Below are 57671 nucleotides of genomic sequence, written 5' to 3'. Positions count from 1 at the left end.
TGGCTATACTATTGGGTTCTGCAGCGGCAGGACCCCTATATGGTGCATTTCCCATCGCTGCAGTTTTTATGAAGAAGGGTGTTCGTTTTACTAATGTTTTAATTTTTATTGGTGCATGGTCAACCACAAAAATACCAATGTTTTTATTTGAAATGGCTTCATTAGGAACTTCCTTTGCCCTAATTAGATTGGCGATCGACATTCCTGGAATCATTTTCATTGCCTATATCCTTAATTTTTTTGTATCAAAGGCAGAAATTGAGGATATATATAAAAAAGCTGAGTCCCTATGATAAAGGAAAGTGAGAGGATTAGAAAAATCAATAAAAAATCAGTAAGCCAAGGCTTACTGATTTTATTTTGAAATACCTTTATTGTTTTTGATATCCTCGCTTAGGACTTCATTCATGCTACCGGTGCGGTAGCCTAGAATATCTAAGGTCACATATGTAAATCCGATTTCTTTCAGTTTAGTGCCTATTTGATCCATCACCTTGATATCGAAAAATTTCTCCCTTTCAGTGGATGCCACTTCGATTCGAGCAATCTGGTCGTGATGTCTTACGCGAATTTGCCGAAAACCAAGATCTAATAGATACTGCTCTGCTAGATCCACCATCTTTAGTTTTTCTGGTGTAATCTCTTGACCATAGGGAAATCTGGAAGAAAGACATGCAAAGGCTGGCTTATTCCAGGTTGGCAACTCCATGTCCTTAGAAAGAACGCGTATATCATCTTTTGTAAGACCCATTTCTCTCAAGGGACTTACTACATGTAATTCCTTGGCTGCATGCATACCTGGTCGAAAATCACCCAGGTCATCATAATTGGAGCCATCTAAAACATGAAGCATATGGTGTTCATTGGCTACATCTCTGACCTTTGAAAAGAGTTCATGCTTGCAAAAATAGCATCTGTTGGTAGGATTCTTGGAAAAGCCTTCGATTTCCAATTCTTCAGAAACGATGACAATGTGTTTTACACCCATATCCTTCGCGTACTGTTTCGCTTCGTTTAATTCCCTCTCAGGATAGGTCGATGATCTTGCAGTAACGGCGATGACCTGATCGCCTAAAACTTCGTGGGCAACCTTAAGCAAAAATGTGCTGTCCACACCGCCGGAAAAAGCAATTACTGCACTTTTTAGATTTCTTAAGAATTCTTTTAACTTGATAAGTTTCTCCTGTGGGTTCATTTTTGGCCTCCTAAGATATATTTAAAAGACAAGCTTCCATCACATTATTATACTAAAGCAAATTTTATACTAGGTTGCTATGGATGTCAATAAATACTATACTTATGATTATGGGGAAGTCTAGATTATGAAAAGATAATGCAATCTAGAAAATACAAAAGGAGGATCTACATGAAGAAGATTATCGTTTATGGAAGCCATATGTGAGCAGAGTGTCCAGAGGTGAAAGAGTTTCTTTCAGAAGAAGGCGTTAAATTTGGATATTTTGACATAAGCTTAGATTTTGGTGCACTGAAGAGATTTTTGAAGATCAGGGATACTCATTCTATCTATGAACCAGTAAAAGCACAGGGCTGGGTAGGGATACCTACTATTATCATCGATGATGAAATTATCATTGGATTGGATCGAGAGGAATTAAAGAAAAAGATAAGATAGAATTTTGATTGGATAGCAATGTACAGAATAAGGTAGGGAGCCAGATGGCTCCCTATCTTATTTGATTCATATTCATTCGATCATCTTACGAAATCCTTCTGACAGCAAGTCAGCCAAGAATACCAGCAGTAGATAACAGATTAAGATTAAGGTGATTTCCGAATAGTTAAACCAGCTCATACTCAACTTAAAGTGAAGTCCTAAACCACCTGCACCTACAAAGCCTACAACGATGGTAGTACGAATGATGACCTCCCAACGATATAATATGAAGGTAATGAATTTGGGCATTACTGTTGGAATTACACCGTACATGAGGATTTGGCCCGTATTGGCACCGCTGGAGGCCAAATTACGAATTGGTCTTAAATCCAAATCCTCTATCACTTCAGCACATAGCTTTCCCAGTATACCGAAGTTGTGCAAAGCCAGGGCCAATGCGCCAGGCAAAATACCAGGCTTGAAAATAAAGATAATAATCATGGCCCAGACTAGCTCAGGCACAGCCCTTGAAAATATATATAGGAAACGTATAAAAACAAATAATATTTGACTGTACCACTTTTTGGTCAGTGTTAATGTACCATTGGCGGCATTTCTAGCCGCTGGTATCACCGTGAGAAGCATACCAATGGCAGAAAAACCAATGGCTAGAAGACTCATTTGTAGGGTTTCGTAGGTAAGCATAAATGCATTCTTCCAATGCTCTCCACTGGCGAAGGCAGGGTTTTCTTCACCGATTCCCACCATACTTTTCAAAAACTTCTTGGCATGAAAAGCATTTTTTTCAGAGATTAGCTTAGATAAATCAGCCTGATCCACGTAGAAGATGAATATCCAGGAAGCGATGATGAGGATACATGCAAAGAGTAGAGAGAAATCAGCAAAATTCAATTGTCTTTGATGTGTAAAATCTTGATTTTTTTTCATGCTAGCAACCTCTTTCGAAGCAAATTGCTCCAACCATCCACCAATAGAACCAATCCTATCAAAAAGAACATGTAGGTCCAAACTTTACTATAGTCCAAATCTGCCAATGCCAATTGGATTTGATAACCTAGGCCTCCTAAACCCACAAAACTCATGATGGTTGAGGATCGGATAGCACATTCAAATCGATACATGACATAACTGATCATGTCCACTTTAGTCATAGGAAGATAACCATAGCATAATAGCTGAAGACGTGAAGCCCCCGACGCTTTTAGGGCTTTGATGGGTTCCTCCGGAGCATCATTTAGTATGTCTGCAAAAATACGACCTAGGGTTCCGCCATAAGGGATCGCTAATGCAAATATTGCTGCAAAAGGAGATAAGCCCAAGGCAGCTACAAATAACCAAGCCCATATCAGTTCATGGATGGCTCGCATGAAGCCCAGCAAGCTCCTAAAAACACTTTTTGATAACAAGCGAGGAAATGGATTTGAACACAAGACACCTGATGCTAAGATTCCAAAAACGAAGGCAATGATGATTGCCAATGACATACCTGCTGCAGCATAAGCCATTGTTCTCCAGGATGAAATGAAGGCTAGTCCTAAGATTTCAGGAGAAAAATTTGGATGAAGAAAAGCCGTGAAAATTTGTATGATTGTAGCTTTTCCGCCGGGATGGAGGACCTCAGCTCCCCAGGGAACAGAAAAAAGGCTCCAGATAAAAACCAGAACCAAAAGCACTGTTAACATTGTCCGTTTATGAAATTGAAGGGAGTTTTTCCACCGCTGCATCTTATTCCAACTCCTTCAGATGATAAAGATCCAATAGCATTTGATCCGTTATTTCTTCCGATGGAGAATCGAAATAAATAGATCCCTCTCTCAACGCGATGATTCGCGTGAAATACTTTTTGGCGTATTCCACAGAGTGAAGGCTTGTAATAAGGGTTTGCTTTTCTTCTCTTACCAATTTGACGAGCATCGATAGAATGTCTTCTGCTCGGGCAGGGTCCAAGGAAGCTACTGGTTCATCGGCCAAAATAACTTCAGGATGCTGTACCAGCAATCTGGCAAGGGCTACACGCTGCTGTTCACCACCAGACAGATTGGAGGTCTTCTCGTAAACTTTATTGCGCAAACCGACCCTTTCTAAAGCAGCAAGGGCGAGATCTTTATCCTGGGGGAAAACTAAAGAAAAGAGGGACTTAAAGAACCCCCATTCCCCCAATCGTCCTGCCAAAACATTGTGGATTACAGGTGATTGTCCTACCAAGTCAAATTGCTGACGAATCACCCCGATTTTTTTTGCCAAAATTCTATTTGACGGATAATGCTGAATGGGCAGACCATCCACCTCAAAATTCCCTGTGTCCGAGGGGATGATGTTCGCCAAGATATTCAATAAGGTGGTTTTTCCTGTACCACTAGGACCGATCAAAGCGATGAGTTCACCCTTTTCCACAGTAAGAGAAAGGGAAGATAGTGCTATCTTCCGCTCATAGGTTTTTGACAAATTATTAGATTGCAGTATTGGTTTTGATGACATATATTCACCTACTATTTGATAATACCTAGTTGCTTTGCAACTGTTTCAATTGCGCCGTAATTTTCATTTTTGGTTTCGATAAATTTATCTGTTTGGAAGAACGTTAATACCTCTTCTTGACCACTACCCATGGAAAGCAATGCTTCTTTTATCTTTGCTTTTGTGCCTTCTCCAAAGGTTTCATCTACATTGTTGATAGTCCAGTTGTAATCATAGTATGCTGGTGTTGTATAGAATACCTTGACTTTGTTTAAGTCCACCTTGCCTTCATTCACAGACTTTTCCCAAACAGATATATTCAATGCGCCTGTTTCAAAGGCTCCAGACTCTACTAGTTTAATGGTTTTATCATGGGAACCAGAGAAGTTTGGTTGTCCATTGAAATCTTTCACAGGATCAATGCCTGTTTCCATTAGAAAATAGCGGGGCATTAAGTGTCCAGAAGTAGAGCTTTCACTGCCAAACGTAAAGGTTTTTCCTTTTAGATCTTCAAGTTTTGTCACATCTAAATCTTTTTGCGTAATAAACACAGACTGGAATTCTGCATCCCTCGGTCTTTGGGCAATAGCCTCTGCACCAGGAACTACATTTCTTGCTTGAACGCCAGTAAGTCCACCAAACCATACCAATTGCATTTCTTCTCTTTCGAATGCCGTTACAAGGGCTGCATAATCGACAGAAGGAACAAATTCAACTTGAAGACCTGTTTTTTCTGAAAGATACTTTGCAACGCCTTCCATATTTTTTTGTAATTCCGATGCATCTTGATCTGGAATGGCGCCTATTTTAAAAACTGGTTTTTCATCTTGAGTCGTTATTTGAGTATTTTCCGGTGCTTTCTGAGAACACGCTGTGAGTGAAGCGACCATGAGTAGTGCCAGTAAAATGGTTATGATTTTTTTCAATGAAAGTCCTCCTTTAAGTATAATACATAAGTTCATCTTTATCCATAAATGATTATATAGTATGTCCATAGAGATAGTAAAATAAGGTTTATCTATAGATTCTTTGATTTGTATAGAAAATAACTATAGATAGACCTACTTAAAAAATATTCTAATAATGTAAAAGATATAAAAGATTAAATAGCCTGTGGATTCCACAGGCTATTTATTATGGGTTTATATTATATATAGTTGTTTTCTTTTAATTTTGACTCAATTTGAGAAGATGAGACTTTTTTATCATCATAATCTACAGTAACGGTATTGGCAAATGAGTCAACTCTTACGGCTTTAATACCATTCATTTGGGCAATCGTATTGTGAATGGCTTCAGCTTGAGATTTTGCATCGCCTTTAAGTGTATATTTCTTAGCGTTCATCATATCACCTCCACATATAATAGTATCTGCTTTTCTAATGTAAAAATTGCTAGACAAATATTTACAATAGTTAAAAATAAAAATAATGGTAATTATTAAAACTTGAAAATTGTAGCTATCTCTTGTAAAATGAAAGGGTATATAGAACATGTCCATAGCCTCACTCCTAACGGGTGAGGCTATTCATGTATTTACGGAAAATAGATATTAGGAATGGGAGATGAAAGGTGGGGGGACAATGAAAAAGAAAATAGCATATATCTGTTTATTAGTAATTGCAATTCTATTGGGAAGTTTTTATTTTATTCAAAATTTTTATTTTGTGTCAAAGTCTGCATCTACAGTGCCCACCGTACCAAAGCTCATTATATATCATGATCAAAATGTGAAAGAGCTTACAGATCGTAGCGAAGCGGTGAAAATATGGGGAGAAAATCAGAATATTTATGTTGCCCTTGACTTATTACAAGAAGAGTTGGGTATCCATGTGGATTATGACCCCGCAATAAAGGTAGGCACCATTACCACGAAGGAAAAGATAATTCGTTTCTATGAAGAAAAAGGGCAAGTAAAGATAAATCATAGAGTTATTGCGGATGTTTTACCTATGATCATTGAAAATGATAAACCCTATGTACCTATCCAGAGTATCGAAGAATATATTGGTATAAGAAGCAACTGGATTGAAGGGCGAAATACCATTGTCCTAATAAGCCTAGAAGAAGATATTCATAAGGGAGAAGTGATAGAGGATCAACTAAGGGTACGAAAAGAAAACAGACTGCTATCTCCGGTGATTGATATTTTAAGTCTGGGGGAAAAACTGCAGCTGATGGAAGACAATGGAGAATGGACCCTAGTGGTTACTGAAAATGGACAGGTTGGTTATGTTGACAGTGATGCCATTGAAAAGATTGAGATTGAAGAAGGCATCGGGGTAGAACAGAATGGACCCATCTGGAAACCAGAAAAAGGGAAAATTTTCTTAACTTGGGATCATATCCATAACAAAAACCCTGATACTGCAAAGATTGGTCCCATGGAAGGGGTGAATGTGATTTCACCTACATGGGTCAGCATCGTAGATGGAAAGGGAACGATCAGGCATAAAATCGATGGAAGTTATATTCAGTGGGCCAAGGCGCGAGGATATAAAGTTTGGGCGCTGGTGAATAATTCCTTTGATCCTGACTTAACCAACACGATTTTAAACAATCCTCTTATCAGGGAAAGAATTATCGACGAATTAGTAGGATTAGCAGTAGATTATGATTTGGATGGAATCAATATAGATTTTGAAAATGTCTACATGAAAGACCGGGATAAACTCACCCAGTTTGCCCGGGAAATAACACCTATGCTTCATGAAAAAGATGTGGTCGTTTCTATAGATGTTACAATAAAGAGCACGACAGAAAATTGGTCTCTATGTTATGATCGAAAGGCTCTAGGCGAAATTGTAGACTACATGGCTGTGATGACCTATGATGAGCACTGGTCTACCAGCCCGGTGAGTGGTTCTGTTGCATCCATTGGTTGGGTTGAGAAAGGTATGCTTGGGATCATGGAAGAGGTTCCAGCAGAAAAGCTGCTTTTGGGAGTTCCATTCTACACGAGAATCTGGACGGAATCCCCCTCTTCTGATGATCCAAACAAAATCTTGGTGAAATCGAAATCAGTAGGTATGGAAACCGTAAATGAAATATTGAAGAATCCATCTATTCAAAAGGAATGGAAGGATGAAGCAGGACAGTACTATGTAAGCTATGAAAAGGATGGAAAGCTTCAAAAAATATGGATTGAAGACAGTCGTTCTCTTCAACTGAAAGCAGAATTGGTAGGGAAATATGATTTTGCAGGGATTGCAGCCTGGAGAAGAGGCTTCGAGAGCCCAGAAATTTGGAATGCAATCAACAAAACGATAAATGCTATAGAATAAATAACACTATAAAAAAGAGTCCAAGTGATTGGTCTCTTTTTTGTTGTTCTTCAAGTATAGTTGAGAAAAAAATGAAAATAATAAATAAATGTATGGAAAAAGTATAAAAATGGAAAAAATATTGGATAAATCCAAAATGTAGTAGCAACTTTTCGAACAGATATAGGAGGAAGACCAAAATGATCTATCATCAAGATACATATCTTGTTGTAATAGGCGGAGCAGAAGATAAGACGGCAGACAAAGTGATTTTAAAAAAACTTGTCTCTCTCACGAAGAAAAAAGATCCTAAATTTGTTGTCATGACAACTGCAACGGAAAAACCAAGAGAGGCAGGGCAGCAGTATATCAAGGTATTTAAAACGCTAGGTGTTGAGAGAACAACTGTATTAAATATAGAAAATCGAGAAGATGCCAACAGGGAAGAAATTTTAAAGGAAATGATGGAAGGGAACTGCATTTTTTTTACTGGTGGAGATCAATTAAGAATATCCAGCATCCTCGGAGGAACCAGAGTGCATGACCTTCTGCATAAATGTGTAGGGGAAGGAAAGGTAATCGCAGGAACCAGTGCTGGAGCTTCTATGATGAGTGAGATTATGGTGGTAGAGGGAATCGATGGGGAAGCCCCCAGTCGCTGCACCATCAAAATGGCTCCAGGCATGGGACTCATGGAGGGGGTCATTATCGATCAACATTTTAACCAAAGGGGAAGGATTGGCAGACTTCTCTCGGCCATTGCCCAAAATCCCCATTCACTAGGGATTGGAATTGATGAAAATACAGCCATTGTCGTAAATGATCAGAATGTATTTGAGGTGCTGGGATCAGGTGTTGTGACGATTATAGATGGTAGGGATATCGCCTTTACCAACACATGCGAGCAGTACCCAAACGAGCCCCTGGCTATTACCAATGTTCGAATGCATGTATTGCCAACAAACTATGGCTATCATCTTATATCCAAAACGCCTATTATACCGAATAAATCGAATAAAAAGGCTCAAGATCAATCACAGGAGGAATCAAAATGAAGGTTGTAAATCTAAGAGTATTAAGAGGTAGGAATGTATACAGTCATAATCCAGTCATCAAACTTACTGTGGATTTAGAAGAACTTTATGATACGCCAACCTCAGAAATTCCTATGTTTAATGACAACTTAATCGCGTTGATTCCAGGATTAAAAGAGCACAAATGTTCAGAAGGCTATAAAGGCGGTTTTGTAGCACGATTAAAGAGAGGCACGTACTTGGCCCATGTGATGGAACACACAGCCCTTGAAATACAAAATATGTTGGGATATAGCATTCGTTATGGTAAAGCAAGATGGGACAGCGGAGAGTCTATCTATAATGTCATTTATGGATATACCAATGAGATTGCAGCTGTAGAGGCGGGACTCATGGCCTTTGATATTTTAAATCATTTAATCAAAGGAGAGACCATTCATATTGGTGAAAGACTGGACATGATTCGAAAGAAAGCTGCTGAACTAGAGCTAGGGCCCAGCACAAAAGCCATCGAAGTGGAAGCGAGAAAGGCAGGCATTCCGATTATCCGTATCGGTAAGGATAGTATTCTTCAGTTAGGGTATGGTGTATATCAACGAAGAATTCAAGCAACACTGACAGATCAGGCAAGCTGCATTGCTGTAGACATATCCTGTGATAAATGGATGACCAACGAATTGTTAAGGCAAAATGGTATTGCCGTACCAGAGGGAAGGATTGCTAAAAATAAATTTGAAGCTGTAGAGATGGCAAATGAGATTGGGTATCCTGTGGTGGTAAAACCCTTCAATGGGAATCAAGGAAAGGGTGTATCTTTAAATTTGAACTGTGATGAAGAGGTAATTGCTGCCTATGAGGCGGTGGAAAAATATACTACCGATGCCTTGATAGAAAATTATATAAAAGGTAAGCATTATCGTGTACTGGTAGTGAAAGATCGAGTAATTGCTGCTTCGGAAAGAATTCCAGCCCATGCTGTTGGAAATGGAAAGAATACCATAAAGGAATTGATTGAAATAGAAAACAAAAACCCTTTACGAGGAGAGGGACATGAGAAACCATTAACAAAGATACAAATCGATGAAGTTATGTTGCTCCTTTTGCGGAAGAACCATCTTACTTTAGAAGATATACCTGAAGAGGGACAGGTGGTATATTTGAGAGAGAATGACAATTTGAGCACAGGGGGAATTGCTGTCGATGTGACAGATCAGGTGCACGAAGATATCAAAAAAATCTGCATTAGAGCTGCTGATGTTATTGGCTTGGATGTGGCAGGGATTGACGTGACAACAACAGATATTTCCTGTCCTCTAAGTGATACCGGGGGAGCAATTATCGAAGTCAATGCAGCCCCAGGAATCAGAATGCATCATTATCCATCATCAGGAACGCCTAGAAATGTAGCAAAGGAGATTATATCATCGCTATTCCCAAAAGAGAAAGACTATTCCATTCCTATTGTGGCTGTAACGGGAACCAATGGGAAGACAACGACCACAAGAATGGTAACGAGAATTTTGAAAGAGGCAGGTCACTATGTAGGTATGACGACAACCAGCGGCATTTACGTCGGGGATGAATGTATTCTCAAGGGTGATACTACAGGTCCAACCAGTGCGAAGACAATACTGATGAACAAGCATGTTACAGCTGCCGTATTGGAGACTGCTAGAGGTGGCATTGTCAATAGAGGATTGGGATATGACCTGGCGGATGTGGGGATTATTACAAATATCACCGATGATCACCTGGGGTTGGATGGCATTGAAACCCTTGAAGATTTGGCCCATGCAAAGTCTTTGGTGATTGAAGCTGTAAAAGATACTGGTTATGCAGTCATCAATGCCGATGATGAGTATTGCTTATCTGTTAGGGATCGTGCCTATGGCAATCTTATACTGTTTTCTAAGGATCACAAAAACAATTATGTGGTGAAACACATCAAAGATGGTGGAAGAGTGGTTTATATCAAGGACCAAATCATTTATATGGCCACAGATAAGGAACAGATTCCCGTAGTGAACATCGAAAATATTCCAGCCACCCTAGGAGGGGCTCTCAGCCACAATGTTGAAAATAGTCTGGCTGCTGTTGCTGCTGCTTGGGGCCTGGGAATTGATAAGGACATTATCAATCGCGCCCTAGTAAGCTTTAAATGCGATGAAAAAGAGAATCCAGGAAGATTTAATATGTATGATGTGGCTGATTTTAGAGTGATTGTGGATTATGGTCATAATTTTGATGGATACAAAAAAGTTATCGAAGGGCTGCAGAAAATCAAAATTAATCGCCTCATTGGTGTCATTGGTGTTCCAGGAGATCGACTGGACACAAGCATCCATGAAGTAGGTATTCTATCAGGACAAAGTTTCGATTATATATTCATCAAGGAAGACAGAGACCGAAGAGGTAGAGAAGAGGGAGAAGTGGCAAACCGATTGATGGAAGGCTGCTTAAAGGGTGGCATTGATCCAAGGAAAATGGAAATTGAATTATTAGAGGAAGTAGCGCTGAGAAAAGCCATGGAAATTGCAACTGCTGGAGATATTGTGATCGTATTCTATGAGGATCGGGATAAGGTCATGGAGGCAATGAATGAATTTAATAATCAGAAACAAAGAGTACTTCATCAGGAAAAAATAGTATTGTAGACGATTGAAGAATACTCCGCCCTTCTATACAGCACATATAAAACTGTAAAGATTGTCGGAGTTTTTTCATATATTTATATATAGGAAATTATAGTTTTCAATTTTCTAGATATGGGGAGTTGTTAAGAGGGTCTCCCTCTTATGTTCAATAATTGGAGGGTCACAGCGAAGCGTCATAGGGCGAGTGGCATCACGAATAAGTGATGCCGTGCTACGAGCGCCGCCGAGACGGTGAGGCGGCTGGGTGCAAAGCACCTATTAGTTCCCTGTGAAGAACAAAAGCATCACATTCTGTCTTTTTGCATGAAATGCTTTTGTTCTAGATAGAGTATATGGTTGGAAGAATGGAAAAGATAGGGGATTTGATTTTAAATAAAGGGGGGAATTTGATGTTGTCACCAAGTCTTGAGGATTATTTAGAGGAAATCTATCAATTATCCCAACAAAAGAAGGAAATCAGAGTACGTGACATTGCTGAAAAGTTGAATGTATCTTCACCTTCTGTGGTGAAGGCATTGAGAAAGCTAAACAAAGAGAATTACATTCATTATAAACGCTATGAAGGTATTCATATGACAGACGAAGGGAAGAAGCTCGGCAAGCTCTTGGTAAAAAGAAACAGTATCCTTCAAGAGTTTTTGTTTGTGATCAATAGCAATTGTGATACGGCAGCGGAGGCAGAAGCTATGGAGCATTACCTAAGCCCGCCAACCATAGCGGCTATTGAAAAGGTTGTGGATTTCATGCGTGGTGACAAAGATGTGATGGAGAGATTTTTAAAGTTTAGTGATTCAGAAAAGTCCCATCATTGGAGTGAAGAAATACATACATAAATAGACAGTTCAGCAAAGCGCTGAACTGTCTATTTATGTATGATCGTGAATAATCGAGCTAAAAATGGGTATCGTGAAAGGAGAAGTAGGGAAGTATAGGGTTAGAAGTTAGAGGTTTTTAAAGGGTTTTCATCCTCTAACGACGAACTTCTAACCTCTAACAAAATAAGAGGAGTAAATCTTTGAATTATGCAGTTATCAAGGGAAACAATTTACTTATAAGGAGTGTCCAAATATGAACTATAAAGAGCAATATGAAGCGTGGTTGAACAATGAATACTTTGATGAAGCAACAAGAGAAGAGTTAATGGCTATAAGAGAAGATGAAGAAGAGATAGAAGATCGATTCTATAGAAATCTAGAATTTGGTACAGCTGGACTCAGAGGAAAAGTTGGGGCTGGCACCAACCGTATGAACAAATATATTATTCGCCAGGCAACCCAGGGTTTGGCTGATTTCATTGTTGCAAAAGGTCAGGAATATATGGGCAGAGGGGTCGCTATCGCCTATGATGTTCGACATTTTTCTAGGGAATTTGCAAAGGAAGCCGCCTTAGTATTGGCTGGAAATGGCATCAAAGCCTATTTATTTGAGGATATTAGGCCTACACCAGAGCTGTCCTATACAGTAAGACGTTTGCAGGCAGCTGGAGGCATTGTTGTAACAGCCAGTCACAACCCAAGGGAGTATAATGGATACAAGGTCTATTGGGAGGAAGGTGCCCAAATTCTATCTGATATTGCTGTGGCGGTGGAGAAAAATATTGAAAGCATAAAAGATTTTTCAAAAATAAAGATGATAGATGAACAGACGGCCTTAAAACAGGGATTATTAAATATTCTGGGACAGGAAATAGATGATGAGTACCTGGGTAAGGTGGAGAGCTTGGCTTTAAGGGACGACATCAATAAAGAGATTAAGCTGGTATATACACCGTTAAATGGCACTGGTAATATCCCTGTTAGAAGAGTCCTTAAGGAGAGAGGGTTTAAAAATGTATGGGTGGTTCCTGAACAAGAAAAACCTGACCCAGATTTTTCAACGGTAGGATATCCAAATCCCGAAGATACAAAGGCCTTTGCCTATGCAGAGAAATTAGGAAAATCCATGGATGCAGAGATGGTCTTTGCCACAGATCCAGATTGTGACCGTGTGGCATGTATGGTGAAGGGGAAAAATGGAGACTATGTTCCCCTAAACGGCAACCAGACCGGAGCTATATTGATTGAATATATCCTCTCCTCCTTGAGAGAGAAGGGAAAACTCACAGGAAACGGCTATATTGTGAAATCTATTGTCACGGGAGATTTAGGAAAAGCCATAGCGCAATCCTATGGAATTGAGACTTTTGAGACCTTAACAGGCTTTAAAAATATTTGCGGGAAAGTCAATGAGATGGAAAAAAAATGTGATCATCCTTTCCTTTTTGGTTATGAAGAAAGTATTGGTTATGTAGCGGGTACCTTTGTGAGAGATAAAGATGGCGTTATTGCTTCCATGCTGCTCTGTGAAGCTGCAGCCTACTATTCGTTCCAAGGGAAAAGTCTGCTGGATGTTCTGGAAGAACTTTATCATACACATGGATACCACATGGAGAAGCTGATTTCATTAACCCTTGAAGGTATGGAAGGGCAGCAGCGGATTGGACGCATGATGAAGGAATATCGAAAGAATTTTCCGATGCAAATGGGAGACAATGATTTAATGCAATATATCGATTATGAAAAAGGGATTCGTTTTGATGTAGTGAATCAGAAGGAGACGTCTGGGAGCATACCAGTTTCCGATGTGCTTAGGTACTTCTTTGAGGATGGATCGTGGTATGCAGTACGCCCATCGGGTACAGAGCCAAAAATCAAGATTTATATCTATACAAAAGGGAGGAGCAGAGAGGAAGCGCAAAAGAAAATAACAGTTTTTGAAAAGACAATTATGGGTCTGCTAAACGATGTAGAGTAAATTCATCACAAAGCATGATACCGCATATATATAAATCTTATGAATAAGGATGGAATTTATAGTATAATAAATAGTGGCGATCATTTCATATATAAAGCTTTAGGGGTTGAGAGCATTGGAAGAAAATAAATCTAACATTCTTATTCATGGAAAAGTATGTGTAAAGCATGGAAATGAAAGGATATTTATTCCGAAAAAAAGTATTATTATGTTTGTGAAAAATGGGAGAAAAACAGATATTCATACCATGGAGGGTATCTACAGTATTCATGATAGTTTGAATAACGTAGAAAAGAAGTTGGATAATAGACACTTTTTCCGATCCCATCAATCTTTCATCATTAACTTAATGATGATCAAAAAAATTGTAAATACTGAGCTGGAAACCTATGTGGTAATGGAGCATACGGAAGAGAAAGCTCAGATCACCAAGCAGAATGAAAAAAAACTTTATGAATTAATAGAGGTTTTTTAATGTAATAAGCAAAAAAAAATCATAAATAATATGGAAAACAACAGCAATTTGCGATGTAACCGATGAAATATGCAAGTCTATAGCAAATTCATAATCTGTTTGCTATAATTAATAATGTAAAATTCAATTTTAATCATGATATAGGTGCCTTGTAAAAGGATAATAGGGAAATTCGGTGGAAAACCGATGCAGCCCCCGCTACTGTAAGCGAATACGAAACCTCATGATGTCACTTGGTAACAGGGAAGACGAGGGAGTAGGAAAAAACGCGAGCCAGGAAACCTGCCTATATTTACGTCATAGCCTTCGGAGGGAAGGAGTATCGATGTGTCCATTCTATAAACAGATTTGACATATGGAGACCTAGCCTTAAGGCTAGGTCGTTTATTTTGAATTGAATACTATTTTAGACGGATAGGAGGAAGTGGAGTGAAAAAGAAGTTGCATGTTTTACTTAGTGCGGTATTCTCTTTTTTAATGATCTTGTTAGCACCAGAGGAAGTTTTCGCAATGCATATTATGGAAGGCTTTTTACCACCTATATGGGCAGCCATTTGGTTTATTGTGTCAATTCCTGTGTTACTTTACGGGATTAGATCCATAAAAAAATTAACTGATGAAAATCCAAACATAAAAATGTTATTGGCTTTATGCGGTGCATTTGCCTTTGTGCTTTCAGCCATGAAATTACCCTCTGTGACAGGGAGCTCTTCTCACCCTACAGGAGTTGGATTGGGGGCTATTCTTTTCGGACCTGGTGCCACAAGTATCTTAGGATTGATTGTACTGCTCTTCCAAGCCATTTTATTGGCTCACGGAGGTCTTTCTACCTTAGGTGCCAATGTGTTTTCCATGGGGATAGCCGGACCAGTTGTTTCATATTTGATATTTAAAACTTTGAATAAATCTGGAACATCAAAGGGGATAAGCGTATTTTTGGCTGCTGCTCTAGGGAATCTGACAACATATGTTGTCACCTCCATTCAGTTGGGATTGGCTTTCCCAGGGGAGGTAGGGGTGATGACAGCGATGTTGAAGTTTCTAGGTATCTTTGCAGTCACACAAGTTCCTTTAGCTATTAGTGAAGGTTTATTGACAGTTGTAATATACAATCTACTGACGAAATACAATGAAAAAGAATTAAACGAATTATCGCTCATTAGGGAGGTGAAATAATGACAATGACCAAAAAAAATATGATTTTAATTTTGTTGGTGATTATCATTACGATTATACCTTTGCTTATGATTAAAGACTCAGAATTTGGTGGAGCGGATGGTGCTGCAGAAGAAATGATTACGGAGATTCAACCTAATTATGAGCCCTGGTTCAACAGCATATGGGAGCCACCAGGTGGGGAAACTGAAAGCCTGTTATTTGCATTACAAGCTGCCCTAGGCGCAGGCATCATTGCATATTATTTCGGATATCAGAAGGGAAAGAGTGAAGTCAAAAAGGTGAAAAATGTATGATTTCTATTGATCAGTATGCTTACATCAATTCTCTAAGAAGAGTACATCCTTTAGAAAAATTCATACTATCTGTGGCTACCTTGTTTGTATGTTTATTTAGCGCATCTTGGTTATTACATGTAAGTGTAATAGCCTTTATGTCTTTTTTGATTGTAGGATTTGGACATATTCCACTAAAGAATTATGCTAGATATCTCTCTTTACCTCTACTGTTTCTAATTGTGGGTATATTAGGTGTGATTTTTACGATCACAAGGGAACCATTGAACTTTCTTTATCATATACAGTTGGGATCATGGATGATTGGTATGACAAAGGCAGGATTAGATCAAGGAAGGATACTTTTTCTTCGCTCCTATGCATCGGTGATATGCTTATATTTCCTTGCCCTAACGACACCCATGACAGATATCATATGGGTACTAAAAAAATTAAGAGTACCTGCTATTATTACAGAACTCATGATCATGATCTACAGGTTTATTTTTGTTTTACTTGAAACCGCATCGATGATGTATATTTCTCAAGAGTGTAGGTTGGGATATGGATCCCTTAGAAACAGTTACAATTCCTTGGGACAATTGGCTGCGAACCTTTTTATCAAAGCATTTCATCGATCTCAAGAAACCTTCAGAGCCTTGGCAGCCAGGGGCTATACAGGGGATATCAGTGTGCTAGAGGATGAATATTATGGATCAAAAAGAAACATCCTTGCCATTGTCGGTATTGAAATAATATTTATAGCCCTTAACCTAGTTGGATAGTTGAAGAATAAAGGAGTTGTTCCCGTGGAATATATTATAGAAACAAAGGACTTGGAGTTTTCCTATCCCGATGGTACCCAAGCCCTAAAAAAGCTATCCATAGCTTTGGAAAAAGGAAAGAAGATCGCAATTATTGGACCGAATGGTGCTGGAAAGACCACATTGTTTTTAAATCTAAATGGTGTCTATACGCCCCATAGGGGACAAGTGTGGTATCAAGGCGAGACGATGAACTATAGTAAAAAGGAAATTTTTGAGATGAGAAAAAATATTGGTATTGTTTTTCAAGATGCCAATGTACAGTTATTTTCGGCCAACGTTTTTCAAGAGGTTTCTTTTGGGCCTATGAATCTGGGGCTACCCAAGGATGAGGTAAGAAAAAAGGTAGAGGAAGCTTTAATAAAAACGGATCTAATCCACCTAAGAGACAAGCCAATTCATTTTCTAAGTGGAGGTCAAAAAAAGAGGGTATCTATTGCAGATATTCTGGCCATGGATCCGGAGGTGATTTTTTTGGATGAGCCAACAGCGTTTATTGATCCTAAAACCAGCAATGAATTAATGTTATTCTTTGATCAATTGAATCAAGAGAGAAAAACCATTGTCCTTTCCACCCATGATATGGATAAGGTATATCCTTGGGCAGACTATATTTTTGTGATGGTGGATGGCAGGATTATTGGAGAAGGGGTTCCTCAGGAACTTTTCAGAGATAGAGAGCTGTTGGAGGAGGCTGGTTTGGAGAAGCCTTGGATCATTGAGGCCTATGAAGAGCTCATCAAAAATAAGCCATATCTGGCGCAAGAGGAAGTCCCAAGGACAAAAGAAGCGCTGTTTAAATTAATGCTGAAGTAAAAAAGTGCTGTATGAAAATGTGTTGAAATTATATATAAAATCATGAAAGACACAGTTGTAGAGAAATACGTCGCAAAGATAACGGTTGGACAGGGTCGTCCAACCCTACAAAACCACAGAAAATCATGTTTCTGTAGGGAATGATGCCCCCATCGTTCCGAAAAAGATAGGGATTCAAAACCATGGAACAGAGGGCGCCGATCCCTACGAGATACTGTACACATTAGTAGGGGCGAACAGTGTTCGCCCGCAGACCACAGATATCAATCCAACTGTCATCCTGAACATCGTGAAGGATCTGTCTTTAGACATTTAGATGCTTCGCCGAGCTCAGCATGACATCACTACAATTTTAAATCAAACAAGCTATCTAAAGTATAAAAATAAAGAAGTCTTCTTCGAAAATTTCGAAGAAGACTTCTTTATTTCTCTTGCTGCCAATAGACGCGAGGATAGGCCAAACGAATATTTTTTTCCTTGAAAACCTTGAGGATATGTTCATAGGCCCGGTTCCGAACAGCCCATTGATATGCTGGAGTTACAACACCAGTAATAATATACTTGGCACCGCCGTACTTCCCATCGATGGACATGACGCCATAAACGCTGAATTCGGAATAATTGACAGAACCAATTTTATAAATCTTGTCATCGTGCTGCTGATTGATATGCAGGCAAATCTCTTCTAGGGTCTCTATGACCATTTGATGATCCTCTTCGAAAGGTATAATAATTTCCAATATTACTCGCGCCATTTCCTTATAGTAATTTTTGAGGGTTTTAATTTCACCATTAGGGATGTAGACCTTTTTCATGGACCATTCGCGGATGGCCGTAGAACGCAAACCGATTTCTTCAACAGTACCTAAAAACTGTTCATTGATGCTAACAAAATCCCCTACCTTCATTTGTCGTTCAAACAAAATGAAAAAACCATTGATAATATCCTTAATAAAGCTCTGAGCACCAAGGCCCGCAATGAGGGTGATGATCCCTGCGCCTGTCATTACAGTGGATTTTTTAATAAGACCAAACTGACTAAGTATACTTAAGATTGCTAGGGTCAAAATAAAGTAGGCAGATACAGAATCTATAAGACTTTTTATTGTTTTTTCCCGTTGCTCATTAAAATTTGTGAGCTGAATTAGTTTCTCTGTAAATACCATAACCAGTTTGATTAATACAAAAGAAATAATCAAGATCATAAGGGAGGTAATAAAAGATTTAATATTTATTTCTAATATAATACTTTTAATAAAATCTGAATCCATTCACAGACCTCCTTATAATCTATGGGATAAGAAATATTTTTTGCAATTCGAGTGAAGGGTATTCAAAGGAAAAAAATATACAATAAAAAAAGCAGTAAATATGTGCGTTTGAAAGACATGTGTTTATGAAATGAATACAAAAAAGGCGATAAAGATATCGATTTCTACAATTATATAAATGAATTTATACATAAAATTATTGATATATAGAGGCTCAGATATTGCAATTCTATGGTTTGCTATGCTACAATATCAAATAGACTTAATATTTAAAAAAATGTAACAAATCTGTGAAAAATAATTAATAAAAGGGAGGAGGAATAAGAATTTTTACTTATCGCAATAAAAATAAAGGGGGAGCAAGAATGAAAAAAATGGGTAAGAAATTAAGTTTTGTCACAGCAATGATGCTTGTTGTTTTACTTGTGTTTGCTGGGTGTGCTAAGCCAGCAGAACCAGCAGGCGGAAATAGTGCTGCAGGGGAAGATGTGATTAAGATCGGTGTTTTTGAACCATTGACAGGCGCCAATGCAGCGGGCGGAGCCATTGAATTAGAGGGTGTAGAGCTTGCGAATGCATTATATCCTGAAGTTTTGGGCAAAAAAGTAGAGTTAGTAGTTGTAGACAACAAGTCTGATAAAGTGGAGGCTGCTAATGCAGCATCTAGACTGATTGACAAGGATAAGGTATCTGCAATCATTGGAAGCTGGGGAAGCTCTTTATCCATGGCGGCTGGAGATTCAGTGAAAAATGCCCAGATTCCTGCAGTAGGTGCTTCTTGTACAAATCCATTGGTTACGTTGAACAATGATTATTATTTCAGAGTATGCTTTATCGATCCATTCCAAGGGACAGTTATGGCAAACTATGCTATTAATAAGCTTGGTGCAAAGAAAGCTGCCATCATCCAAGAGGTATCCTCAGATTACTCTGTAGGCTTAGCTAAATTTTTTACAGACGCATTTAAGGATTTAACTGGTGACGAAAATGCCATCGTAGGCAGCGCTAGCTATAGTACAGGCGACCAAGATTTTACAGCCCAATTAACCAATATCAAAGCATTGAATCCAGATGTAATCTTTGCTCCAGGTAACTTTACAGAATCAGCAATTTTGATTAAGCAAGCAAGAGAGTTAGGAATCACTACACCGATTCTTGGTGGCGACACTTGGGAGACACCAGAATTTATTGATATTGGTAAAGAAGCTGTGGAAGGGACTGTATTCTCAACATTCTTTACTTCAGAAGTACCAATTACAAAGAAATCTGAAGAATTCCTAAAGGCATATAGAGAAAAATATAATCAAGAGCCAGCTTCTGTTACTGCTTTAGGCTTTGATGCATACTTAGTGATCCTTGATGCCATTGAGAGAGCAGGTTCTGCAGATCCTGTAGCGATTAGAGATGCTTTAGCACAAACAAAGGACTATATGGGTGCAGCAGGTATCATTACCCTTGACGAAAACGGCGATGCAGTAAAGAGTGCTGTCATCAAAGTTGTAAAAGATGGCAAGTTTACATATCTTGATACCATTGAGCCTGTGAAATAAAGATTTCATTTTAGAGGAGAATCCTTGAGGAAGAATTCTCCTCTAATTTATTTTTGTCGAAATTCACGAACCTGCCTAACACCTAAATAATATGATGTATTGCAAAGGAACAACTAATAAAGGTGGAGGGAAAAGATGGAATCAAGCGGAGAAAGACTAAGAAGAATAGGACTTTCTATATCGTTAGGTGTTATTGTTTTTTTATTAATCATTTTAAGCTTAACCATTTATAAAAATAATCTTGTCTCAAATTTAGAGCAAGAAACTTTGCAAGAGCTTACAGAATGTATTCTTAAATATCAAGGTGATTTTGAGGCATGCAAAAAGAGCATGCTCGCTGTTACATCTGAGTTTGAAGCGAAAAAAGAAGCGATTGATCAAGGCATATGGCTAAATAGTCTTACCGGATTATTGCTTGCAATAGGTGTGAGCCTGGCGAGTTTAAGCAAGGTAGTGAAAAATATTAAATCTATCGTGGTAGAAATGGTGAGTCTCTTTAAAAATGGAAAGGATAAAAGCAAAAGAAAAAATCAAATGAAGAATAAGAAAGATGATGAGCCATGCCAGCCCCAGATTATCATCCCATCTAATCTTAAAGGAAGAAACTACATGGAGATTGATGAAATCATCGAGCTGATTAACCAATTTAACAATATGGAAAAAGACAAGGTTTCTAGTGAAAGGCAACTTCAAATAGAAAAAATAATGGAGCTTTTAATGGATAGAGTGGTAAAACTGTTGAGTCAGGCAGATCATTTTACATCTGAAATTGATCATGATCGAGAACAGTTGACCATAGGAATCACGGAGATTAAAAAAGGAATTGAGCATATATCTCAAACCATACTGGAAAATGAGAAAAATGGAAATGGAGACTATGGGCAAGAGATTATGACTTCCATCGAAGAAATGCACATGGGAATCGAAGAAATTGGCATTTTGTTGCTCCAAATGGAGAAAAAGCTAAAGAAAATCAAGGAGAAAAAAGAGCAAGAGAAAGCGTAAAAAATATAGAACGTTAACTATTTGCTGCGGTGAGGTATAAGTTCTCTTCTTCCATCAGAAAATATAAATAAATAGCTTAGGAAGGGGAGAATATTTTGAAATTTGATAGCTACAATGACCAGGAGATGAATCATAAAATCATAGAAGCATGTATACAGGATGATGAGTATGTGAAGGACAAGTTAATTGAAGTTAGTAAGGAAGATGGGAGAATTCCTGCTGCGGTATTTGAAAATCTGTATGAGCTTATTGATTATGATTTGAATTTCATCATAGATATTCTGCAGAATTCTTCTGAAAGAGAAAGGAATACAATTCTTCGAGATGCCCAAGACGTAGAAGGTATTCGATGCTTATTTACTGAGTATAGCCGAGAAGAACTACGGCAGCTCTCCCTAGAAGATATCGTTGAGGGGAGAGACTTGGATATTATTTGGGAGGTTAAGGAAGGACCCAGAGAAGGGGATTTAAGCAGGAGCTATCTAACTCGCTGCTTGATGACCGTTGCTTATCATTTAGGTTTTGAGCAAGAGATGCAAACCTTTTTTGATGGTGAGAAAAGCAAATATCTCGTACTACATTAATTTCTTTGATAATTAAAAAGACGCCCTATTGAGGCGCCTTTTTGATTGCGTATATTTATACACTAAGCCAATTCGATTAAGTTTCTTCTATATACGGCATATAAATTCTTTAGCGTACCTATGGTTTGGTTCATTTCTAACTGAAGTTTAGATGCAGTATCATAATCTCCAGATTCCACAGCTTCACGAATTTGGGTAAATAGAGACTTTTTGCTCAAACTATCCTTCATCAGATCATTTCTAAGCTGATTGATCTTTTCCCAGTTAACCACATCTAGGTCAGATACATTTTCGCTGCCATGGAGCTTTTTGCAGCTTCTTACAAAATCCATATTGTCAGGAATTAATCTTTGCGTTAATTCTGTTGCCCATTGAGTAAGGGTAGCTAATTTATAAGAGTGGATAATCTTTTCTGTAAATACGCCACCTTGCAATAAAACAGACTTCTTATTTGGGTAGTTTTGGAAGCTTACAAGGTTTTCCCATACAGTGGCAGGTGGTTTGCCGAAGAAAGCATTACGTTCTTCCTCAGTAAAATGCTCGAATACATCATCCTCACTGCGATAAGCTCTATCTTTTTCAAGATAAAACTTCTCATCCCCCAATCCTTTAGAAAAGTCTGCTTCTAACTCCTTCGCAGTCTTACCAGCTTTGATTGCAGCAGTAATACCATCAAGCATTGTTTGATAGATGGCTGCAAGGATAAGATATGTGTTACAGGTTGGATTTGGAGATCTTACCTCAAAACGAGTTGCCAATGGATTTGCCATATCACGTACAAGACCAGTTAATATGGTTCTGTTTCTTGATGGTGTTTCTACTGTATGACCAACGGAAGCAACAATACAAACTGGGGCTTCAAAACCAGGCTTTAGGCGATTTAGTGAATCGTTTGTAGAACTTACGAAAGGATTAACAACCTCGTAATTCTTCAAAAGACCCATTAAAGCACCCCAACCAATTGGGCTCATATAATCTGCTGTTATATTCGCAGGAGAGAACAGGTTTTTCACTTTCCCATTCTTTAATTTTGCAGCAACACCTACATGTGTATGCTCACCGCTTCCAGCAACACCTTCAATAGGCTTTGCATTAAAAGTAACTTCAAGGCCGTAGCCAGTAAAAGTTTCTTGAACCAATTGACGAGCTAAAAGTTCATTGTCAGCGGCTTGAAGTGTAGTACTATATTTCCAGTCGATTTCCAACTGTTCCATGATGTGATTATAGTGTCCATTGCCTGCTACTTTCGCTTGCACACCACCAACCTCTTTATGGCCCATTTCAACACCTAAACCGTATTCATCCATGAGCGTGAGGGTGTTTTCCAAGGCTGTACGAACTGGACCAACTGTGCGTTTCCAATATTGTTCTTTTAAACCTTGGGATGTAGAAAGCTTTTCAACATCTGCAATTTCTTCTGGTGTTTTTACCCAAAATTCTAATTCAGTTGCAGATGTTAAGACGATATCTGCTATATCATCAGCAGAAGAAATACCGATGTTTTCAAGAACATAGGGATTTTCTTTAACGAGAGTTAGAACTTGAGATTTGAAGTGATCTACTGCAGCAGCTAAGACAGAACGAGAGTCTACCCTTGCAGTATCGTTGTGAATAAGGAAGGATGGAATTCTTAAAGTACCGATAGGATAACCAGTTACTTCATCTATGTTGTCAAAATTGTAGTCCACGAACCAATTCACTGTGCTATCAGGAATAATGTCAACCCTTGCATCATTCAAGCTGGCGATATCAGGGAGGACAACGCTGGAACCGTCGGTTTGCACACCATAGGTTAGAAAGCTTTCGACATCTTCTATGAATAGCTCCACAGGAATTTTTTCATCTGTGTCATTGCCACCTAAGTCAACTCCTACTAAGGATACAAACTTGATTTCAGGATGTTGTTTAAGAATAGAGGAAACTTCTTCAGGAGAATGCTGTGAAGCAGGAATTAAAAAAACAAGCTTGCCCTTTTCTGAACTTAAAATCTCACTGGACATACTATCACCTCATCATTTTTTTATATTTATATTGAATAATTATAGCAGATATTACGATTTTGTAAATAACAAAAAAAACGGTAAAACGTTTTCAGAACAATAAAACTTATTGAAATATTTCTTTAAAATAAACTTGATTGAAATAATAATAATAGAAAATTAATGCATAATTATGCAATTTGAATTACGAATTAAATTGAGAAAAGCATCCATAATGTTTGGATGCTTAACTTTATTTTATTAGTATTAATATTGTCTCCATTTCGGAAGAATATCCACCTTTTGCAAGGTCATCAAAACAATTATAGAAATAGGTCCGACGATTAAGCCCATCACACCGAAGAGCTTTAAACCAATATACATGGACATCAAAGTGACCAAGGGATAAAGGCCAATCTGAGTTCCTAATACCTTAGGTTCCAATAACTGCCTTACAAATATAAGGATGCCATAGAGTACGGCAAGAGAGATTGCAATCTTATATTTTCCCATAATCAGATGCCATATGATCATAGGTACAAATACTGAACCTGTACCAAGAATGGGGAATGCGTCAATAATACTGGCTACCAAGGCGATCAAAACAGAATAATCGATACCAATGATGGTTAGACCGATGGCACATTCTATAAAGGTAATAGACATCAAGATTAATTGCGCCTTAATGTAGCCCAACAAAGCAAAGAGTAAATCATGCTTAAGGACTTTTCCTTTACTAATCAAACCGGAAGGAATTTGTGCTCGGAGAAAGCGTGTAATCATTTGCTTATCTCTGGCGATAAAGAAAGTGGAGATAATTGTGACTAAGATGAATATCAATACGCTAGGTATGCCAGATAAAAAGCCTAATAAAGATGACAGAAAGAGGGTCAATAGATTGCTCAAGCTTTGTACAAGGGTATACAAGCCATTCATAATTTGTTGTGCAATATCTGGCGGTAAAGTAAAATATACATTCTGTGCTTGCTCAAAGATCAATAAACCGTGAGCATAAATCTTTTTTGAGTACTCCGGCAAGTCCATAGAGAGCTTTGTAAGCTGAACAATAATGATGCCACCCACCAAAGAAATCAATAAGCCTGTGAAAAGGATGAAAAACAGGGTAGAAATAAAGGCGGATAAGCCCCGCGGTATTTTAAATCGCATCGTCATCAAATCCACAGTGGGCTCAATAGCAGAAGCAATAAGCCAACCTAAAAGAAATGGCAGTATGTAAAATATGAGGGTAGTCGATACAAAATAGATTCCCATTATGGTAAGGGCTGCAATGAGCAATCGAACCAACAAAGGTATATATTTTTTAAAATCTACGTTCATAGCAACACTCCTAAATGATTGATATCTAATTATATGATATATTATATATGAATACAACAATGTACAAACATTGTAAGCATCTATTTATAGGCTTCTATAGAAAATAGAGAAGGATTACGATATTTTTTATTGTATAGAAGAGTATATAGAAAGAATGTTACAATATTGAAATAGAAAGTTAACAAAAAACCATACAACTCTCTCATATAATATTTTATAATACAATCTGTATAGTTTACAAAAAAAGAAGGAGCGCAACAGCATGAAAAGAGTGAACGATTTTCAAAAATTGGTTTTTGACTTTTTCTACCTTGGCTTAGGATGTGCACTGCTGGCCTTTGCCATTACATCCATTTTACAACCGAATGGTCTTATCACAGGTGGAATTACGGGGATATCTATTATTTCGGGCAAATTAATAGGTATTAAATATACCTACTTATATTATGTTCTGTCAGTTATTGTCCTAACTAGTGCTTGGATTTTGATGGGGAAAAGAGAAGCAGGAAAAATTATTTTACTGTCTATATTTTTTCCGATGATGCTTATATTCTTTGATACTATGAAATTTGACTTTATTGAAAATGATATGTTCCTTGCCTCTATTTATTATGGTATTATCGGCGGTGCTGGCTGTGGGCTGATTTTGAAAAGGGGGTACTCCATGGGAGGGACAGATACCATTGCAAAGATTCTCCATCATAGGGTATTTCCATTTATCAGTATTAGTCAGCTCCTGCTGGGAATAGATGTGGTGATCATTATGATTTCTGCATTTGTATACGACCGCAAGGTAGCCTTATATGCGATTTTGACTCAGATTGTCATGATGAAGGCCATTGATCTGGTTCTATTTGGATTTGGTTCAAAGAATGTGAAAATTGAAATTATCAGCAATCGGAATGACGAGGTGGCTGATTATATTATGAACACCATAGGTAGGGGCATTAGTACCTATGAGATAACAGGCGGGTATACCAATAACACGAGGCAGAAGATTATCTCTATCTGTTCGCCGCGGGAAGTAATGTTGATCAAGATGTATATCGCAAAAGTTGATCCAGATGCTTTTGTAAACGTGTTGCCAGTGATATCGGTATGGGGTAAAGGGATTGGTTTTGAGAGTTTATTGGAAGAAACGAATAAATAATGGGTAGGTAGTAAATAAATATTGCGCATAATCGTAGGGGCGTGCATTGCACAGGTCCGTTTTTGTTGCAATGTTCCATTCTCTGACGCCCAATGGGCGTCTCTACAACATTAATACAGATTTTTCTAAAGATGCGTCTTTCGTAATGCTATTTTATAAATTAGGCATAGATGAAAGCAAAATGATCGGTATAGTTTTTCCAAAATAAGAAAGACTATCTATATGTTGATACGATTTTTCATTTATGGATTATTGGGATGGTGTGTTGAGATTTTCTGGACAGGTATGGGTTCGTTGCTTTCAGGGGACAGGAGATTTAGAGGATATACCTATCTTTGGATGTTTCCCATTTACGGTGCTGCAGTTTTTTTAGAAAGACTACATGATTTAATGATTCATTGGCCTGTTTTGATTAGAGGGGGTGTATGGGTAGCTGTAATCTACTTTATTGAATATACTTCAGGCAAAATAATTAAATCGGCGATCGGCATCTGTCCCTGGGATTATGGAAATGTAAAGTATGCTGTCCAAGGGGTTATTCGCTTGGATTACGCCCCTGCATGGTTTGTGGCAGGTTTGTTATTTGAAAGGATTCATTTGATATTAGACAGAATACTCTTATAGTGATATTGTAGAAAACCCATGGGACCAAAGCACCATGGGTTTATTAATTCTTCATATAGGGATTAGAAGCTCTTAAAATCTACCTTTACATCATCCTCACCAAAAATAGAGGTGATCATATTCATAAAATTTTCTGAAAGATCACTGGCGTAAAATATGTTTTCGAACTTCGGCTCATGAGATAGCATGTTGTGCTTGATAAGTTTTGACTGTACACTGTTGATAATTTCAAAAGATGGATCGATGATTCGCAGATGGGGATATAGCTTCTCAATGGTTTTTCTGATCCACGGATAATGAGTACACCCCAAAACAAGGGTGTCCAAATTATTGCCTTTAACAAAATCATCTAAATAATACCGCACGGATAACTCCATAATTTCATTGTCGATAATACCTTCCTCGATAAGAGGAACGAAGATAGGGCAAGGCATATCGAAGAGGGTCAAATTTGGGTTATAATGAAGGATGGAGGTAATGTAGGTTTTTTGATTGATCGTAACTTTGGTGCCGATAATCCCTATACGATTTTGGGCCGTGCAGGAGGCAGCAACCTTTTGCGCAGCTGGTTCGATAATCCCGACGATAGGAAGATCTTTATAGCACTGCACCAACTCATCCAAACAAGTAGCCGTAATGGTATTACACGCAATAATAAGCATTTTTACATTTTCATGAACCAAGAAATCTACAATCTGCTTTGTAAAATTTGTAATCGTTGTTTTCGCCTTTGAACCATAAGGGGTTCTGGCAGTATCACCAAAGAAAATTAATCTTTCGTTGGGTAGTTCCTTTATAAGATGAGGAACAGCAGTAAGTCCGCCTACCCCTGAATCTAGTATACCAATGGGTCTGTTATCCATATATGAAATCCTCCTACCAAATAGCATAAGTACTTAAAAAATAAACATCAGTAACATAATTATACTACACCATTATATTTATCGAAGCAACGTTTTATGCAGCAGCTACATAAATTTAGTATAAATGGAAAAAGGGTGTAGGCACACCCTTTTCATTACTTACTGATACTATTCACTTTGATAGAGAGAAGCATTGGCTTCACTTCCAGCCCGATAGGTGATATCACTTTTGGATTGTTTATATTTTTCTTTAAAGATAACCATACAGTCGTCTAAGTCTGAGTATCCTAAAACAATATCTTCAGCAAGGGCCCTACAGGATGGGGAGCCGCAAGCCCCACAATCTAGACCTGCAAGCATTTTGGTAATGCAGTCAATTTGATTCATCTTTTTCATGGCTTCTAGGATATTGTCATCAAGCTTGTGGACATTCTTAGGAAGGATTTCTTCGGTCAACAAGTAGTTTTCAATGGATTTTTCCAGTTGAACCTTTTTTGTTTGCATATATTTTTCAGATAGTCTACGTATACGGTTTCTTGCGATAAATGGATTCTCGACAGCCAGAGATCCCCCTACACAGCCATTGACACAAGCTAGGCACTCTACAAATTCAATACCTGTTAAATGACCGTTTTCAATCTCATCAAGGATCTTGATAACGTTTTCAATACCATCAACACACAGATAATTTTGGATTCCCAAGGAGTAGGTTTCGCCTCCGGCTCTAGCCCAACCAATTGCTTTGCCAGAATCATAGAATTCCATATCTTCCTCAGCCTTCTTTAAATTCTTCTGAATACAAGGAAATACAGTTTTTATAGAAATGACACCGTCGACGTTGGATTTTTGAATCCCAATAGGATTCTTAACGCTAGTAATCTTTGCTGGACAGGGTGTAATGAAAAAAATGCCGATTTCTTTAGATTGCAACCCTGTTTTTTCCATGGATTTCTGGCGTGCAAGCATAGCAGCTAACTCCATGGGAGATTCAATGGGCATAATCAAATCAATCAAATTCGGAAAACGAATTTGTATGAGGCGGACGATGACGGGACAAGATGATGAAATCAGTGGCAGTCGTTTGGCATTTTGAATAAGTTCACGAGTAAAGCCAGAGACAATATCGGCACCTCTGGATACTTCGTAAACATCATCAAAGCCTGCCATTTTTAGGGCGGCTAAAATACTATTGGGTTTAACGTCTACCTCAAATTGGCCCAATAAAGTGGGCGCAGGAATAGCAACCTTATATTTGAAATTTTGGATTGATTCTATGGGATCGCCAGTACTATTCTTTGCATGGTGAGGGCAAATGCGAATGCATTCGCCACAATCTATACAACGCTCTTCGATAATTCGAGCTTTTCCATTTTTTACACGGATAGCTTCTGTAGGACAGCGCTTGATACAATTGGTGCATCCCAAGCACTTATCCTCTTTCAGCGTCACGGAGTGAAAATATTCCCCCATGGTGCATCCCTCCCCTAATCTAAAAGACCACGACTAAATAAAAGACCACAGGATCTATATAATTTGTACTCGGTACCGAGCAGGGTAATATTACTTTCAGTGGCAAGTTCGATCATTTCCGGTGAAGGTTCTTTATCGCGAACCAGCACAATGGCACGTATATCCATCAGTTCAGCGGTGCGGATAACTTGAACATTGACGAGACCAGTAAGCAAAACGGAATTTTCCATGGGACTGCGAAGTACATCACTGAGTAAATCCGATGCCCGGCCATACTCTATGTCCATGTCTAGATCGATAGGTTCGGTATAAACTTTTGCAGATAAAAGCTCAATAATTTCAGAAAGCTTCAAAGGATCACCTCCATAACTGGGATGGATAACGAAATATAATCTTATTATACTATAGAAAAGAAATGAATAAAATATTTCAAAGTATTATATTATAATGAAATTACAAACAACGATGATACCATTTGGTGTATTTGGTGGGAAATGGGTATAATAAGGAAAGAAAATGCAAGTAATGAAATCTAGAAGGGAGGATGTGGGTGACCACGACAGACTATGAATGAAAATAAAAAATCTGTACTAAAAAGAAAAGATGTGCCAGTTTCATTAAAATGGAAGCTCGAACAAATGTATGAAAATGATGAACAATGGGAGAAAGATCTATCCGAGATAAGGCTTCTAATAGAAGACGTTAAGAAATATGCAGGAAGTTTGGGAGATTCATCAATAAATCTATATGAAGGACTCCAGCGAAGCGATGAAATATCAAGAAAAATGGAACACCTATTTGTTTATGCAAAGATGCGAAAAGATGAAGACAATACAGTTAGTAAATACCAAGCTATGACTGATAAGGCCCAAAGTATAAGCGTAGAGGTGCAAAGCAGTCTTTCTTATATGGTTCCAGAGATCTTAAGCATTCCAGAGGAAAAAATTCGTGAATTTTTAATGGAAAACCAAGATCTACCCTTATATACCTTTTATTTGGAGGAAATCCTCAGACAAAAAGCCCATGTGCTATCCAAAGAGGAAGAGCAAATATTGGCTCAAGCGGGAGAGTTAGCCGGAGCACCCAAGAATATATTCGGGATGATTAACAACGCCGATATCAAATTTCCCACCATTCAAGATGAAAATGGAGAATCCGTTGAAGTAACCAAGGGCAGATATGTAAAATTCCTAGAGAGCGGGGATCGAAGGGTAAGAAAAGATGCCTTTCAAGCCTTATATAGCAGCTATGGGAAGCAGAAGAATACCATTGCATCGACATTAAACTATAGCATTAAAAAAGATGTCTTTTATGCTAGGGTGAGAAAATATCCTTCTGCTTTACAGGCTTCACTGGATAGTGATAACATTCCAGTATCTGTTTATGATAATTTAATCAAAACGGTCCATGAACACTTACCCAGTATGTATCGCTATGTAGACCTAAGGAAAAAGGCCCTTGGTGTTGAAGCCCTTCATATGTACGATCTATATACACCTATCGTGAAGGACGTAAAAATGGATATTCCTTACCAGGAGGCCAAGCAGAAAATAAAGACAGGTCTTGCACCTTTAGGAGAGGAATATGTGGGATTACTAGATAAAGGATTTAATGAAGGATGGATTGATGTTTATGAAAATGAGGGAAAAACCAGTGGGGCCTATTCATGGGGATCCTATGATAGCCCTCCCTATGTACTGCTAAATTATCAAGATTCTATCCATGATTTATTTACCCTTGCCCATGAGATGGGTCATTCGCTACATACCTACTATTCTAATCATCATCAGCCTTACCCCTATGCAGGATATAAGATTTTTGTGGCGGAAGTGGCTTCAACAGTAAATGAGGCGTTGCTCATGGAACATTTATTGGGGCATCTCAAGGAGCCCAATACCAGAATGTATCTACTAAACCATTATTTGGAGCAGTTTAGGGGTACCCTGTATAGGCAGACCATGTTTGCTGAATTTGAGAAGATCACCCATGAAAAGGTTGAATCTGGAGAAGCCTTGACACCAGAGCTTCTGAATGAAATTTATGCAGAATTAAATCGTAAGTATTATGGGCCCAATATTGTCATCGATGAAGAGATTCAGTTGGAGTGGGCAAGAATTCCCCATTTTTATAATGCTTTTTATGTTTATAAGTATGCCACCGGATATTCTGCTGCCATATCACTGTCTCAGCAGATATTAAAGGAAGGTACGCCAGCAGTACAGCGATATATTAATTTCCTCAAAGGAGGCGGTTCAAATTATCCAATCGAGCTGCTGAAGGGTGCAGGCGTAGACATGACAACAACAAAGCCTATCCATCAGGCATTAGAGGTTTTTGCCAAGTTGTTGGATGAACTGGAAAAAGGGTTGTAATTCATGTATACACTTAAAAATATATGGAAATAATAAAGGAAATATAAGGAACTAAACCCTATGTCATAAATGACCGATAATTATATAGAAGATACACATATTGATTCACTGTTAATTTCTCCTTTTATTAAACGCCTAGGATATGAATGCATCCCAGGCGTTTTGCTTATATTTGGCAGAGTTATAGATAATAAGCTGTAAGGAATGATGAAAAAATTGGTTTGTCCGATGAATGAGATTGATAGCAAAGGGTAAGTATATAATAGAATTTTTGGAAGGAGCGAGGGCCTTGAGGTATCTAAGCTTTATTTTTGACTATATTTGCCCCTACTGTTATGTCATGATACCTGAGATAAAGAGATTAGAAGAGACACAAGGCTTTGTCGTTGATTGGATCCCCATGGAGATTTATTCAGATACACCGATAGAAGGGGTTTCTCTTATGGAGTATCTTGGACCTAGAAAGGTAGTAAAGTCAGCGAGGCTATTGGAAGAGTTGGCAACAACGAAGGATATACCCTTTTACTTGCCAGAAAAATTATATAATACAAAGCTGGTGAACTTATTAACGGCGTATGGACGTTCTTGGGTGGATCAAGGAGAACTGATTGATGAGATTTTTCGAAGGGTTTTTGTATATAATGAAAACATCAGTGATCATAATGTTGTCTATAAAATCTGCTTAAATCTTGGGGTGTCTTATCATGATTTCATGGAACATGTCAGAAAAGAATCTTTTAAGGAAACTACGAAGCGGTGGGAGATGATCGTTCAAAATCAAAGGATTGATATGGTGCCAACCCTATTAGAAGGTGATAGAATGATACATCAAGGGGTATGTTCCTACGATGAATTGGTTAAAATGTTGAAATAGAATGGAGAACAAAAGCATTTCATTTTAGAGCATGAAATGCTTTTGTTGTGTTAGATTCGTCAAAAGAATGATATACTATAATCAAGTATATAACAGAATATAAGAATTGTGGCAGGTGGTCAAATGTTTAATGTTCTTTCTTTAGTGTTTCGCTATTTATTCATTCTTTTGATTTATCTATTCATGTTTGGAATCATCCGATTGATTTATATGGATATTAAGAATATCAATGGACCCTACATGGAAAATAATACATATCTAAAATTGATCAATCGAAAAGATACCCTTCCTTTTAAAGTGAAGGAAGTCTACAATCTTCAGGATTCAATTACTGTGGGCAGGGGAAATGACAACGATATTGTGATTAAGGACCCTTATATATCCAACAAGCATATAAAAATTGCCCTAGATGAAAGTGAATATTTTCTTGAAGATTTAGATAGTGCCAACGGAACCTATTTAAATAGCGATAGGGTGCTGGATGTTGTGAAGCTGAAAAATGGTGATCGAATTAAATTAGGACAGCTTGAGTTTTTGTATGTAAGCAATGATTAAAGAGGTGTATATATGCTCAAAAAAATAATTAGCTATAAGGCACCACAGAATCTGATTGTATTGATCAATATCTTGGCATTATTATTACTTTTCTCATTTCGAGAGAATTTTGATCGAAACATATTGATTTCAGGTGTGTTTTTTATTTGTATTATTTATATATCCAATTGGGCCTTGCTCAGATGGTCTTCTGGTGATCATTATTTGTTTCTGATCATGTCGATGTTGATCAGTATTGGAATCATTATGATTTATCGTATTAATCCAGTCTATGGCTTTAAGCAGGTTATTTGGTTTGGCGTAGGAATTATTATCTTTTTTCTATCCTATTTTGTGACCAAGAAAGTACAAGGCTGGGAAAAATGGACGATTGTTTATGCAGCAGGCGCTTTCATATTGTTTTTATCTACATTAATCTTCGGCGTTAAGGTGAAAGGAGCTACCAACTGGATTCGCATTGCGGGTCATAGCTTTCAACCTGCTGAGTTGATCAAGCTATTGTTTGTCTTTTTTTTAGCATCTTACTATACCAATGAAAAAAATCTTAAAAATCCCTTTATATTTTTTGGAATTGTATATGCTCATATTGGTTTCTTATTTATTCAGCGAGATCTGGGAACTGCCATGCTATTTTTCCTGATTTTTATAACAATTCTTTACGTCTATGAAGAACGTAGAAAATTTATCTTGTATAACATCGGAGTTGCGTCATTGCCTGCGTTGATGAGCTATTTCTTCATAAACCATGTCAGAGTCAGGGTGGAGACTTGGATTGATCCTTGGCGATTTATCGATAGCAAGGGATATCAGATTACTCAATCTTTATTTGCTATTGCTTCTGGAGGATTTTTCGGTACAGGTATAGGGCTCGGCCATCCAGAATTTATTCCCGAGGTACACAATGATTTTATTTTTTCTGCCATCTGCGAGGAAATGGGAATATTTGGTGGTATGGCTGTCATTATGTTGTTTTTAATTTTGGTATATAGAGGATTCAAAATTGCCCTAAACCAGCACCATAGATTTTTTCGAATTGTAGCCATCGGTATTACAGCGATGCTAGGCTTTCAGGCGTTTATCATTTTAGGAGGTGTAACCAAGCTGATTCCTTTGACGGGTATTACCTTGCCTTTTGTCAGCTATGGAGGCAGCTCTTTGGTATCAAGCTTTGCAGCGTTGGGAATTCTGCAGGTGGCATCTGAGGAACTGGAACAGGAGGATAACCATGAACCAAGAATCCAAGAGGATTGTTAAAGTACTTTGGGTGATGGGGGCTCTGTTCATCGCTCTGGTCGTTTATCTGAGTTATTTTGAAATATTCAGGGCCACCAAAATTGTAACCAATAATTACAACAAGAGACAGTGGCTCAATGAAGAATATGTATTGAGGGGACAAATCGTTGATAGAAATGGTAAAACCCTTGCATATAGCGAGAAAACCGATGATAATAAACAGGTGAGAAAATATAAATATGGAAGCCTCTATAGCCATTTGATTGGTTATAGCGATAAGGAATATGGAAAATCAGGATTAGAGTCATCTTACAATAATGAATTGCTAAATATCAATGCATCTAATCCAATTTTGGAGATTACTGAAAAGATTACTGGCCCCAAAGAGAAGGGGAACAATCTCATCCTTACCATAGATCATGATTTGCAAAATTATGCCAGTCAGCTTTTAGGAAATAAAAAAGGTGCTCTTATAGCCATGAACCCCAAAAGCGGAGAAGTATATGCCATGGTGAGTAAGCCAGATTTTAATACGACAACCTTTAAAGAAAATTGGGAAGAATTGGTGGAGGATGATCAAAGCCCTTTACTAAATAGAGCAACCTCTGGGTTGTATACGCCTGGTTCCGTATTTAAAATCATAACGGCGGCAGGGGCTTTGCAAAACCATGAGATCAACACCGAGTATCAATGTGAAGGCTCTGTGAACATAGAAGGTTATGTCTTACGGGAATATCAGGAGATTGCCCATGGAAATGTGGATTTGGAAAAAGCGATGGCTGAATCCTGCAATGTAGCCTTTAGCCAAATCGGACTTCAATTGGGTGAGCAGAAATTGCAAGATACTGCAGAAAAATTTATGTTTAACCGGATCATCCCTTTCGACTTGAAAACTAAATCTTCCATATTTCCAAGCAAGGGAATTATGACAAAACCTGAATTAGGGGCCTCGGCCATAGGCCAAGGGAAGGTGCTGATAACACCTTTAAATATGGTTTTGGCCACGTCAGCCATTGCCAATGATGGTGTGATGATGAGACCTATTTTAGTAAAAGAAATACTATCTTCCGAGGGTAAGACTTTAAAGGTAAATTACCCGCAAGCATTGACGAGGGCCAGTAGTAGTTTGATTGCTCGGGAAATTCGTGATATGATGATTAAGGTTGTCGACGATGGAACCGGAAAAAATGCAAAAATTAAAAATATTAAGGTTGCTGGTAAAACGGGGACAGCTGAAAATGATACAGGGAAGGCTCATGCATGGTTTGCAGGTTTTGCACCTGCCGACGACCCAAAAGTTGTTGTGGTGGTTGTATTGGAGAGTTATGGGTCTACTGGAGGGAAGAGTGCAGCCCCCCTTGCGAGAGATATGATGATTCGGACGATCAATCGCGTGAAATAATGAAAGGAGTGATGGCGGTGGAAATGAAATTAAAGGGAAAAAACATTGTTGTAATGGGTGTAGCTAATAAATGGAGTATTGCATGGGGAATTGCCCAGGCGCTCCATCAGGCTGGTGTGAATTTAATCTTTACATATCAAGGAGAGAGAAGCGAAGAACATATCCGAAAACTAACGGAGGAAATGGGAACATTTTCGCTAATCCATTGTGATGTAACCAAGGATGAAGACATTGCGAGAGCATTTGAAGAAATTGAAGCAAAGGTGGGTGTGATTCATGGAGTAGTACATAGTATTGCCCATGCCAAAAAAGAAGAATTAGAAGGACGCTACATGAATACATCCAGAGAAGGCTACGCCATGGCGCAGGATATCAGTGCTTATTCACTTGTGGCTGTAACTAGAGTAGCTGTACCTCTGATGAAAGAGGGCGGGAGTATTATTACTTTGTCCTACCTAGGGGGAGAGCGAGTTGTCAAGAATTATAATGTGATGGGGGTAGCCAAGGCCGCTCTTGAAGCCAGTGTAAAATATCTAGCAGTCGATCTTGGCAAGGAAAATATTCGGGTGAATGCCATATCGGCAGGACCGATCAAGACCCTGGCAGCCAAAGGCGTAAAAGATTTTACCATCATGCTAAAAGAATTTGAAGAGAAGGTACCCATGGGAAGATTGGTTCAAACCGAGGAGGTTGCCAATACTGCATTGTTTTTATGCAGTCCTATGAGCAGTGGTATTACGGGTGAAGTGATCCATGTGGATTGTGGTTATAATATATTAGGGTATTAACAAAAAAAGATCAACCGAGAGAGGTTGATCTTTTTTTATGACACAGGATAAGGTTGAAAAAATGTAGGGGCGATTCATGAATCGCCTCTTGTCACCGAACTTCGAATGCCGATCTTTCATTAGAAGATGGATTCGTACTGGGCATGCTTAATATAAAGTTTGCAATGTCTTCTGTGGCATGGGGTTTTCGAATTCTAGCCATATTATTGCGGATGATTTGGTATCGATCTGGATTATCTTTTAGAAGATTAATACAAGAAATAAGAGAATTGGGGCTGGTAGCCACCATACCGATGCCATTGTTCAATATGAATTCCATATTGCGCTCCTCTTGTCCAGGAAGATTCCACGTAACGATAATAGGTAATTCCTTTGTTAAGGCTTCTGTGACAGTAATTCCTCCAGGTTTTGTGATAATAAGATCAGAGATGCTCATAAACTCATCAATGTTGGAAACATAACCAAATACCTTAAGATTTTTACGATTGATTAAGGATAGGTACCGATATAGCTCTTGGTTTTTTCCTGCAATGGCAATGATCTGGATATCAATATTATACGTAAAAAGATAGTCAAGGGTTTCAGTTATATTACCTAATCCTAATCCACCCCCCATGATCAGTGCGGTAAAGGTATTGGAAACATTTAGTTTTTCACATACTTCCTGACGAGTATAGGACCTTGAAAATTTTTCATCAATAGGAATACCAAAAAATTTTGCCCGCTCCGATGGGATCTGCCAATACTGGAATTCATGAATAAAGTTTTCTGAAGGCATGATATAGTAGTCGATTTCTTTATTAATCCAGCTTGGATGAATGGTATAATCGGTGAGTATCGTAACCAAAGGGATATCTATTTTAGCCTTTCTCTTCATTGCCGACAGTGCTTCAGCGGGAAAGGGGTGGGTACAGACAATAATGTCTGGACGGAAATCAGCCAAAAGCCGCGTGAATTTCCTTGAAAGCACTACCTTATTCAAAAACTCACTGACGTCTACAATGGAGTTATCAGTAACCTCGGAACGTTTATAGATAAAACCATATAAGGTCGGAATATATTTAATAGATTTTATATACGCCTCAAATACAATTTTATGTAAGCTGGGATGCACATAATTAAAGGTATCGATGACTTCTACTTTATGATTCGGATCGGTTTGCTTAATTTTATCTGCTACAGTTCTGGCAACCTGGTTATGGCCCTCCCCCGCAGATACGGTAAAAAATAATATATTCACACAATCACCTCCAAATACTTATTATACCATTTTAAAGGAAAAGTTTGCTATGAAACTGATAAAAATTCATATATCCACCCTGGCGTGTATTCTTTTTTACAATAACGCAAAGCTGCAATATAAAGAGGAGAAGGAATAATTGGGTATGGGGGAGAATGTAATATATGATATTAATAAAACTGTGGAGTGGGAGTGAGATTTATAGAAAGGTATTTTAAAGCCACCTTGAAGATGAAGATGATCGTTTTTACAACGGTGATGGTTACGGTCCTTATCTCCATTATCGGCGGTTTTAGCCTATGGTATATCAATAACAGTGTTGAAAAAGTATTGGGAAAAAATGCTATGGAAGTAGCGCAAAAGGTAGTACTGCAAAGGGATATTCAAATCAATATTGGGAAGCCTAGGGGCGAATATAGGGTTCAATTAATTGTTGAAGATATACGCAGGGCGTCAAATGCAGAAGCCATTGTTGTGACGGACATGAATGGTATCCAATATGCCCATTCGGCTTTTAACAAAATCGGGAGACGGGATATCAACGCAAACAATAGCATGGCCTATGAGGGAAAAGCCTATATATCAAAAGTCTCTAAAAAGCAGGAAAAATATATTCAAGCCCATATGCCTATCTACAATGATGGAAAGCAGGTGGGAATTGTTCTGGTCAATATGGTTTTGCCCCATATAACCAGGTTTTTGACTGAGATTGAGAGTGGATTTTACTTTATTCTGGCTTTTTCTATTCTCCTCACCATTATGGGGGCAACACTGCTGGCGCAAAATATCAAAAGGCAAATATTTGGATTGGAGCCCTTGGAGATTGCTCGACTTTTAAAGGAAAGATATGTTATTTTACAGACGGTGAGAGAAGGGATTTTGGCTGTTGACAGTGAATATAAAATTACGATGTTAAATGGTGAGGGGAAAAGGATTTTAGGGATTAAAGAGGATGTGATCGGTAAGGATATTCGGGAGATCATAAAAAACAGTCATATGCCAGAAATTATTGAAAAAGGCATTCCTGAGTATGATCGAGAGCACATTTTGAACAATAAGGCCATCGTAGCCAATACACTTCCTATCAATCTGGGAGGAGAAGCTATTGGTGCCGTATCCAGCTTTAGAGATCTGACGGAAGTAAAAAATCTTGCAGAAGAAATGACGGGTGTAAGACGGTTTATCGATGCCCTGAGGGCGCAAAACCATGAATTCTTGAATAAGATGCATACCATATCTGGATTACTACAATTGAAATGCTATGATGAGGCGATGAAGTATATAGATGATATTAGTAATCTTCACAAGGAAACCTTGGGATTTTTAACGAAGCATATAAAAAATCCATCTTTGTCTGGGCTGCTGTTGGCAAAATATAATAAGATGGAAGAGATGAAGATTAAATTCTCTATAGATCCCAGCAGTAGAGTAACCCATGGGGATAATGAAATAGATACGGAAGTTCTTCTGACGATTATAGGAAACCTCATAGAAAATGCTATCGATGCCGTCAGCGGTCTTGAACGAGAGCGTAGAAATGTATATTTGACCATTAATGATGGTATAGAAGAAATGGAAATCATTGTTACAGATACGGGAGAAGGAATTCCAGATGAGAATCTAGAAAAAATATTTGAGTTTGGATTTTCTACAAAAGAAGGCGAGAACAAGGGTGTAGGACTAGCATTAATTAAGCAGGTCCTTGCGGGCATAGGTGGCACCATCCACGTGGAAAGTCAGATAGATATTGGTACTGAAATGATTGTGATGATTCCTAAAAAATAATAGTGTGGTGAGATGCGATGAAAGAAATACAAGTTTTAATTGTCGAGGATGATCCTATGGTTCAGGAGATTAATCGAAGGTTTATTTCTAAGATTAGAGATTTTCGTGTTGCAGGAATTGCAAATAATGGGGCTGAAGCTTTGCAAATGCTTCAAGAGTTTAAACCCCAATTGGTCTTATTAGATGTCTTTATGGCTAAAATGGATGGATTGTCTGTATTGAAGGAAATTAGGAAAATCGGTGCGAATGTGGATGTGATTTTAATTACAGCCGATAAGACTGTAGATACGATCCATGAAGCCATACGATATGGTGTGATCGATTATATCATAAAACCTTTTAAATTTGAGAGATTCAAGGAAGCTTTACTCCACTATCAGAAAATGAGGGAAGAACTAGAAAACAAAGATAATTTTCAGCAGCAGGATTTAGATCGAATTCTCCATGTAAAGAGTGATGCGGTGGAAGAATTGCCAAAGGGATTGAATCAAACTACTTTAGACCTTGTTGTAGACTACTTAAAGCATAACAATAAGTTTCATACATCCATGGAGTTATCCCAAGAGGTTGGAATTGCAAGGGTTACTGCCAGAAGGTATTTAGAATATCTGGCAGATAAAAAAGTCGTTCAAGTGGAATTAGAGTATGGCAGCGTAGGTCGACCTGTCCATCGTTATAAGTTTACAGAGCCTGTATGAAAGCAAATAAATACCAGCAAAAATGCTGGTATTTATTTATTATTTACTGAAACGATCAGCTTTGCTGCCTCTAGCAGGTTGGAAACGGTATAGTCAGCATTTGCATAAGGAGTGCCCAGCTTTATGGTTTTGCAGCCGGCTCGACGGCCTGCTTCAATATCAAAATCCCGATCTCCCACCATAAAAGAAGACTTAAGATCGATATGGTGATCTCGGGCAAGATTGAGAATCATACCTGGTGCAGGCTTTCTGCATTCGCATTTTGATTTGAAGTGAGGGCAATAGGCCACGCCATGAATTGCTACCTCATTGGCTTCAAAGTCTGCCAACATTTTATCATGGATGTCTTTAAGGTTTTCATGGGTAAAATATCCCATTTCAATACCACCTTGATTGGTTACAACAAATACATGATAGTCATCATCATTAAGTATTTTGACAGCCTCGAAGGTCCATGGGAAAAAAATAAAATCATCAGGCTTATTTACAGGAACTCGATTGTCATTGATAACGCCATCACGATCAAGAAATACTGCCTTTTGCATATATAAAACCTCCTTTAGAACGACAAGCTAGAGATACAGTCGCAACGTTTCAGGATCCATGCCTTGAGGGCTATAGGTCGTGGATTTTTCTAAAACCTTTAGTGTAGCAGCATGAAATTCATTAATAATAATTTTTGATAATTCAATGATATTATCCATGCTATTAATTTCCTCCAAACAAAAAAATCTAGCAGCATCATTTTCCAAGTTATCGCTGGCTGGTTGGCCGTCTAGATATTCCAGTAGAAAGATAATATAACAATCAAGGGATGTATCGCTTCTTTTTCTAGATCGAAGAGCAAGAACACTACGAGGATGGACATCCAGTGCCGTTTCCTCTTTAAATTCACGGACAATGGCGTCATCAATATGCTCGCCAGGATTCACATGGCCTCCTGGGAGAATCCATTGCCCTTTGTATTCGCCATAGGTATGTTTTACCAGGAGATATTGATTATGATGATAGAGCAACCCGCCTACACCAATGAAATTATGATTATCCATTTATAAAACTCCTTTTTAGGTATATTCCATAGTTTTTCCTTCCTGTATATGCTACAATATGATTTAAGTGACTGGAAATTTATAGCATAAGGAGAAGGAACGATGGGGAACGACCGTATAGAACAGCGGATTATCATGTTAGCTATGATAGCTGCCAGCATTTCTGCATATATGGGATATACAGTTCTGTTAATCTTGGGCCTATATAAGATATTTAAGTCCAAGCCGTTGGGAATGAACTTTATCTGTAAAAAGAATGGACTTTTATGTAGTATTATTGTATACTTGTTTTTTCAATTGATCCAAACACAATATACTTTTTATGGACTTCAGGCATTTACTCTTATTATACTACAAATCGTAGCTTATATAACGATTCGTGACAATTTCAAAACCCAAGAAGAATATGGCGACCTTATAAATATATTGGTTCTGGGAAGCATAATGATATCTGTAATTGGTATTGTCCAATATTTTTATCTGGATCCTTCCGTTGTGCCCAAATCATGGATAGACAAAACGGTGTACAATATTCAAATTCGTGTATATTCTACCATGTATAATCCAAATGTATTGGGTGCTTATTTGGTTTCCATGATCTGCATTACGGTTACCGCTATTGAAGAGATGAGGAATAGGCTGTTCCATGTGATTTCTTTATGCCTCTGTTCCATATGTTTGATATTTACTTATTCCAGAGCTGCATTATTGGCTCTGGCTGTAGCCACCGTGGTGCTGACTGCTTTAAAAAAGAATAAAAGATATATTATATATGGTATGATTATTTTGATTTTAGCTCTTATGATCGATGGAAGCAATTATACCCAAAGAATGAGTCCCGAATTAGCTTCAAAAGATAGCAGTATTGGATATAGGTTGGAGATTTACAAAGCAGCCATGAACATCATTCAGGATCATGCTCTCTTTGGAACTGGATTGAATACCATGCAAGTATATATTGATCAATACTCAACACAGATCAAAGCGCCAGTTTTTCATGGACATAATCTTTTTCTCCATACCCTGGCGGAGACCGGATTCATTGGATTTTCACTGCTATTGGTAATGCTAGGAAAAGCCATAAAAAATGCAATAGAAATGGTGATTTATAGTCAGAATAAGGGTATAAAAACAATAGGCATAAGTATGAGTATGTTTTACATGACATTGCTGATTCAAGGAATAACTGATGCAGTGGTTTTTGCACCCCAATATGCTATTTTTGTATGGACCATGATGGCCATATCCGATGGAATTTGGATGAAGCTTGAAAAAGAGAATAGACAACATAGGTGGTGGAGATATGAAGGATAGAATCTTATCAGCCCTTTCCCGAGAAGAATCTCTGGAGAAAATTTTTGATATTGAGAAACTAGAAGATCATGAATGGATATGGATCAATCGAGATGTTTTTTTGAATATGTGCTATAATATTGGACTTGATGCTGAAATGACAGAAATAGAAATAGAGGCTGCCCTTGGAAAGATCGAAGACCATGAAATCTTTCAAATATTGGTAAAAGCTTTTCGTAAAAGAAACTATATTCCCATAGATCAGTTTCAGTTTGCACGATTGGAGTTGGGGTATAGACCCACATTGGATATTGAAACTGTCATATTTGTGAAGGAAGCCTACTATAGAAAGCTATTTATCCATCTATCGAGGCAGTTTGATTGGATGCTAAAAGCCATGGCCATAGATACCTATTTTAGAATGGGATTGGATTATAAATCTTTGCGGGAAGTATACGAAGAATTGTATGAGGGAAATATGAGAATTATTGAAGACGTTTTTCAAAAAGGCGAATACTCTTATCTTACAGGTACTTGGAAGCATGCGAGAAAAACAGATGAACTATATTTTTATAAATCAAATGAATTTTTCTGTAGCTGGGCAGAAGGAGCAGTAAGCTCAAAATTTGAAGAACAAATCGATAGAGAATAAGCAAAAACACCCGAGTTTGGGTGTTTTTTTATTGTCTTAGAAAGTATACTTTCTAAGATTTTCTTAGATGAAGAAATCGTTGGATACTGGGCCGTTGGAATGAATAGCTTTTTTCAGGATGATCATGTCCATATCATGGACTCGTTCTACAATATGGTTATAGACTTCATTGCAATGATTACATTGAACGTATTGTTTAAAATCTTTTTGCTCTCTATCTACAAAAAGATAGGAGGTATAGCCTTCTTGATCCTGCCACTTCACCTTTCCATCGTCTGCCAAATCGTAAAGATAGACGTAGGTTACTTCGTCTTTAAGAAGGAGATTACCTTTTTCACAGTTAGGACATTTCATAATAAACCTCCGTTTCTATTTTATAGGCTCTGTTAAAACGTATTCTTATATGTTTAAGTATTTGTAATCCGAGGCGCTAGTATGCTTTCAAGGAATAAATAAAAGTTCAATAAAGTTATAGGCTATTGGAATCATTTACTATGTTTTTTCTAGCAGACTATTTCAAATTAATGCTATAATAGGAATAGTATAAGTGCGTATATTGGAAGGGGATTTAGATGCAGCATAAAGTTCATGATATAAAACGGATTACTTATGAAATTGAGAAAAGTATTCATACGGGTAACAAGGTTACCCTGGAAAAATTGATAGATGAGATGATACAGACCTGTGAAGAAATTCGTGGAGAGATCCAGGCGAAGAAAAGTGCTTTTAGCAACATTAAGCTGGACATCATTAATGAGATTAAATTTCTATACAAGCCTGTTCTTAAAAAGAACTACTATGAGGGAACCTATCTTGAAGAGTTTTCAAAAAAACGTACAGAGGACTTGAAAGAGGCCAAGGCTCTAGATGTTCATAATCGTTTTTGGCAGACCTATGAAGTCATGAGGGGAAATGTTTTTGGTTCGGTTCCCCTTGAATTGATCCATAAGGATGCTGCCAGAAGACTCATGGGATACGGGTGGGATGAAGTGACTGTAAAGGTCATCGATGTGTGTGAAAGACAATGCAGTATCAAAGAGTTGGTAGAATTCTGCGAATTGAATTTTAATCATTTCTTGATTGTAAAGGAAAAGGCATCTGAATCGGAAATCATTTTGCACTATCAAGTGTAAGGAGTAGATATTCCATTGATCGTGAATAGAAAAAAACTAGAAAAATTATTTATTATCTGTATCTTGACTGCTTTTACAGGACAAATATATCTAAATCCTTTTTCTTCTGGATTTAGATTTTCTTTTAGTGTTTCAGCCTTGTCCCTTATGTTAATATTTTTTAAGGATATTCCTATTATGACGGCAACCAACGCCGTAGGAATATCTATCTTTCTCTTTAGAACCTTTGTATATCTGATTGGAAACCCAGGAGCAGATATAAGCAGCGCAGTGATATTGTATGCTCCTGGTGCTATCTTTTATTTCTTATACGGCATATTGTTTCAAATGCTAAATGTTCGAGACAAATCAGGAAAAGGGGAAAATATTATACTTTCTCTATGGTTGTGCGACAGCATCTCAAATATCATTGAGGTGGCAGTAAGAAAGAGCCGCATTGACCATCCTTTTGAGATTGTTGTTTTGGTGCTTATCCTGATGGGGTTGATGCGTTCCATCATTACTATTGCTGTTTACGAGGTCATCAACTATTATATGCACCGTTATGAGCGGGAGCAAAAAGACCGGAAGTATAAGGAATTGATTCTATTTATGGCTAGTTTAAAATCAGAGCTGTTTTTCCTTAGAAAATCTATCGTAGATATTGAAGAAGCCATGAGAAGAAGTTATCGACTTTATGAACAGGTACAGGATAGGGAGCTAAAGGACGAGGCTCTCATGGTTGCTAAGGACATCCATGAGGTGAAAAAGGATTATATCCGAGTGGTGTCTGGTATAGAGAAAACCCTTTCAGAGGAAGATAAAAGTTTGTATATGAGTGTAAAGGAAATCTATCATATTATCAAGGATAACACAGAGAAGTTGATTGAAATGAATGAAAAGAACATTCTTTTACGATTTAAATATCAGCAGAATTTTATTACGAGAGATTACTACCAACTGATCTCTGTATTAAATAATTTAATTATCAATGCGATTGATGCCATTGAAGAAACAGGTATCATTAGCATTACTCAAGAAGTATCTGGAAAAACCTGCTTATTTAAGGTGCGGGATAATGGCAAAGGCATTGATAAATCAGATTTGGACCTGATTTTTGAGCCTGGTTTCTCCACAAAATTTAATCCTGTAACGGGAGAGATGTCCACTGGGATTGGACTTACTCACGTAAAACACATTATTGAGAAGCATTTTAGCGGGCACTTGGAAGTGAGCTCTAGTAAGGATGGAGGGACGACCTTTACCATCCAGATTCCCCTTTCAAACATTACTGTATAGGAGATGATGGTATGAACCCGAGTTTTTATATTGTGGATGATGACAAGAGTATTCGAAAGGTTTTAAAAAATATCATTGACCAATATAATTTAGGAGATGTAATTGGTGAAGCGGAGGACGGCATCCGGGCGATGGAGGACATTAAAAATCTAAGACCGCAAATTGTTTTGATAGATTTATTGCTTCCAGGGATGGATGGCATTGCCATTGTATGTGCTCTTAAGGATATGGACCTGCATACAAACTATATCATGATTTCTCAGGTGACTTCAAAAGAAATGGTGTCAAAAGCCTATACAAAGGGTGTAGAGTTTTATATCAATAAGCCCATCAATGTGGTGGAGGTTGTCTCTATCATCAACAAGGTCAAGGAAAAGCTAAAGATGAAGGAAGTGATCCATTCTTTTGAAAAGGCTATTCATAGCATGCATGTATTGAAGGAATATACCGGTGGAAGAGAAATGAACGTCACAACGGAGAAGGACCGGATTAAAAAAATTCTGTCTCAACTGGGAATCCTTGGAGAAGCAGGAAGCAATGATATTGTGGAGATGATCCTGATTCTTCTGGAACAAAAAGAGGAGGTACGAGGAAGACTGTTGAATCAAAAGATATCGGAACTGTTTGCTATGCTTAACCAGAGATACAGAGAAGACTACGAGATTACAACCAATGTGGCTGCCATTGAGCAAAGGATTCGAAGGGCTATCAATAAAGCGTTGAAGAATATAGCCAACCTTGGAATTGAAGATTATGGCAATGATACTTTCATAAAATACGGAAATACAATTTTTGATTTTAAAGAAGTACGGAACCAAATGGATCATATACGGGGAAAATCCAACTATGGTGGGAAAATCAGCGTCAGAAAATTCATAGAAGGGATCATGATGGAGATGAAAAACGAATCATGATAACTTGCAGAAAAAAGAAAAGTTGCAATTATCAAACTAAAACTGTATGTTTTGGTTTTTTTTTGTACTTTTCTGTAGGGTGATAATTATGCTATCATAGAGTAGTCATTTTGTTACAAAAAATTAAAAAAAGGAGGATGTCTATGAACAAGAAAATGGGTTTAACCACCAAAATTTTTATCGGTCTTATTGTCGGTCTTATTGTTGGTCTTATTCTTAACAAAATGGGTCCATCTACATTCAGAGATAAGTTTTTAGTGGATGGAGTCTTCACCCTTGTAGGAACTGTGTTCCTAAACGCTATCAAAATGATGGTTGTGCCTTTGGTATTTGTATCTATTGCTAATGGTGCAGCATCCATGTCGGATATCAGAAAGTTAGGTAGAGTTGGAACAAAAACTTTAGCTTTCTACCTAGTGACGACGGCAGTAGCGATTACGATTGCCATCGTGCTTTCTATCGTAGTTCAACCGGGTATGGGATTGGATATGTCAGCCCTTGTAAAAACTGAACCAACGATTGCGGAAGCAAAGCCATTGGTAAAGGTTATTTCTGATATGGTGCCTACTAACCCTGTAGCAGCAATGGCTGCGGGAGAAATGCTTCAAATCATCGTGTTTGCGCTATTGGTAGGTGTTGGATTGGCTTCTCTTGGGGACAAGGTGAAAGGCGTTGTAGCAATCTTCGACCAATTGAACGAGTTAATGATGAAAATGATCGGTTTTGTGATGTTATTAGCACCATACGGAGTTCTTTGTTTAATCGCAAAAACATTCACAGGATTAGGATTCTCTGCCATGGTTCCTTTGGCAAAATACATGTTCTGCGTATTGTTTGCCCTAGCTTTACATGCAATAATCACATACTCCGGTATGTTGGTGGCATTTACAAGATTAAGCCCTGTTAAATTCTTTAAAAAGTTTGCGCCAGTTATGGGTGTTGCTTTCTCCACAGCTAGTTCTAATGCAACATTACCTGTAACATTAGAAGCAACAGAGGAAAAACTTGGTGTATCTAAGAGTATTGCTTCTTTTACAATTCCTCTTGGTGCAACAATCAACATGGATGGTACAGCCATTATGCAAGGGGCTGCCACAATCTTTATTTCACAGCTATATGGCGTACCACTTTCATTAAGTGCAATTTTGACAGTAATCTTAACAGCTACATTGGCATCTGTCGGTACGGCAGGGGTGCCAGGGGTTGGATTAATCATGTTATCCATGGTATTACAAGCCGTTGGTTTACCAATCGAAGGTATTGCATTGATCATCGGTATCGACAGAATTCTTGACATGTCAAGAACAGCTATCAACATCACTGGTGATGCGATCTGTACGATCATCGTTGCAAAATCTGAAGGTGAATTTGACGAGAAAGTATACAACTCAGAAGTAGTTGAAAAATCAATTGCATAATGTAAGAAGGGGATGGTGAAAACCATCCCCTTACTATTTTTTCTATGCTTATAAGAATTTTTCTTTGACCTTATTCCAAAAGTCATAATTTTTTAACCGTAGAAGCTTTACCTTGATATCAGACATTTTGAGATTTATTTCCACGATCTCATTGTGTTTATGCTCCATCCCATCGGTTACCACAAGAATAGAATTCTCAAACGTATACTCTGGATGAATCTTAATCATAGATCCCCTAGGGACAATTAAGCTAGAGGTAAAGGAACGATAGGCGACGGTATTGATAGGGGCAATAGGGGTTATTTGGAGGAGATCCAGCCGAGGGTCTACGATACTGCCGCCCAAGGAATAATTATAGGCTGTACTCCCTGTAGGAGTGGATATAAGTACGCCATCGCCACTAAATTTTTCTAGAAAGCTATCGTCTAGAGAAATATTTAAGTGAATGGTTCTCGACTTATCCCCTTTGATGGTGATTTCATTGATGCCCATAATTTCGATGCAACTGTGGCGGGTACAGATATTGGCCTCCACGGGATGAAGCTCTTGAATTACATAGTCGCCTTTTTCATAGCGAAAAATAAACTCATCCAGCTGATATGGGGAAAGTTCTTGAAAAAAGCCAAGGTGACCTGTATTGACCCCTACAATAGGAATATCGGGAAATCTATACTCATGTAATGCCCTTAGAAAAGCGCCATCGCCACCGATGCAGACAATTAAGTCAGCCTTCGGGTCAAAAATATCAGCAATGAAAAAGCCATTTTTTTCAAGCTTTCGCTTTAAAATCCTGCTGGTTTCATTGGAAATCGGCCGCTCATTTGTAACAATGTTGATGACACGGGTTTTAATGGACATGAGATCCTCTCCATTTCATGTAAAAGCAATTTTTAGTATATTTTAACATAATTAGTATCGAACTAAAAGCATGGGTTCATTCCTTTTCTATTAAGAATTTATGGAATACAAGTTGTAAAGATTTTATAAGATGGATATATTAGTGATAGCGAGAAAAAAAGGGGAGATAGGAATGCAACAACAACCACTGATTGTTACAGCGGCATTAATCCGAAAAGAAAATAAGATTCTCATTGCCCAGCGATATGTGAAGACAGATCATTCCTTAAAGTGGGAATTTCCAGGAGGAAAGCTGGAGTCAGGGGAGACTCCAGAAGAATGTCTTGCCCGGGAAATAAAAGAGGAACTAAACTTGAAAATTGAAGTAAAGGATATTTTTAAAGTAGTCTATCACGAATATCCAGAGAAGAAAATCCTACTGTTATGTTATCTGTGCAACGATTTAGGTGGTCAGGCAGAGGCACTAGACTGCAATGATTTTCGTTGGATAAATATAGATGCATTGAATCAATTCGACTTTGTGGAAGCAGATGTGCCCATTGTACAAAAGATCAAAAGACTAGAGCTTGAAATATTTGAGATTGACCGATAGGGCAGCTAGAAATATAATTATAGTTGGATATGTGAAGGAGTAGGTGTATAAGGTGAAGCAAACAAATGGAAACATTTTAGAATTTATCGTAGATGAACAGCACGAAGGAAAAGAGTTAAAAGAAATTCTTTATGATGAGATGAAGCTATCCAGCAGGTTGGTTAGAAGACTGAAGCGGAACAAAAGCATATTAGTAAATGGAAATTTTATCACTTTCCATGCCAGGCTAAGACGAGGCGATAAAGTAGAAGCCGTCATGGCTGATGAAGTGAATCAGTTTGAGCCAGAGAATATTCCCATGGAGGTTGTTTATGAGGATGTGGATCTGGTGATTGTGAATAAACAACCAGGTTTGGTGGTGCATCCTACGAAAGGACACCCTACAGGTACCATGGCCAATGCATTGGTATATCGCATGCAGCAACTGGGCGAGAGTTATAAAATACGTTTTGTAAACCGATTGGACCGAGATACCTCCGGTCTGATTATCATTGCGAAAAATCCATACGCTCAGCAGGAACTATCCAAACAAATGCAAAGAGATGAAGTGGAGAAAATATATCTAGCAGTAGTCAAGGGCGTCATACAAGAAGAGAAGGGAACAGTGGATGCACCCATTGGACGTCCAGACCCAGAGGATATCCTTAGGAAAGTCTATGAGGGAGGACAATCATCTGTTACCCACTATGAAGTGACTCAGCGGATAAAAGATGCTACGGTGATTCGTGTAAAATTAGAAACAGGGAGAACCCATCAGATACGGGTACATATGGCTCATATAGGATATCCTTTGATAGGGGATGAACTGTATGGCTACGTAGATCAGGAGCTAATCCAACGACAGGCCCTCCATGCAGAGACATTGATCTTTGAACAGCCTAGAACTAGGGGAAGGGTAGAAGTCAGTGCCCCTATACCTGATGACATAAAGGAACTCATCCAAAAACTGACTTGAAGAATGCCCCTTGACATTTGAAAGGCGAGCAGGTAAAATAATATATGTGACTAAGGGGCATTAGCGCAGCTGGGAGCGCACCACACTGGCAGTGTGGGGGTCAGGGGTTCGAATCCCCTATGCTCCACCACTTTCAGAACTCAATAGGGTATGTTGGGAACGGATTGAGGATGAAGTTTTAAATTTCATTCTTTATCCGTTCTTTTTTATTTGGGCTGAGCATATTGTCAAGATGTTTTGCGGCTCACTGTCAGCAGAGCAGAGGACATGGGCATAGATATTCATAGAAGTTCTGATGTCCGCACGGCCAAGACGAGCTGATATAACTTTTGCGTGCACACCTTGATTGATCAGAAGAGTAGCTGAGGTATGCCTAAGATCGTGAAACCGGATATATTTTAAGTCATCGGGTTTTATAATACATTGGAGATATTCAAGAAAGATAATGCCGGGGTTTGATGCTCCGGCTTTTTTCTTTTTTATACAAAACTTTTGTTAGTGTAACGTTAAGAAAGAAATTCTCTTCTTAGACCGATATTAGCTCAGATGTATATTCGTAAAAAAATAATTTCATGTAAATATTTGAAGGAAATTTAAGGAAAGGAGAGAATGATATACTTATGAATCTTGTACAAAACAGGCGGAGGAAAACAATGTATAAAAGAATAATAAAATTAATGTTAGCGCTGAGTTTGATTTTATTTGCTCCAACTGAAATTTATGGAGAAGAAGGACATACAAATACAGAAACAATACAACAACTTCAAAAAGATAATAAATCATTAAATGAAGAGATTAAAATTTTAAAATCAACGATTAAAGATTATGAGAAGAGAATTAGCGAAATAGAGGAGATCTCGAATGATAATAAAGAAATGTTTGAGATATATCAAGAATATATTAAGGATATTATTGTCGGCTATACTGTCGGTGCAACAGTAATAATAGGATTAATTCAGCTTGGCAGCAAGCTTTATTTACAAAATGAACTAAGAAAATATATTGAACAGTATGTTACTGACGAAAAGATCCGTACGACTTTCAGTACAAAATTTGATAGTTATATTAATTCCAAAGATAATGAACTTCGCACCAAACTTACGGAATACGATGGTGAATTTGCAGATTTAATAAATGATATGAGAAAGAAGGCGCGAAAATAGATGATAGATAGAACTTCTTATAAAGAAATTGAACTTATTATTTCACAGGGAGTCTTATTTATTGATTCTCAGCATAACAAATCAATAAGAGATGATATTTTTCAATGGCTTGTTGAGAAAGCTCTTTATAACTTGTCAAAAGAATATGGGCAAGAATACCAAGGTTATGCTGAAATTAAACAAGCATTATGCAGTATCTTAAATCCAGAAAATAAATCAAACATAGATATCATACCTGACCAATCTATAGATTTAGGAATCCGTCAAGGGATAAACGAGGGAAGTATATATGAAGCAGAAAAAAATTTTTTATTGTCACCGGAGCGCAGTGGGGAGTTAATGGATCATGATGAAGCAGTAAATGCTAATCGTGTAGAGCTCTTGGATTACTTCATGGATAGAATTAAATTAGACGTTACCATAAATGAAGAAGATCAAATCTATATTAGACAGGTAATCATAGAGTATATATACAGAATACTAAATGAGCAATGCTTTAGAGTGTCTCAAATTATTGAAGAAAAAATTGGTGATGAATATATTGATCTAAATTTGCCTGATGATTATCAAGAATTTGAGACCGAACTAAGGAAGAAATTAATGTCCTACTTTATAGGTAGAACTAGTAAAGTAGAATTAATCATAGATTCTTTTTTCTGTTCTTTAAAAGAAATACCAGCTGAAAAATCTAAATACTTATTGAATATTTTTTACACGATTCTTTATAATAAAATTTTACGCGCAGATCCTGAATTAAAAAACTTTCAAAGTAACTTGTTAAAAGATAGAATTATTTATTTAGATGACAATTTAGTATTAGCTGCAATGATTTCTACACATTATCTGAATAAAGTAGTAAAAGAAGTATTGGATGACTGTAGAAAACTAGGTATGCAATTACGTATTAATAGTGAGGTTGCTAGTGAGGTAGAAAGGTCATTTAAATCTGCAAGACTGATTTACGAAGATAAACATAGAAGTTTTATAGACAAAATTAATTATACTATTGTACAAGAGTATGTCACCAATTACAGTAATCACGATATTGAATGGAGCAATTTCGAAAAATATTATTTGCCATTAGATAAACATTTCTGTCAAGAGTTTGGCGTGCTTATTGATGATGAGTTATTTAGTAAAGAGGCTTTTCTAAGTCACGAGTTATATGGAAAAATATCTGGAATTTTTGAAGAAACGAAACGCAAAAAAAGAGCACAATATAATAGAGAAGAGGTGCATGAAAAAACAATAGAACACGATGTAGTAAATTTTCTGCATATGCATGACCTCATAAAGAAATACCCTCAAGATATTCTTGGACAAAGAGTCTGCTTTGTATCACTAGACACTTGCCTAAAAGTGAATCAACATCAATTAAAATATCATTTTGATAAACCGTATTCAAAACACATAACTGAATTTATTGGTTTTATTCTGCCTTATAAGATAAATATCTCAAATGGTCTTAGCAAAGAAGATTATATTAATTATATTGTTAAATCTGAATTAGGGCTAGTTGATAAACATGGTATAGATGACATTTTTGAGTTTTTCAAAAAAAGCAAAATAAATATTAGTAAATTATTAACTAAGGAGCCTGAGATTATCAAGGATATAATTATCAGTGTTCGGAATGAACATGATCATTATCAAGAAATAGATTTGAATCTAGATATTCCCAATATTGAAAAACTTGTAGAAGAAATGAGTCAGCTTAGTAAAAGTGAAAAGGAACAACATAATTTAGCTTTGAAACAAAAAAATGCAATAATCGAGTCTCTAGTTGAACAGAATAGAGAAACCCTTGAAAGCTTTTCTAAAAAGGAAGATGGCTTACATCAAGAAATAGAAGTATATAAAAAACAAAATAAGGAGATAATGGAGTTAATATACAAAATAAAGAAATATGGAATAATAGGTTCTTGTACTTTAGGAATAGTTCTTATTTTGATCCTGATCTATTTGTTTTTATAATAAAATAAAAGACTTCTACTTATTTTACCAGTAGAAGTCTTTTATTTTACAGGTTCATTTCCTAGCCAAAAGGGAGAACCTATTCCTGCAAAAGGATACGAAAAATTATTGATGTCATTAATTAAACCTAAAGCAATTAAAAAAGAATTAGGTGATTTATCACGTCTAGAAAGCCCATGGATATCAGTTTTGTATTCTAACATATAAAATAATTCTGTAGTCTCAAGTAAAGAGTCTAATTCACTGATAGAAATAGAAAATAAGCCAATATTAGACAATATAGTTTTCTTAAGTATTTCCTTAATATTGTTATGACGATCACGATAATTATGGAATAAACGATTAAAAGTATATTCAATCGCAAAATCTTCTTTTTGACACTCAATGATGTGCAATTCTTCATTACGTAGTGATAGTCTAACATAGGAATAAACAATAAAAAATATTGTGTCCTTCCGATTAAGTTTTTTGTTTGTATTAATATTTATGGGTGTTAGCTTCATAATTATCCCTCATTTTTCTATCTTTTTCTATTTATCGACATTATTTTAATATACTTTATACCCAAACTTATAAGAGACTATCATAAGTTGAAATATATGTCAATAACCATTTGCTACAGATAACTTCTTGATAATAGCGTATGTTTTATATAATAATCTATTCAAATATACCTAGATATGTTATTGTAAGTTCTCCTTAATTAATAGATGTATTAAATGGATTTTTATTATAAGTCGGTTCGAAAATTACTTGAGTAGATGTAGTTTTCATGATAGATGAGAATCAGAAGAGGTGTACTTTTGTTTTGTGAAGGAAATTGATGAAAAATGTAGAAATTCTATTTTATAAGGATTCCTAATGATTACAGAAGAAAAAGGAGCGAAAAAAATGGGGCAAACATCAAATGGATTTACTGGTATATTTGGCACTGCAGTTGGAGCTGTAGTGGGAGCCTTTATAACGGGATTTTTTATGCTTTTTGGGGATGCTACAATAGAGTCTGCTAGATATGAGGTTGATTATCAAATTGAAGTTGAAAAAGTGTATCAGCAGCTTAGTTATGCAAATAACATCATTTCAGACTTAAATATTAGTGAGAATGGTACTCCTTTTCGACAGTTAATAATAGGAGAAAACAAATGGTCAATGGGACATATTGGATTAAAGAAGGATGAAACCTATCAGCTTTACAATAAACTATTAGCTTTAGATGAATTGAGAGGGCAAATATTAAGTACAAGTGATAAAGATATGAAGGCTCAACTAACTAGCATCTATTGGAATGAGCTTCATCAAATCAAAAAAAGTAAAGCTTTGATGAATGTATTAGATGATCTTTATGATGAAAGAAATAGTGATATGAGAAAAGAGAATCTCTCTCCAATGGAAAAATTCTACAAAGACATGAAGCAAATTCTAATTGATATCCAAAAGGAAAAAGGAATTGATTAAATCTTTCTATTTGGTAGATTGTAGAAAAGGTGAGAATGATGAAATTTAGAAAAATAGAGACAATTAAAGAACAATATTATAAGTTGGATAGGCAAATATTATATGGGAAATCGTATTGGATACTATATTTAAGAGCATTTTTTATTATATGTGCAATTTGTTCAATATTATGGGCACTAAGAATAACATTTAAGGATACAGAGAGCTTTACTAGATATTATCCTTTAATTGTTGCTTTGTTTTTTTTTGGAATCAATGGCGTGATAGAAAAATTTATGAGATATAAGGCAAAGAAAAACTATACTTTAAAGTATGGAGAGAATATTGAGTTAGATAAAAGTAGATTTTTAACTGATCACGATTTATATATTATAAAAGTAATATGTTTGGCCGAGATTATTGAAAAAGAAAATTTAATATTATATTGTAATAAAGAACTTGAGAAATTAGCAAATATTTACAATAATAGATACCACCGAAATATTGGAAAAGAATATAGCTTCTTAGGAATTTTGGCAGCCCTTGCTTTACCAGTCTGGAACACCATTGTAACAGTCAGTTTTAATGCTGAGTCAAATAAGGCTATATTCTATAAAAGTATCTTTATATTGATTTTCTTTTTGGGAGTATTGCTCTGGGTTTTATATCAAATGGTGAGGCAGTTTTCAGAAATAAGTGTTAATAAGTATAGAGAACTAGCGACTATGTTAGAAGAAATTATACTTAATGATTTATATAAAAAAGCGAAACCAAGGCTGTTTATTATAAAAAGTGGAGCTAAAGATTTCAAATATGAATATGGCAATAAAGATATTAAAAAGAGAATTATTAAGATGAAGACATTGTCGAAATAAATATTAAGCAGGCTGATGATCAATAAAGAAAAAAAATTATAAAAAATAATTAAGAACTATATCAAGATTAATATGTCATGAAACTTTTATTGGGGACGGATTGAGAACGAAGTTTTAAACTTCATTCTTTATCCGTTCTTTTTTATTTAACTTTAGTATATTGTTAAAGTTTTTGCTTGTTTGAAATAGGGTATCCGATGTAATTATTTTATTAAGAAAGTTGAGTATTGAAGTTCACTTATATTCCACTTGCCATTCTCATATTTCCATAGAGATTCTATATTCGAGATTGTATCGGCATTATAGGAACCAGTAATTCTCTGATAGCCTTTAAGCTCATAAGTGCTATCTCCATTATAGTCGACAGGCGTTAACTCCGAAAACGGTATAGCATAAGGTGTAATTTCCGATAACACTTTTCCATCCTTGTCATAAATATTCATATCGATATATGTATTCCTGTTTGCCATTAAATCTAAATAGATCATCTTATCAAGATTGATGACGTTTATCTCTGCTTTAAATCCATCTATGTATTTCCCATCAATGAAAATGCCATTATTGTCTTTTTCCTCAAATATGATCGTAGGAGAATTATTTTTAAAAGAAGCAATTAGATGTTGAACAATTCCACCACTTCCACCAGTTGCTGAGGACAACATTACATCTCTTATTTTATCACCATCGAAATCCCCTAAAAAAAGGGTGCCTTCATATCCTGACAAGCCTTCATATGTAGCTTCTGAATATGCTTTAGATTTATTATCTTGAATTACAATTCTCAGGTTTTCAGCATAAATATCATCTTTGCTGTTAAGCTTATCACCTATTAGAAGAATATGATCGGCTATATTGTCCCCAGTTACATCAGCTTTTTGATAGTCAATAATATACGTTCTTTCAATAGTATTCAAATCATTAATTGAAAATTTATTTCCAATCTGATATCCACTTTCATCCGCTTGTGCTGGCATTAAATTAGATGCTCCCAGAGCGAAAACGCCTGTTAATAGTAAAACAACGATAGGTTTTAAAATCTTCTGAATGTGCATTGAATGTTCCTCCTAAAAATCAATTGTATATTATTAATATTACATATTATGAAAAGACAAGTAGTTACAAAGACGTTACAAATTAATATCATTTTGGACTTTTTTCTGCTTCTATCCAATCCATGACAGCGATATAATCTCATTTTGTGTGGAAGAAGATAGCTTTATCAAGCTAGCATTCAACAAAATTCTAAGCAACTAAGTTATTGCACTTGACGTGAAACCAAAAGGTGTCATATAATGATAAAAGGGAAACTAAATGGTTTCATAAAAGCACACCAAGGGGGTGTAATAATGAAAAGAAGAACAAAAAATATGTTACCTGATATTGAACGAACAATTATAATGGAGGCTCCGATTCAAAAAGTCTGGAATGCAATCGCAACTTCAGAGGGTTTGGCTGCATGGCTGATGCCCAATGACTTTCAGCCCGTGATGGGACATGAATTTACTTTCCACTCCGTTTCTCAGCATGGCTGGGATGGCATCGTACATTGTAAGGTTATGGAATTTAATCCACCGAAAAAACTTGGCTTTACCTGGTGTGGAAACAATATGGAGCAATATGTTTCTTTTGAGCTGACAGAATTGGAGAAGGACAAAACTCAGTTTACCCTCATCCATGCCGGATGGTCGGAAGAAAATGCAATGCTTCGCGACATCATGTACGATGGCTGGGGATATCTAACGGAAGATTTACGTAAAAAGATGGGTGATAAAAATGACGGATACTTATCCTAAGCATGATGTATTTCAAGCAATTGCTGATCCTACACGCCGTGAACTATTAAGTTTGCTTGCGGACCAGGAGATGCCCGTTAAGGAAATTAGTCAACATTTTCCCATT

60 protein-coding genes, 1 tRNA gene and 1 riboswitch (2 of these 62 cut by a window edge) are annotated in these 57671 nt (G+C 37.2%); of the genes, 41 read left to right on the top strand and 20 right to left on the bottom strand.

All coding sequences use genetic code 11. The features are described 5' to 3' along the window. Positions 1-293, top strand: the 3' portion of a protein-coding gene (locus tag HNQ80_RS11705; protein WP_243183203.1) for a permease. The gene continues 229 nt to the left of window position 1, outside the view; only the last 293 of its 522 coding nucleotides appear in the window; its start codon lies off the left edge, out of view; the stop codon is at positions 291-293. A 62-nt stretch (positions 294-355) separates the two neighbouring features. Here the strand turns inward: HNQ80_RS11705 and larE are convergent, their stop codons facing one another. Further along, a complete protein-coding gene (gene larE / locus HNQ80_RS11700) occupies positions 356-1195 on the bottom strand; it encodes an ATP-dependent sacrificial sulfur transferase LarE (protein WP_184310838.1) in 840 nt (279 codons plus the stop codon). 222 nt (positions 1196-1417) lie between these two features. Between larE and HNQ80_RS11695 the strand changes: the two genes are divergently transcribed. Further along, positions 1418-1633 carry a hypothetical protein gene (locus HNQ80_RS11695; protein WP_184310837.1) on the top strand — a complete coding sequence of 72 codons (216 nt, stop codon included), beginning with the start codon at positions 1418-1420 and terminating at the stop codon, positions 1631-1633. Between the two features lie 72 nt (positions 1634-1705). Here HNQ80_RS11695 and HNQ80_RS11690 read toward each other — a convergent pair whose 3' ends face one another. The 5 genes from HNQ80_RS11690 to HNQ80_RS11670 form a co-directional block, all read right to left on the bottom strand. Further along, complete coding sequence (locus tag HNQ80_RS11690) at positions 1706-2563, bottom strand: PhnE/PtxC family ABC transporter permease (RefSeq protein WP_184310836.1); 858 nt, start codon at positions 2561-2563, stop codon at positions 1706-1708. Next, the gene (locus HNQ80_RS11685; RefSeq protein WP_184310835.1) at positions 2560-3360 is read right to left on the bottom strand and encodes a PhnE/PtxC family ABC transporter permease; all 801 of its coding nucleotides are present in this window, start codon (positions 3358-3360) and stop codon (positions 2560-2562) included. Before HNQ80_RS11685 ends, HNQ80_RS11690 begins: the two co-directional genes overlap by 4 nt. A 1-nt stretch (position 3361) precedes the next feature. Continuing rightward, positions 3362-4114, bottom strand: a complete 753-nt coding sequence (locus tag HNQ80_RS11680; RefSeq protein ID WP_184310834.1) for a phosphonate ABC transporter ATP-binding protein — start codon at positions 4112-4114, stop codon at positions 3362-3364. A gap of 11 nt (positions 4115-4125) precedes the next feature. Continuing rightward, positions 4126-5019 carry a putative selenate ABC transporter substrate-binding protein gene (locus HNQ80_RS11675; protein WP_184310833.1) on the bottom strand — a complete coding sequence of 298 codons (894 nt, stop codon included), beginning with the start codon at positions 5017-5019 and terminating at the stop codon, positions 4126-4128. Between the two features lie 221 nt (positions 5020-5240). Then, positions 5241-5438 (bottom strand): hypothetical protein, encoded by a 198-nt coding sequence (locus HNQ80_RS11670; RefSeq protein WP_184310832.1) that lies wholly within the window; start codon positions 5436-5438, stop codon positions 5241-5243. A 238-nt stretch (positions 5439-5676) separates the two neighbouring features. Between HNQ80_RS11670 and HNQ80_RS11665 the strand changes: the two genes are divergently transcribed. The 11 genes from HNQ80_RS11665 (at position 5677) to HNQ80_RS11615 (ending at position 17719) form a co-directional block, all read left to right on the top strand. Further along, positions 5677-7377 (top strand): glycosyl hydrolase family 18 protein, encoded by a 1701-nt coding sequence (locus HNQ80_RS11665; protein WP_184310831.1) that lies wholly within the window; start codon positions 5677-5679, stop codon positions 7375-7377. Positions 7378-7556: 179 nt separating this feature from the next. Continuing rightward, positions 7557-8411 carry a cyanophycinase gene (locus HNQ80_RS11660; RefSeq protein ID WP_184310830.1) on the top strand — a complete coding sequence of 285 codons (855 nt, stop codon included), beginning with the start codon at positions 7557-7559 and terminating at the stop codon, positions 8409-8411. Next, positions 8408-11044, top strand: coding sequence for a cyanophycin synthetase (gene cphA / locus HNQ80_RS11655; protein ID WP_184310829.1), 2637 nt, complete (start codon positions 8408-8410; stop codon positions 11042-11044). The genes HNQ80_RS11660 and cphA overlap by 4 nt, the downstream gene beginning before the upstream one ends. Before the next feature lie 389 nt (positions 11045-11433). Next, on the top strand, positions 11434-11877 hold the full coding sequence (locus HNQ80_RS11650) for a metal-dependent transcriptional regulator (RefSeq protein ID WP_184310828.1): 444 nt from the start codon (positions 11434-11436) through the stop codon (positions 11875-11877). A gap of 235 nt (positions 11878-12112) precedes the next feature. Further along, positions 12113-13837 (top strand): phospho-sugar mutase, encoded by a 1725-nt coding sequence (locus tag HNQ80_RS11645; RefSeq protein WP_184310827.1) that lies wholly within the window; start codon positions 12113-12115, stop codon positions 13835-13837. 115 nt (positions 13838-13952) lie between these two features. Next, positions 13953-14312 (top strand): LytR/AlgR family response regulator transcription factor, encoded by a 360-nt coding sequence (locus tag HNQ80_RS11640; RefSeq protein ID WP_184310826.1) that lies wholly within the window; start codon positions 13953-13955, stop codon positions 14310-14312. Between the two features lie 125 nt (positions 14313-14437). Further along, a riboswitch (cobalamin riboswitch) is annotated at positions 14438-14616 on the top strand. A gap of 125 nt (positions 14617-14741) precedes the next feature. Next, a complete protein-coding gene (locus tag HNQ80_RS11635; protein ID WP_330602844.1) occupies positions 14742-15488 on the top strand; it encodes an energy-coupling factor ABC transporter permease in 747 nt (248 codons plus the stop codon). Continuing rightward, positions 15488-15784 carry an energy-coupling factor ABC transporter substrate-binding protein gene (locus HNQ80_RS11630; protein ID WP_184310825.1) on the top strand — a complete coding sequence of 99 codons (297 nt, stop codon included), beginning with the start codon at positions 15488-15490 and terminating at the stop codon, positions 15782-15784. The genes HNQ80_RS11635 and HNQ80_RS11630 overlap by 1 nt, the downstream gene beginning before the upstream one ends. Then, positions 15781-16548 carry a cobalt ECF transporter T component CbiQ gene (gene cbiQ / locus HNQ80_RS11625; protein WP_184310824.1) on the top strand — a complete coding sequence of 256 codons (768 nt, stop codon included), beginning with the start codon at positions 15781-15783 and terminating at the stop codon, positions 16546-16548. The genes HNQ80_RS11630 and cbiQ overlap by 4 nt, the downstream gene beginning before the upstream one ends. 24 nt (positions 16549-16572) lie before the next feature. After that, positions 16573-17403, top strand: a complete 831-nt coding sequence (locus HNQ80_RS11620) for an energy-coupling factor ABC transporter ATP-binding protein (RefSeq protein WP_330602843.1) — start codon at positions 16573-16575, stop codon at positions 17401-17403. 85 nt (positions 17404-17488) lie between these two features. Then, positions 17489-17719: a hypothetical protein gene (locus tag HNQ80_RS11615; RefSeq protein ID WP_184310822.1), complete on the top strand. Its 231-nt coding sequence runs from the start codon at positions 17489-17491 to the stop codon at positions 17717-17719. Between the two features lie 106 nt (positions 17720-17825). Here the strand turns inward: HNQ80_RS11615 and HNQ80_RS11610 are convergent, their stop codons facing one another. Further along, positions 17826-18674 carry a mechanosensitive ion channel family protein gene (locus HNQ80_RS11610; RefSeq protein ID WP_184310821.1) on the bottom strand — a complete coding sequence of 283 codons (849 nt, stop codon included), beginning with the start codon at positions 18672-18674 and terminating at the stop codon, positions 17826-17828. 365 nt (positions 18675-19039) lie between these two features. Here HNQ80_RS11610 and HNQ80_RS11605 point away from each other — a divergent pair, with 365 nt between their 5' ends. The 3 genes from HNQ80_RS11605 (at position 19040) to HNQ80_RS11595 (ending at position 21813) form a co-directional block, all read left to right on the top strand. After that, entirely contained in the window at positions 19040-20224 is a 1185-nt protein-coding gene (locus HNQ80_RS11605; protein ID WP_330602842.1) for an ABC transporter substrate-binding protein, read from the top strand. A gap of 135 nt (positions 20225-20359) precedes the next feature. Continuing rightward, positions 20360-21229, top strand: coding sequence for a hypothetical protein (locus HNQ80_RS11600; protein ID WP_184310820.1), 870 nt, complete (start codon positions 20360-20362; stop codon positions 21227-21229). 95 nt (positions 21230-21324) lie between these two features. Then, on the top strand, positions 21325-21813 hold the full coding sequence (locus HNQ80_RS11595) for a hypothetical protein (protein WP_184310819.1): 489 nt from the start codon (positions 21325-21327) through the stop codon (positions 21811-21813). Between the two features lie 62 nt (positions 21814-21875). Here the strand turns inward: HNQ80_RS11595 and HNQ80_RS11590 are convergent, their stop codons facing one another. Together HNQ80_RS11590 and ytvI are read right to left on the bottom strand one after the other, a co-directional pair. Beyond that, positions 21876-23813, bottom strand: coding sequence for a type I glutamate--ammonia ligase (locus HNQ80_RS11590; protein WP_184310818.1), 1938 nt, complete (start codon positions 23811-23813; stop codon positions 21876-21878). A 246-nt stretch (positions 23814-24059) separates the two neighbouring features. Beyond that, positions 24060-25130 carry a sporulation integral membrane protein YtvI gene (ytvI, locus tag HNQ80_RS11585; RefSeq protein WP_184310817.1) on the bottom strand — a complete coding sequence of 357 codons (1071 nt, stop codon included), beginning with the start codon at positions 25128-25130 and terminating at the stop codon, positions 24060-24062. A gap of 262 nt (positions 25131-25392) precedes the next feature. Between ytvI and HNQ80_RS11580 the strand changes: the two genes are divergently transcribed. Both HNQ80_RS11580 and HNQ80_RS11575 read left to right on the top strand, forming a co-directional pair. Continuing rightward, the gene (locus HNQ80_RS11580; RefSeq protein WP_184310816.1) at positions 25393-26280 is read left to right on the top strand and encodes a YitT family protein; all 888 of its coding nucleotides are present in this window, start codon (positions 25393-25395) and stop codon (positions 26278-26280) included. 222 nt (positions 26281-26502) lie between these two features. Next, positions 26503-26904 (top strand): putative ABC transporter permease, encoded by a 402-nt coding sequence (locus HNQ80_RS11575; protein ID WP_184310815.1) that lies wholly within the window; start codon positions 26503-26505, stop codon positions 26902-26904. Between the two features lie 62 nt (positions 26905-26966). Here the strand turns inward: HNQ80_RS11575 and murI are convergent, their stop codons facing one another. From murI to HNQ80_RS11560, 3 genes are all read right to left on the bottom strand, one after another. Continuing rightward, positions 26967-27767 carry a glutamate racemase gene (gene murI, locus HNQ80_RS11570; protein WP_184310814.1) on the bottom strand — a complete coding sequence of 267 codons (801 nt, stop codon included), beginning with the start codon at positions 27765-27767 and terminating at the stop codon, positions 26967-26969. A gap of 168 nt (positions 27768-27935) precedes the next feature. Further along, positions 27936-29237: a [Fe-Fe] hydrogenase large subunit C-terminal domain-containing protein gene (locus HNQ80_RS11565; RefSeq protein ID WP_184310813.1), complete on the bottom strand. Its 1302-nt coding sequence runs from the start codon at positions 29235-29237 to the stop codon at positions 27936-27938. A gap of 14 nt (positions 29238-29251) precedes the next feature. Continuing rightward, positions 29252-29590, bottom strand: coding sequence for a hypothetical protein (locus HNQ80_RS11560; protein ID WP_184310812.1), 339 nt, complete (start codon positions 29588-29590; stop codon positions 29252-29254). Between the two features lie 213 nt (positions 29591-29803). On the opposite strand from HNQ80_RS11560, the gene pepF reads away from it, so the two are divergent. The 6 genes from pepF to fabI all read left to right on the top strand — a co-directional run bounded on the left by pepF (position 29804) and on the right by fabI (position 36461). Beyond that, a complete protein-coding gene (pepF, locus tag HNQ80_RS11555) occupies positions 29804-31609 on the top strand; it encodes an oligoendopeptidase F (RefSeq protein WP_184310811.1) in 1806 nt (601 codons plus the stop codon). A gap of 289 nt (positions 31610-31898) precedes the next feature. Then, positions 31899-32483 (top strand): DsbA family oxidoreductase, encoded by a 585-nt coding sequence (locus HNQ80_RS11550; RefSeq protein ID WP_184310810.1) that lies wholly within the window; start codon positions 31899-31901, stop codon positions 32481-32483. 123 nt (positions 32484-32606) lie between these two features. After that, entirely contained in the window at positions 32607-33038 is a 432-nt protein-coding gene (locus tag HNQ80_RS11545; RefSeq protein WP_184310809.1) for an FHA domain-containing protein, read from the top strand. Positions 33039-33050: 12 nt separating this feature from the next. Further along, complete coding sequence (locus HNQ80_RS11540; RefSeq protein WP_184310808.1) at positions 33051-34292, top strand: FtsW/RodA/SpoVE family cell cycle protein; 1242 nt, start codon at positions 33051-33053, stop codon at positions 34290-34292. Further along, complete coding sequence (locus HNQ80_RS11535; RefSeq protein WP_184310807.1) at positions 34264-35673, top strand: peptidoglycan D,D-transpeptidase FtsI family protein; 1410 nt, start codon at positions 34264-34266, stop codon at positions 35671-35673. Before HNQ80_RS11540 ends, HNQ80_RS11535 begins: the two co-directional genes overlap by 29 nt. After that, the gene (gene fabI, locus HNQ80_RS11530; protein WP_243183201.1) at positions 35673-36461 is read left to right on the top strand and encodes an enoyl-ACP reductase FabI; all 789 of its coding nucleotides are present in this window, start codon (positions 35673-35675) and stop codon (positions 36459-36461) included. The genes HNQ80_RS11535 and fabI overlap by 1 nt, the downstream gene beginning before the upstream one ends. A 91-nt stretch (positions 36462-36552) precedes the next feature. Here the strand turns inward: fabI and HNQ80_RS26460 are convergent, their stop codons facing one another. Then, entirely contained in the window at positions 36553-37701 is a 1149-nt protein-coding gene (locus tag HNQ80_RS26460) for an MGDG synthase family glycosyltransferase (RefSeq protein WP_184310805.1), read from the bottom strand. 231 nt (positions 37702-37932) lie between these two features. Here HNQ80_RS26460 and HNQ80_RS11520 point away from each other — a divergent pair, with 231 nt between their 5' ends. Beyond that, positions 37933-39486, top strand: a complete 1554-nt coding sequence (locus tag HNQ80_RS11520; RefSeq protein ID WP_207726980.1) for an ATP-binding protein — start codon at positions 37933-37935, stop codon at positions 39484-39486. Between the two features lie 17 nt (positions 39487-39503). Beyond that, the gene (locus tag HNQ80_RS11515; RefSeq protein ID WP_184310803.1) at positions 39504-40184 is read left to right on the top strand and encodes a response regulator; all 681 of its coding nucleotides are present in this window, start codon (positions 39504-39506) and stop codon (positions 40182-40184) included. A gap of 32 nt (positions 40185-40216) precedes the next feature. On the opposite strand, the gene HNQ80_RS11510 is transcribed toward HNQ80_RS11515, so the two are convergent. Continuing rightward, the gene (locus HNQ80_RS11510; protein WP_184310802.1) at positions 40217-40729 is read right to left on the bottom strand and encodes a D-glycero-alpha-D-manno-heptose-1,7-bisphosphate 7-phosphatase; all 513 of its coding nucleotides are present in this window, start codon (positions 40727-40729) and stop codon (positions 40217-40219) included. 27 nt (positions 40730-40756) lie between these two features. After that, positions 40757-41233, bottom strand: coding sequence for an NUDIX domain-containing protein (locus tag HNQ80_RS11505; RefSeq protein WP_184310801.1), 477 nt, complete (start codon positions 41231-41233; stop codon positions 40757-40759). 102 nt (positions 41234-41335) lie between these two features. On the opposite strand from HNQ80_RS11505, the gene HNQ80_RS11500 reads away from it, so the two are divergent. Both HNQ80_RS11500 and HNQ80_RS11495 read left to right on the top strand, forming a co-directional pair. Then, positions 41336-42547: an O-antigen ligase family protein gene (locus tag HNQ80_RS11500; RefSeq protein WP_184310800.1), complete on the top strand. Its 1212-nt coding sequence runs from the start codon at positions 41336-41338 to the stop codon at positions 42545-42547. Next, positions 42537-43178 (top strand): hypothetical protein, encoded by a 642-nt coding sequence (locus HNQ80_RS11495; protein WP_184310799.1) that lies wholly within the window; start codon positions 42537-42539, stop codon positions 43176-43178. Before HNQ80_RS11500 ends, HNQ80_RS11495 begins: the two co-directional genes overlap by 11 nt. Positions 43179-43241: 63 nt before the next feature. On the opposite strand, the gene HNQ80_RS11490 is transcribed toward HNQ80_RS11495, so the two are convergent. After that, entirely contained in the window at positions 43242-43532 is a 291-nt protein-coding gene (locus HNQ80_RS11490) for a hypothetical protein (RefSeq protein WP_184310798.1), read from the bottom strand. Positions 43533-43750: 218 nt separating this feature from the next. Here HNQ80_RS11490 and HNQ80_RS11485 point away from each other — a divergent pair, with 218 nt between their 5' ends. The 4 genes from HNQ80_RS11485 to HNQ80_RS11470 all read left to right on the top strand — a co-directional run bounded on the left by HNQ80_RS11485 (position 43751) and on the right by HNQ80_RS11470 (position 47921). Next, a complete protein-coding gene (locus HNQ80_RS11485; RefSeq protein ID WP_184310797.1) occupies positions 43751-44311 on the top strand; it encodes a hypothetical protein in 561 nt (186 codons plus the stop codon). A gap of 21 nt (positions 44312-44332) precedes the next feature. After that, positions 44333-45589, top strand: coding sequence for an ATP-binding protein (locus tag HNQ80_RS11480; RefSeq protein WP_330602847.1), 1257 nt, complete (start codon positions 44333-44335; stop codon positions 45587-45589). Between the two features lie 11 nt (positions 45590-45600). Further along, on the top strand, positions 45601-46503 hold the full coding sequence (locus tag HNQ80_RS11475; RefSeq protein ID WP_184310795.1) for a response regulator: 903 nt from the start codon (positions 45601-45603) through the stop codon (positions 46501-46503). A 143-nt stretch (positions 46504-46646) separates the two neighbouring features. After that, positions 46647-47921: a dicarboxylate/amino acid:cation symporter gene (locus tag HNQ80_RS11470; protein WP_184310794.1), complete on the top strand. Its 1275-nt coding sequence runs from the start codon at positions 46647-46649 to the stop codon at positions 47919-47921. A 48-nt stretch (positions 47922-47969) separates the two neighbouring features. Here HNQ80_RS11470 and HNQ80_RS11465 read toward each other — a convergent pair whose 3' ends face one another. After that, entirely contained in the window at positions 47970-48779 is an 810-nt protein-coding gene (locus tag HNQ80_RS11465) for an NAD(+)/NADH kinase (protein WP_184310793.1), read from the bottom strand. Positions 48780-48951: 172 nt separating this feature from the next. Here HNQ80_RS11465 and mutT point away from each other — a divergent pair, with 172 nt between their 5' ends. The 3 genes from mutT (at position 48952) to HNQ80_RS11450 (ending at position 50456) form a co-directional block, all read left to right on the top strand. Further along, on the top strand, positions 48952-49371 hold the full coding sequence (gene mutT, locus HNQ80_RS11460; protein WP_184310792.1) for an 8-oxo-dGTP diphosphatase MutT: 420 nt from the start codon (positions 48952-48954) through the stop codon (positions 49369-49371). Positions 49372-49423: 52 nt separating this feature from the next. Next, positions 49424-50326 (top strand): RluA family pseudouridine synthase, encoded by a 903-nt coding sequence (locus HNQ80_RS11455; protein ID WP_330602840.1) that lies wholly within the window; start codon positions 49424-49426, stop codon positions 50324-50326. A gap of 54 nt (positions 50327-50380) precedes the next feature. After that, positions 50381-50456: transfer RNA gene (locus tag HNQ80_RS11450), tRNA-Ala, on the top strand. A gap of 62 nt (positions 50457-50518) precedes the next feature. Here HNQ80_RS11450 and HNQ80_RS26575 read toward each other — a convergent pair. Next, positions 50519-50719 (bottom strand): tyrosine-type recombinase/integrase, encoded by a 201-nt coding sequence (locus HNQ80_RS26575; protein ID WP_334297385.1) that lies wholly within the window; start codon positions 50717-50719, stop codon positions 50519-50521. Positions 50720-50979: 260 nt separating this feature from the next. Between HNQ80_RS26575 and HNQ80_RS11440 the strand changes: the two genes are divergently transcribed. Together HNQ80_RS11440 and HNQ80_RS11435 are read left to right on the top strand one after the other, a co-directional pair. Continuing rightward, on the top strand, positions 50980-51489 hold the full coding sequence (locus HNQ80_RS11440; RefSeq protein WP_184310791.1) for a hypothetical protein: 510 nt from the start codon (positions 50980-50982) through the stop codon (positions 51487-51489). Further along, on the top strand, positions 51490-53463 hold the full coding sequence (locus HNQ80_RS11435) for a hypothetical protein (RefSeq protein ID WP_184310790.1): 1974 nt from the start codon (positions 51490-51492) through the stop codon (positions 53461-53463). It begins immediately after the preceding gene. Between the two features lie 41 nt (positions 53464-53504). Here HNQ80_RS11435 and HNQ80_RS11430 read toward each other — a convergent pair whose 3' ends face one another. After that, a complete protein-coding gene (locus tag HNQ80_RS11430; RefSeq protein ID WP_184310789.1) occupies positions 53505-53966 on the bottom strand; it encodes a hypothetical protein in 462 nt (153 codons plus the stop codon). A gap of 358 nt (positions 53967-54324) precedes the next feature. Here HNQ80_RS11430 and HNQ80_RS11425 point away from each other — a divergent pair, with 358 nt between their 5' ends. Next, positions 54325-54918: a hypothetical protein gene (locus tag HNQ80_RS11425; RefSeq protein ID WP_184310788.1), complete on the top strand. Its 594-nt coding sequence runs from the start codon at positions 54325-54327 to the stop codon at positions 54916-54918. Between the two features lie 38 nt (positions 54919-54956). Then, complete coding sequence (locus HNQ80_RS11420) at positions 54957-55772, top strand: hypothetical protein (RefSeq protein ID WP_184310787.1); 816 nt, start codon at positions 54957-54959, stop codon at positions 55770-55772. 203 nt (positions 55773-55975) lie between these two features. On the opposite strand, the gene HNQ80_RS11415 is transcribed toward HNQ80_RS11420, so the two are convergent. After that, positions 55976-56824: a hypothetical protein gene (locus HNQ80_RS11415; protein ID WP_184310786.1), complete on the bottom strand. Its 849-nt coding sequence runs from the start codon at positions 56822-56824 to the stop codon at positions 55976-55978. A gap of 294 nt (positions 56825-57118) precedes the next feature. On the opposite strand from HNQ80_RS11415, the gene HNQ80_RS11410 reads away from it, so the two are divergent. Together HNQ80_RS11410 and HNQ80_RS11405 are read left to right on the top strand one after the other, a co-directional pair. Next, positions 57119-57565 (top strand): SRPBCC family protein, encoded by a 447-nt coding sequence (locus HNQ80_RS11410; protein WP_184310785.1) that lies wholly within the window; start codon positions 57119-57121, stop codon positions 57563-57565. After that, on the top strand, positions 57546-57671 hold the beginning of the coding sequence (locus tag HNQ80_RS11405; RefSeq protein WP_184310784.1) for an ArsR/SmtB family transcription factor. 204 nt of this gene lie beyond the right edge of the window; the window shows 126 of its 330 coding nt (coding positions 1-126); the start codon lies at positions 57546-57548; its stop codon lies beyond the right edge, outside the window. The genes HNQ80_RS11410 and HNQ80_RS11405 overlap by 20 nt, the downstream gene beginning before the upstream one ends.

Source organism: Anaerosolibacter carboniphilus (genome assembly GCF_014205875.1).
GTDB lineage: Bacteria > Bacillota > Clostridia > Peptostreptococcales > Thermotaleaceae > Anaerosolibacter > Anaerosolibacter carboniphilus.
The sequence above is the reverse complement of the archived record's forward strand: the minus strand, read 5'-3'. Positions and strand labels throughout refer to the sequence as shown.

What these genes read in the sequence shown, in the direction of transcription:
- larE (WP_184310838.1), bottom strand. Translation starts at nt 1,195, where the DNA reads ATGAACCCACAGGAGAAACTTATCAAGTTAAAAGAATTCTTAAGAAAT.
- HNQ80_RS11690 (WP_184310836.1), bottom strand. Translation starts at nt 2,563, where the DNA reads ATGAAAAAAAATCAAGATTTTACACATCAAAGACAATTGAATTTTGCT.
- HNQ80_RS11685 (WP_184310835.1), bottom strand. Translation starts at nt 3,360, where the DNA reads ATGCAGCGGTGGAAAAACTCCCTTCAATTTCATAAACGGACAATGTTA.
- HNQ80_RS11680 (WP_184310834.1), bottom strand. Translation starts at nt 4,114, where the DNA reads ATGTCATCAAAACCAATACTGCAATCTAATAATTTGTCAAAAACCTAT.
- HNQ80_RS11670 (WP_184310832.1), bottom strand. Translation starts at nt 5,438, where the DNA reads ATGAACGCTAAGAAATATACACTTAAAGGCGATGCAAAATCTCAAGCT.
- HNQ80_RS11665 (WP_184310831.1), top strand. Translation starts at nt 5,677, where the DNA reads ATGAAAAAGAAAATAGCATATATCTGTTTATTAGTAATTGCAATTCTA.
- HNQ80_RS11660 (WP_184310830.1), top strand. Translation starts at nt 7,557, where the DNA reads ATGATCTATCATCAAGATACATATCTTGTTGTAATAGGCGGAGCAGAA.
- cphA (WP_184310829.1), top strand. Translation starts at nt 8,408, where the DNA reads ATGAAGGTTGTAAATCTAAGAGTATTAAGAGGTAGGAATGTATACAGT.
- HNQ80_RS11650 (WP_184310828.1), top strand. Translation starts at nt 11,434, where the DNA reads ATGTTGTCACCAAGTCTTGAGGATTATTTAGAGGAAATCTATCAATTA.
- HNQ80_RS11645 (WP_184310827.1), top strand. Translation starts at nt 12,113, where the DNA reads ATGAACTATAAAGAGCAATATGAAGCGTGGTTGAACAATGAATACTTT.
- HNQ80_RS11630 (WP_184310825.1), top strand. Translation starts at nt 15,488, where the DNA reads ATGACAATGACCAAAAAAAATATGATTTTAATTTTGTTGGTGATTATC.
- cbiQ (WP_184310824.1), top strand. Translation starts at nt 15,781, where the DNA reads ATGATTTCTATTGATCAGTATGCTTACATCAATTCTCTAAGAAGAGTA.
- HNQ80_RS11610 (WP_184310821.1), bottom strand. Translation starts at nt 18,674, where the DNA reads ATGGATTCAGATTTTATTAAAAGTATTATATTAGAAATAAATATTAAA.
- HNQ80_RS11605 (WP_330602842.1), top strand. Translation starts at nt 19,040, where the DNA reads ATGAAAAAAATGGGTAAGAAATTAAGTTTTGTCACAGCAATGATGCTT.
- HNQ80_RS11600 (WP_184310820.1), top strand. Translation starts at nt 20,360, where the DNA reads ATGGAATCAAGCGGAGAAAGACTAAGAAGAATAGGACTTTCTATATCG.
- HNQ80_RS11590 (WP_184310818.1), bottom strand. Translation starts at nt 23,813, where the DNA reads ATGTCCAGTGAGATTTTAAGTTCAGAAAAGGGCAAGCTTGTTTTTTTA.
- ytvI (WP_184310817.1), bottom strand. Translation starts at nt 25,130, where the DNA reads ATGAACGTAGATTTTAAAAAATATATACCTTTGTTGGTTCGATTGCTC.
- HNQ80_RS11580 (WP_184310816.1), top strand. Translation starts at nt 25,393, where the DNA reads ATGAAAAGAGTGAACGATTTTCAAAAATTGGTTTTTGACTTTTTCTAC.
- HNQ80_RS11575 (WP_184310815.1), top strand. Translation starts at nt 26,503, where the DNA reads ATGTTGATACGATTTTTCATTTATGGATTATTGGGATGGTGTGTTGAG.
- murI (WP_184310814.1), bottom strand. Translation starts at nt 27,767, where the DNA reads ATGGATAACAGACCCATTGGTATACTAGATTCAGGGGTAGGCGGACTT.
- HNQ80_RS11565 (WP_184310813.1), bottom strand. Translation starts at nt 29,237, where the DNA reads ATGGGGGAATATTTTCACTCCGTGACGCTGAAAGAGGATAAGTGCTTG.
- pepF (WP_184310811.1), top strand. Translation starts at nt 29,804, where the DNA reads ATGAATGAAAATAAAAAATCTGTACTAAAAAGAAAAGATGTGCCAGTT.
- HNQ80_RS11545 (WP_184310809.1), top strand. Translation starts at nt 32,607, where the DNA reads ATGTTTAATGTTCTTTCTTTAGTGTTTCGCTATTTATTCATTCTTTTG.
- HNQ80_RS11540 (WP_184310808.1), top strand. Translation starts at nt 33,051, where the DNA reads ATGCTCAAAAAAATAATTAGCTATAAGGCACCACAGAATCTGATTGTA.
- HNQ80_RS11535 (WP_184310807.1), top strand. Translation starts at nt 34,264, where the DNA reads ATGAACCAAGAATCCAAGAGGATTGTTAAAGTACTTTGGGTGATGGGG.
- fabI (WP_243183201.1), top strand. Translation starts at nt 35,673, where the DNA reads ATGAAAGGAGTGATGGCGGTGGAAATGAAATTAAAGGGAAAAAACATT.
- HNQ80_RS11520 (WP_207726980.1), top strand. Translation starts at nt 37,933, where the DNA reads ATGAAGATGATCGTTTTTACAACGGTGATGGTTACGGTCCTTATCTCC.
- HNQ80_RS11515 (WP_184310803.1), top strand. Translation starts at nt 39,504, where the DNA reads ATGAAAGAAATACAAGTTTTAATTGTCGAGGATGATCCTATGGTTCAG.
- HNQ80_RS11510 (WP_184310802.1), bottom strand. Translation starts at nt 40,729, where the DNA reads ATGCAAAAGGCAGTATTTCTTGATCGTGATGGCGTTATCAATGACAAT.
- HNQ80_RS11505 (WP_184310801.1), bottom strand. Translation starts at nt 41,233, where the DNA reads ATGGATAATCATAATTTCATTGGTGTAGGCGGGTTGCTCTATCATCAT.
- HNQ80_RS11500 (WP_184310800.1), top strand. Translation starts at nt 41,336, where the DNA reads ATGGGGAACGACCGTATAGAACAGCGGATTATCATGTTAGCTATGATA.
- HNQ80_RS11495 (WP_184310799.1), top strand. Translation starts at nt 42,537, where the DNA reads ATGAAGGATAGAATCTTATCAGCCCTTTCCCGAGAAGAATCTCTGGAG.
- HNQ80_RS11490 (WP_184310798.1), bottom strand. Translation starts at nt 43,532, where the DNA reads ATGAAATGTCCTAACTGTGAAAAAGGTAATCTCCTTCTTAAAGACGAA.
- HNQ80_RS11485 (WP_184310797.1), top strand. Translation starts at nt 43,751, where the DNA reads ATGCAGCATAAAGTTCATGATATAAAACGGATTACTTATGAAATTGAG.
- HNQ80_RS11475 (WP_184310795.1), top strand. Translation starts at nt 45,601, where the DNA reads ATGAACCCGAGTTTTTATATTGTGGATGATGACAAGAGTATTCGAAAG.
- HNQ80_RS11470 (WP_184310794.1), top strand. Translation starts at nt 46,647, where the DNA reads ATGAACAAGAAAATGGGTTTAACCACCAAAATTTTTATCGGTCTTATT.
- HNQ80_RS11465 (WP_184310793.1), bottom strand. Translation starts at nt 48,779, where the DNA reads ATGTCCATTAAAACCCGTGTCATCAACATTGTTACAAATGAGCGGCCG.
- mutT (WP_184310792.1), top strand. Translation starts at nt 48,952, where the DNA reads ATGCAACAACAACCACTGATTGTTACAGCGGCATTAATCCGAAAAGAA.
- HNQ80_RS11440 (WP_184310791.1), top strand. Translation starts at nt 50,980, where the DNA reads ATGTATAAAAGAATAATAAAATTAATGTTAGCGCTGAGTTTGATTTTA.
- HNQ80_RS11435 (WP_184310790.1), top strand. Translation starts at nt 51,490, where the DNA reads ATGATAGATAGAACTTCTTATAAAGAAATTGAACTTATTATTTCACAG.
- HNQ80_RS11430 (WP_184310789.1), bottom strand. Translation starts at nt 53,966, where the DNA reads ATGAAGCTAACACCCATAAATATTAATACAAACAAAAAACTTAATCGG.
- HNQ80_RS11425 (WP_184310788.1), top strand. Translation starts at nt 54,325, where the DNA reads ATGATTACAGAAGAAAAAGGAGCGAAAAAAATGGGGCAAACATCAAAT.
- HNQ80_RS11420 (WP_184310787.1), top strand. Translation starts at nt 54,957, where the DNA reads ATGAAATTTAGAAAAATAGAGACAATTAAAGAACAATATTATAAGTTG.
- HNQ80_RS11415 (WP_184310786.1), bottom strand. Translation starts at nt 56,824, where the DNA reads ATGCACATTCAGAAGATTTTAAAACCTATCGTTGTTTTACTATTAACA.
- HNQ80_RS11410 (WP_184310785.1), top strand. Translation starts at nt 57,119, where the DNA reads ATGAAAAGAAGAACAAAAAATATGTTACCTGATATTGAACGAACAATT.